Here is a 57,671-nt window from a genome sequence, read left to right as displayed (position 1 = left end):
TCGAGACCAACTTCGGCGGCCTGGCCGAGATCGCGCTGGTGAAGACCAACCAGCTCATGCCCAAGCCGAAGCACCTCACCTGGGAGGAGGCCGCCGCCCCGGGCCTGGTCAACTCCACCGCCTACCGGCAGCTGGTCTCCCGCAACGGCGCGGCGATGAAGCAGGGCGACAACGTCCTGATCTGGGGCGCCTCCGGCGGCCTCGGTAGCTACGCCACGCAGTTCGCGCTGGCCGGCGGGGCGACGCCCATCTGCGTCATCTCCTCGCCGCAGAAGGCGGAGATCTGCCGGAGGATGGGCGCCGAGCTGATCATCGACCGGACCGCCGAGGACTACCGGTTCTGGAAGGACGAGCACACCCAGGACCCCAAGGAGTGGAAGCGCTTCGGCAAGCGCATCCGCGAGCTCACCGGCGGCGAGGACGTCGACATCGTCTTCGAGCACCCCGGCCGCGAGACCTTCGGCGCGAGCGTCTACGTGACGCGGAAGGGCGGCACCATCGTCACCTGCGCCTCCACCTCCGGCTACATGCACCAGTACGACAACCGCTACCTGTGGATGTCGCTGAAGCGGATCATCGGCTCGCACTTCGCCAACTACCGCGAGGCCTACGAGGCCAACCGCCTCATCGCCAAGGGCAGGATCCACCCGACGCTGTCGAAGGTGTACCCCCTGGAGGAGACCGGCCAGGCCGCCCACGACGTCCACCGCAACGCCCACCAGGGCAAGGTCGGCGTGCTGTGCCTCGCCCCCGAGGAGGGCCTGGGCGTGTGCGACGAGGAGACGCGCGCCAAGCACCTCGACGCCATCAACCGCTTCCGGAACGTCTGAGGTGGCACATGAGTGAGCGTCAGAAGGACCGGCCGTGGCTCATGCGCACCTACGCCGGCCACTCCACGGCCGAGGAGTCCAACGAGCTGTACCGGCGCAACCTCGCCAAGGGCCAGACGGGCCTGTCGGTGGCGTTCGACCTGCCGACGCAGACCGGGTACGACCCCGACCACGTCCTCGCCCGCGGCGAGGTGGGCCGGGTCGGGGTGCCGATCGCGCACCTGGGTGACATGCGCCGGCTGTTCCGGGACATCCCCCTGGAGCGGACGAACACCTCGATGACCATCAACGCCACCGCCATGTGGCTGCTGGCGCTCTACCAGGTCGTCGCGGAGGAGCAGGGCGCGGACATCACCAAGCTCCAGGGCACGACCCAGAACGACATCGTCAAGGAGTACCTGTCCCGGGGGACCCACGTGTTCCCGCCGGGGCCCTCCCTCCGCCTGACGACGGACATGATCGCGTACACGGTCTCCCGCATCCCGAAGTGGAACCCGATCAACATCTGCAGTTACCACCTGCAGGAGGCCGGGGCCACGCCGGTCCAGGAGATCGCGTACGCGATGTCCACCGCGATCGCCGTCCTCGACGCGGTGCGCGACAGCGGACAGGTGCCGCAGGAGCGCATGGGCGACGTCGTGGGCCGCATCTCCTTCTTCGTGAACGCGGGCGTCCGTTTCATCGAGGAGATGTGCAAGATGCGCGCCTTCGGCCGCATCTGGGACCGGATCACGCGCGAGCGGTACGGCATCGAGGACCCCCGGCACCGCCGCTTCCGCTACGGCGTCCAGGTGAACTCCCTCGGCCTGACGGAGGCCCAACCGGAGAACAACGTCCAGCGGATCGTCCTGGAGATGCTGGCCGTCACCCTCTCCAAGGACGCACGCGCCCGCGCCGTGCAGCTCCCCGCCTGGAACGAGGCCCTGGGCCTGCCCCGCCCCTGGGACCAGCAGTGGTCGCTGCGCATCCAGCAGGTGCTGGCGTACGAGAGCGACCTGCTGGAGTACGACGACATCTTCGAGGGCTCGAAGGTGATCGAGGCGAAGGTGGACGAGCTGGTCGAGGCCGCGTCCGCGGAGATCGGCCGCATCCAGGAGATGGGCGGCGCGCTGGCCGCCGTCGAGTCCGGCTACCTCAAGGCGCAGCTGGTCGCCTCGCACGCCGAGCGGCGGGCCCGGATCGAGTCCGGCCAGGAGAAGATCGTCGGCGTCAACGTCTTCGAGTCGACCGAGCCGAACCCGCTGACGGCCGATCTGGACACCGCGATCCAGACGGTCGACCCGGCGGTCGAGGCGCGGGTGGTCGCCTCGCTCCGGCACTGGCGGGACACCCGCTACCAGCCGCCGTTCAACCACCCGCGCCCCTGCAAGGCGCTGGAGCGGCTGAAGGAGGCCGCGCGGGGCACCGAGAACCTGATGGAGGCCACCTTGGAGTGCGCCCGCGCCGGCGTCACGACCGGCGAGTGGGCCGGGGCCCTGCGCGAGGTGTTCGGCGAGTTCCGCGCCCCGACGGGCGTGTCGTCGGCGCCGGTGGCCGTGGCCGCCGAGGCCGGCTCCAGGCTGGCCGAGGTGCGCCGCAAGGTGGAGCTGACGGCCCGCGACCTCGGGGTGGGCAAGCTGCGCTTCCTGGTCGGCAAGCCGGGCCTGGACGGGCATTCCAACGGAGCCGAGCAGATCGCCGTCCGGGCGCGGGACGCGGGCTTCGAGGTGGTCTACCAGGGCATCCGGCTGACCCCCGAGCAGATCGTGGACGCGGCCCTGGCCGAGGACGTGCACGCGGTGGGCCTGTCCGTCCTCTCCGGCTCGCACGCCCGGCTGGTCCCGGACGTGCTGGAGCGACTGGGTGTGGCCGGTGCCACTGATATACCGGTGATCGCCGGTGGCATCATCCCCAGCGGTGACGCCGAACAGCTGCGGGCCGCCGGAGTGGCCGCGGTCTTCACCCCGAAGGACTTCGACATCACCGGAATCATCGGCCGCATCGTCGACGAGATCCGCAAAGCGAACAAGCTCGACCCCCTGGAGGTCCCCGCATGACCGCCCACCCGTCGCCCGCCGCCCCTCCCGCCGGCGGCTCCTTCGACCGCCTCCGCCCCCGGCGTTCCTGCCTGGCCGTGCCGGGCTCGAACCCCCGCTTCCTGGAGAAGGCGCAGGGCCTCCCGGCCGACCAGGTCTTCCTCGACCTGGAGGACGCGTGCGCGCCGCTGGCCAAGCCCGAGGCGCGGCACACCGTCGTGAAGTTCCTCAACGAGGGCGACTGGACGGGCAAGACGCGGGTCGTGCGGGTCAACGACTGGACGACCGAGTGGACGTACCGGGACGTCGTCACGGTCGTCGAGGGCGCCGGCCCGAACCTGGACTGCGTCATGCTGCCGAAGGTGCAGAGCGCCGAGCAGGTCGTCGCCCTCGACCTCCTGCTCACCCAGATCGAGAAGACCATGGGCTTCGAGGTCGGCCGGATCGGCATCGAGGCGCAGATCGAGAACGCCCGGGGCCTGAACAACGTCAACGAGATCGCCCAGGCCTCCCCCCGCCTCGAGACGATCATCTTCGGCCCGGCCGACTTCATGGCGTCGATCAACATGAAGTCGCTGGTGGTGGGCGAGCAGCCGCCCGGCTACCCGGCGGACGCCTACCACTACATCCTGATGAAGATCCTGATGGCCGCCCGCGCCAACGACCTCCAGGCGATCGACGGCCCCTACCTGCAGATCCGCAACGTCGACGGCTTCCGCGAGGTCGCCGGCCGCGCCGCCGCGCTCGGCTTCGACGGCAAGTGGGTGCTGCACCCCGGCCAGGTGGACGCGGCCAACGAGGTGTTCTCGCCCTCCCAGGAGGACTACGACCACGCCGAGCTGATCCTGGACGCGTACGCGTACTACACGTCCGAGGCGGGCGGCAAGAAGGGCTCCGCGATGCTCGGCGACGAGATGATCGACGAGGCCAGCCGGAAGATGGCCCTGGTCGTCGCGGGCAAGGGCCGCGCCGCCGGCATGCGGCGCACCAGCACGTTCGAGATCCCGGAGGCCTGAGCGCGATGCAGTTCGGACGCACCTACGAGGAGTTCGAGGTCGGGGCGGTGTACAAGCACTGGCCGGGCAAGACGGTCACGGAGTACGACGACCACCTGTTCTGCCTGCTCACCATGAACCACCACCCCCTCCACCTGGACAGCAACTACGCCGAGCGGACGACGGACTTCGGCCGGAACGTCGTGGTCGGGAACTACGTCTACTCCCTCCTGCTCGGCATGTCCGTGCCGGACGTCTCCGGCAAGGCGATCGCCAACCTGGAGATCGAGTCGCTGAAGCACGTGGCGCCGACCTTCCACGGCGACACGGTCTACGGCGAGACGACCGTGCTCGACAAGTGGCCGTCGAAGTCGAAGAGCGACCGCGGCATCGTCCACGTCGAGACCAGGGGCTACAAGCAGGACGGCACGCTGGTGTGCACCTTCCGCCGCAAGGTGATGGTGCCGACCGAGGCGTACGTCAAGGAGCGCGGTGGCGAGCAGCCGGGCCGCCCGCCCGTCTCCCCCCTCCCCCGCACGACGCCCCCGCGGGGCGACGCCGGTCCCGAGCTCACGGAGCAGGAGAAGTAGGCATGGCCCGACTCGCCCAGACCCACGGCCTCACGGACGTCCAGCAGGAGATCCTCTCCACCGTCCGGGACTTCGTGGACAAGGAGATCATCCCGGTCGCGACCGAGCTGGAGCACCGCGACGAGTACCCGCAAGCGATCGTCGACGGCCTGAAGGAGCTGGGCCTGTTCGGCCTGACGATCCCCGAGGAGTACGGGGGTCTGGGCGAGTCGCTGCTGACGTACGCCCTGTGCGTGGAGGAGATCGCCCGCGGCTGGATGTCGGTGTCCGGCATCATCAACACGCACTTCATCGTGGCGCACATGCTCAAGCAGCACGGCACCCGGGAGCAGAAGGACCACTTCCTGCCGCGGATGGCGGCCGGCGAGGTCCGCGGCGCCTTCTCGATGTCGGAGCCGGGCCTGGGCTCGGACGTGTCGGCGATCACCTCCAAGGCGGTCAGGGACGGCGACGCGTACGTCCTGACCGGCCAGAAGATGTGGCTCACCAACGGCGGCACGTCCTCCCTGGTGGCCGTGCTCGTCCGCAGTGACGAGGGTCACCCCGAGGGCGCGCCGCCCCACCGGTCGATGACGACCTTCCTGGTCGAGAAGGAGCCCGGATTCGGCGAGGTCCGCCCCGGTCTGACCATCCCCGGCAAGATCGAGAAGATGGGCTACAAGGGGGTCGACACCACCGAGCTCATCATGGACGGGCTGCGCGTTCCGGCCGATCGGGTGCTCGGTGGCGTCACCGGCCGAGGTTTTTACCAAATGATGGACGGCGTGGAGGTGGGCCGCGTCAACGTGGCGGCGCGTGGCTGCGGCGTCGCCCGGCGCGCCTTCGAGCTGGGGATCCGGTACGCCCAGCAGCGGCACACCTTCGGCAAGCCGATCGCCCAGCACCAGGCCGTCCAGTTCAAGCTCGCGGAGATGGCTACCAAGGTGGAGGCCGCGCATGCGATGATGGTGAACGCGGCACGCAAAAAGGACTCCGGGGAACGAAACGACCTTGAAGCAGGGATGGCGAAGTACCTCGCCTCCGAGTACTGCAAGGAGGTCGTGGAGGACGCCTTCCGGATCCACGGCGGCTACGGCTTCTCCAAGGAGTACGAGATCGAGCGCCTCTACCGCGAGGCCCCGATGCTGCTCATCGGCGAAGGAACCGCCGAGATCCAGAAAATGATCATTGGCCGCAGGCTGCTCGAAGAGTATCGACACCAGGGCTAGAAGTCCGGATACGGGGTGTTTTTTTGGAGAACAAGATCACACCCCGTCAGCGCTCTTCGACCGCCGACTCGGCTTCCCGCCTTACCCAGTTGCAGCCCGGAGCCGCTACGATCGCCGAAAAGCCGCCGTCCCCCGTCGAAGCGCGGCATCATCCGCTACGAAGGTCATCCATGCCCCACAGCCAAACCTCTGCACCACGCGACAGCCTGGCCGGCGTACGCCTTGCGCGCGGAGCATCGCCGTGGCTCCTCCCGACCGTCGCCACCGCGGCCGTCAGCCTGCTGCGCGCACGCCGCTCCGGCACCGCCAAGGCCGTCGCCGTCCCCGCCACCGCGCTCGCGGCGGGGATGCTGTGGTTCTTCCGCGACCCCGAGCGCGAGATCGCCCAGGGCCGGGTCATCTCACCCGCCGACGGCGTGGTGCAGAGCATCATGCCGTGGAAGGACGGGCGCACCCGCGTCGCGATCTTCATGAGCCCGCTCAACGTCCACGTCAACCGCGCGCCGCTGGCCGGCACGGTGACGTCGGTCGAGCACATCCCCGGCGGTTTCGTTCCCGCTTTCAACAAGGAGAGCGAGAACAACGAGCGGGTCGTGTGGCACTTCGACACCGAGCTCGGCGACATCGAGATGATCCAGATCGCCGGCGCGGTGGCCCGCCGCATCGTCCCGTACGTGCCGCAGGGCACCAAGGTCGAGCAGGGCGAGCGGATCGGTCTGATCCGCTTCGGCTCGCGCGTCGACCTCTATCTCCCCGAGGGCGTGGAGGTCGCGGTCGAGGTCGGTCAGAAGACCGTGGCTGGGGTGACTCGCCTTGACCGTGACTGATCCCGGGACGCAGACGGGCTGGGTGCCCGAGGCCGACGAGGCCGACGACGAGGAGGAGATGCCCCTCTCGCTGCGCCTGTCGATAGCGGACACCCTCACCCTCGGCAACGCCACCTGCGGCTTCATGGCGGTGTACTTCACCACCACCGGCATCCTGATCCCGCACCTCACCGGCAGCCAGGAGACCGGCATGGCCCGCCACAGCGCGGCCACCGCGGTCATCCTGATGCTGTGCGCGGCGGTGTTCGACCTGTTCGACGGCCTGGTGGCGCGCAAGCTGCGCAGCTCGCCCATGGGCGCCGAGCTGGACAACCTCTCCGACCTGATCAGCTTCGGCCTGGCCCCGGCGTACTTCGTCCTGGTGTACGGCATGGTCGCGGACGACGCGCACCAGCGGGTGGCGGCGGTCGGCGCGATCGTGGTGCTGCTGGCGGTGGTGCTGCGGCTCGCGAGGTTCTCCTGCGTCACGGTCAAGGACGGCACGTTCCAGGGCATGCCGAGCCCGTTCGGCGCGCTGACGGTGGTCTCCATCGTCCTGCTGGAGCTGCCCTTCGTCGCAACCCTGCTGGCGATCCTCGGCACGGCCTGGCTGATGGTGAGCCGGGTGGAGTACCCCAAGCCGCGGGGCCGGCTCGCGGTGGCGATGCTGTCCTGGATCGTCCTGTCGATGGGCCTCCTGGCCGGCTGGGCCTTCGACGCCCCGAGCGGCCAGCTGCTCCTGCAGACCGGCTGTGCGCTGCAGCTGGTCATGGGCGCGGTGATCCCGCTGTTCGCCACGGCCCGCCGGGTGAACAACTTCCGCGACAACCGTCGTGAGGCGCGGGCGGCGCAGCTGCCGTAGCGCCCCGACGCCCACCGAGGGTCCCGAGCCGTTCCGGCTCGGGACCCTCGGTGTCTTTGCCCTCGTGCGCACGCCCGTCAGCCGGTGTCCGGCCCCTTCGCGCGCGCCGGGTGCTCCGCCCGCAGCCGCACCTCGGCCGCGCCCGAAAAGCGCCGCGGAGGCCCGCGGTGCCGGCCTCCCCCGGGCGCAGGCACCGCCCGGCGCGTCCAGGTCGAGGAGATCGCCGTCGGCGTCCTCGAACCTCACCCGCACCACCGCGTGGGCGGGCCCGCCGCGTCGTTGGCCAGGCGCGCGCCGGCCCGTGCCGGCTCCCCGTCGATCCGGCACGGGGACAGGGACGCCCGGACGCGGTCCCGGCGGACGGGATCGGAGGCGACGGTGCACCGGACGTCCGGCGCGTCACCGGCGCATCCCGCCGGCGGTCCGGCGCACAGGGCGGCCGCCGCCGTACCCCGGCCGGGTGACGCCCGGCGGCTCCTCTCCATCCAGGCTCCTCCCCCCGCCGCACGGCGCGCCCGCGGGCCGTGGCGTGTCCGTCAGGCGGTCAGGAAGTCCCGGGCGATGCGTTCCGCGGCCCGCTCCAGGATCGGGCCGGCGTCGGCGATGCACCGGGCCACGTCCGGTTCGAGTTCCGTCAGCGGGTACGCCCGGCGGATGCCGGCCCGCTCCAGGGCCTCGGGCGGCAGGGCCAGCCGTCCGCACACCGCGACGACCTCCTTGCCCGCCGCGCGGGCGGCCGCGGCGACGCCGGCCGGGGCCTTGCCGTGCAGGGTCTGCTCGTCCAGCGATCCCTCGCCGGTGATCACCAGGTCCGCCCGGTCCAGCGCGGGCGCGAAGCCCAGGACGTCCAGCATGACCTCGATGCCGGGGCGGAAGCGGGCGCCCAGGAGCAGGGCGCCGTAGCCGATGCCGCCCGCCGCGCCCGCGCCCGGCGCGGCGGCGTACTCGGCGGCCCGCGGGCCGGCGGCCTCCTCCAGCACCTTCGCGTAGTGCGCGAGCGCCGCGTCCAGCGTCTCCACGTCGTCCGGCGAGGCCCCCTTCTGCGGGCCGTAGACGGCGGGCGCCCCCTTGGGGCCGGTCAGCGGGTTGTCGACGTCGCTGGCGAGCACCAGCTCGACGGAGGCCAGCCGCGGATCGAGACCCGACAGGTCGGCCGCGGCCAGGGCGGCGAGGCCTCCGCCGCCCGGCGTCACCGGTTCCCCGTCCGCGTCCAGGAAGCGCGCCCCCAGCGCGGACAGCATCCCGGCGCCGCCGTCCGTGGTGGCGCTGCCGCCGACGCCGAACACGATCGTGCGCGCGCCCGCGTCCAGCGCGGCCCGCAGCAGCTCGCCGGAGCCGTACGTCGACGCCGTCAGCGGGGCGAAGACCCCGGCGGGCAGCCGCTGCAGCCCGCTCGCCTCCGCCATCTCCACGACCGCGGTGCCGTCGCGCAGCGCGAACGCCGCCGTCACCTCGTCGCCGAGGGGCCCGGCGACCCGCACCTCCCGCCGTTCGAAGCCGGCCGCGAGCGCCGCGGCCACCGTCCCGTCGCCGCCGTCGGCCACGGGCAGCGCCTCGACCGCGAGGTCCGGCACGACCCGGCGCAGCCCGGCCGTCACCCGCCCGGCGACCTCGACGGCCGTCAGCGACCCCTTGAACTTGTCCGCGGCGACGAGCACCCGCCGGGTGCCGCTCACTGCAGCAACGTCCGCCACTTGCCTTCCCCTCGCTCTGTGGGCCTCGCGCATGTCAAGGCCAGTCGCGCCGCTGTGACCTTAACCGGAGGACGCCCGCGCCGTCATGCCCCTGACCAGTCCGCGGACCGGGCCGGGAACGCCCTGTGCGCACCGGCGGAAACGGGTACGTGTCAGCCATGACCACTGTGGGCACCGAGCAGGAACTCGCCGACCGCGTCCTCGGAGGCTGGCTGGGCCGGATCTCGGGCAACATGCTCGGCAAGCCGGTCGAGCACGGCGAGGTGTGGACGCGCGACCGCATCGACCGCTACCTGCGGCAGGCCGCCGCGCTGCCGCTCACCGACTACCTGCCCGAGCCGGCCAGCGAGCGCGACGGCCGGGATCTGCGCCCCGAGTGGCGCTCCTGCGTGCGCGGCCGCATCCACGGCAGCTGCCGCGACGACGACGTGGACTACGCGATCCTCGGCCTGGACCTGCTGGAGCGGTGCGGCTTCGGCTTCACCACCGAGCAGGTGGGCGACCTGTGGCTGCTGCGGCTGCCGTACCTGCAGACGTTCACGGCGGAGCGGGCGGCGTACCGGAACCTCGCCAACGGTCTGAAGCCGCCCCTGACCGCCACCTACGACAACCCGTACCAGGAGTGGATCGGCGCCCTGATCCGCGCCGACATCCACGGCTGGACCCGTCCGGGCGACCCGCGCCGCGCCGCCCTGCTGGCCCGCAAGGACGCGGTGCTGTCGCACACCGGCAACGGCGTGTACGGCGCGATGTGGGCGGCGGCGCTGATCTCGGCGGCGTTCACCGCCGGCACCGTGCGGGAGGCCGTCGAGCAGGCGCTGGCGGTGATCCCGGCGAGCAGCCGCCTCGCCCGCACCGTACGGCGGGTGGTCTCGCTGCACGAGACCCGCATGTCCTGGGAGGACACGCTGACGACGCTGTCCGAGGAGACCGCCGGGCTCGGCTGGATCCACACCGTGCCGAACGCCGCCGTCCTCACCGCCGGGCTGCTGTACGGCGACGGCGACTTCACCCGCACCATCGCGCTGACCGTGCGCGGCGGCCTGGACACCGACTCCAACGGCGCGACGGCGGGCTCGGTGGCGGGCGTGCTGACCGGGGCGGCGGCCATCCCGCCGCAGTGGAAGGACCCGCTGGAGGACACCGTCCGCAGCGCGGTGTTCGGCTTCGACGGCGTCACGATCAGCGAACTGGCGCACCGGACCCTGCGGCTGGCCCGGGCCGGGGACTGACCGCGGGGTCCGGGGGCTGGTTACCCTTTCCCGATGACCACCACGCCAGACTTCGCCACGTACATCGCGGGGCTGCCCCGGGTCCTCGCCGGCGCCGCCGCGCTGTTCCGGGACGCCGCGGGCCGGGTGCTGCTCGTCGAACCCAACTACCGGGAGGGCTGGGCGCTGCCGGGCGGCACGATCGAGTCCGACGACGGCGAGACCCCGCGGCAGGGCGCGCGCCGCGAGACGGCCGAGGAGATCGGCCTGGACCGGCGGCTCGGCCGGCTGCTCGCGGTGGACTGGGTGCACGGGACGGGCCGCCCGCCGCTGGTGGCGTACCTGTACGACGGCGGGGTCCTCACCGAGGACGAGCTGAAGTCGATCCGCCTCCAGGAGGAGGAGCTGCTGTCCTGGCGGCTGGTGCCGCGCGAGGAGCTGACCGAGTACCTGCCGGGCGCCCTCGGCCGCCGGGTCCTGGCGGGCCTGGACGTCCTGGCGGACGGCTCGGGCACGGCGGAGCTGGAGAACGGCCACCGGGTGCGCTGAGCGCCGCACGCGCCGTTCCTCCTCGCGGCGGCGCATATCCGTTCGCCCGGCCCCGGGCCCGCGTCCTACCCTCGGCGGCATGGCCAAGCCCCTTGTCGCCCTCCTCAGCGGTGCAGGCGTCTCCACCGACTCCGGCATCCCCGACTACCGCGGGCCGAACGGGCTGTGGCGGCGGGACCCGGACGCCGAGAAGCTCGTCACGTACGAGTACTACATGGGCGATCCGGAGATCCGCCGCCGGTCGTGGCGGATGCGGCTGGAGAACCACGCGCTGCGCCCCGAGCCCAACGCCGCGCACCGGGCGGTGGCCGAGCTGGAGCGGTCGGGGGTGCCGGTACGGGTGATCACGCAGAACGTGGACGGACTGCACCAGCAGGCCGGGATGCCCGCCCGCAAGGTGCTCGAACTGCACGGCACGGCGCGCAGCTTCGTGTGCACCCGGTGCCACGCGCGCGGTCCGATGGAGGAGGCGCTCGCGCGGATCGAGGCCGGTGAGGACGATCCGCCGTGCCGGGAGTGCGGCGGGATCCTGAAGCCGGCGACCGTGATGTTCGGCGAGCGTCTCGACCCGGTCGTCCTGGGCGAGGCGGCCGCGGTCAGCAAGGCCTGTGAGGTCTTCGTCGCCGTCGGCACGAGCCTCCAGGTGCATCCGGCGGCCGGTCTCGCCGGCGTCGCCGCCGACCACGGCGCCCGGCTGATCGTCGTCAACGCCGAGCCGACCCCGTACGACGACCGTGCCGACGAAGTGATCCGGGAGCCCATCGGCGCCGCCCTGCCCGCTCTGCTGACCCGCCTCCGGGAGACGGGCGGCTAGAAGAGACCCGCCCCCCGTTCGAAGTCCAGCAGCAGGCGTTTGCGGTCCAGGCCGCCGCCGTAGCCGGTGAGGCTGCCGTTCGCGCCGATGACGCGGTGGCAGGGGACGATGATGCCGACGGGGTTGCGGCCGTTGGCGAGGCCGACCGCGCGGGAGGCGGCGGGGCTGCCGAGGGCGGCGGCGAGTTCGCCGTAGGTGCGGGTCTCGCCGTAGGGGATGCGGCGCAGTTCCTGCCAGACGCGGCGCTGGAACGGGGTTCCGGTCAGGCGCAGTTCGAGGGTGAACTCCTTCAGCTCGCCCGCGAAGTACGCCTTCAGCTGCTCCTCCGCCTCCGCGAAGAGGGTGTCGTCGCGGGGCCCGAAGCTCTCCTCCGGCGGGCGGTGGCGCTGGCCGGTCATGTAGAGGCCGCACAGGACGCCGTCGTCGGCGACGAGGGTGAGGGGGCCGTAGGGGCTGTCGGTCACGGTGTGCTGCTTCATGGAACGTCCCTATACCGGAAGGAAGTTGATCGGGTGGCTGTCGGTCGCCCACAGGTACTGGACCGCGTAGGCGCGCCAGGGGCGCCAGGCCGCCGCGCGTGCGGTGAGCGCCGCGGGCGTGGACGGCAGGCCGAGGTCCCGGGCGGCACGGCGGACGCCGAGGTCGGTGGGGAGGAAGGCGTCGGGGTCGCCGAGGGCGCGCATGGCGATGACGTCGGCCGTCCACGGGCCGAAGCCGGGCAGGTCGAGGAGCTGGGCGCGGGTGCGCGGCCAGTCGCTCTCCACGCCGAGGCGGAGGTCGCCGTCGGCGAGCCGGCGGACCAGGGTGGTGAACGTGGTGCGGCGGGTCCGGGGCATCGCCAGGGTCTCCGGGTCGAGTTCCGCGAGCGCCTCGGGGGCCGGGAAGAGGTGGGTGAGGCCGCCTTCGGGGTCGTCCACCGGTTCGCCGTGCGCGGTGACCAGGCGGGCCGCGTGGGTGCGGGCGGCGGCGGTGGAGACCTGCTGGCCGAGCACGGCCCGCACGGCGAACTCCGCCTCGTCCACCGTGCGCGGGACGCGCCGCCCGGGCGCCTTGTCGACCAGCGGCGCCAGGACCGGGTCGGCGCGCAGCTGGTCGTCGATGGCGACCGGGTCGGCGTCCAGGTCGAGCAGGCGGCGGCAGCGGCTGATGGCGACGGTCAGGTCGCGCAGGTCGCCGAGGGTGAGGCGGCAGGCGATGTGGTCGGGACGCGGGGCGAGCGCCACGATGCCGTGGCCGTACGGCAGCCGGAGCGTGCGCCGGTAGGCGCCGTCGCGCCACTCCTCCACGCCGGGCACGGCGGTCGCGGCGAGGTGGCCGAAGAGGTTGTCGGGGTTGAGGGGGGCGCGGAAGGGCAGGCGCAGGGTCAGGGCGCCCGGGGTGTTGCCGGGGCCGGTCCGCGGCGCCCGGGCGCGCAGCTCGCTCGGGGTGAGGGCGAAGACCTCGCGCACGGTGTCGTTGAAGGCGCGGATGGAGGAGAAGCCGGCGGCGAAGGCGATCCGCGCCATCGGCAGGGTCGTCGTCTCGATGAGCAGCCGGGCGGTCCGGGCGCGCTGGGCGCGGGCGAGCGCGAGGGGGCCCGCGCCCAGCTCGGCGAGCAGCTGGCGTTCGATCTGCCGGGTGCTGTAGCCGAGCCGGGCGGCGAGGCCGGGCACGCCTTCGCGGTCCACGACGCCGTCGGCGATCAGCCGCATGGCGCGGGCCACCAGGTCGGCGCGCCAGTTCCATTCCGGGGAGCCGGGGGTGGTGTCGGGCCGGCAGCGCTTGCAGGCCCGGAAGCCGGCCTGCTGGCAGGCCGCCGCGCTCGGGTGGAACACCATGTTCTCCGGCTTCGGCGGCACCACCGGGCAGCTGGGCCGGCAGTAGATCCCGGTGGTCAGGACCGCGGTGAAGAACCAGCCGTCGAACCGCGCGTCCTTGGAGCGGACGGCGCGCACGCAGCGCTCCGTGTCGGTGTGCATCCCCTTCCGCATGCGTCCAGCATCGGGCACGCGCGGCGCCGGGGCTGGCGAGAATCCGACATCGACCTCACGTCCCCCGCGTCCCGCCGGGCCGCCACGCGGACTCCCTGAGCAGCCGCAGCCCGTTGAGGCCGACCAGCACGGTCGAGCCCTCGTGGCCCGCGACGCCGAGCGGCAGCGGCAGGTGGCCGAGCAGGTCCCACAGGACGAGGACGGTGATGAAGGTGCCCGCGATCACCAGGTTCTGCAGCACCAGCCGGCGGGCGGTGCGGGACAGCCGGACGACCGCGGGCACGGCCGTCAGTTCGTCGCGCACCACGACCGCGTCCGCCGTCTCCAGCGCCAGGTCGGAGCCCGCGCGGCCCATGGCGACGCCGGCGTGCGCGGCGGCGAGGGCGGGCGCGTCGTTGACGCCGTCGCCGACGAAGAGCACCTTGCGGCCGGCCCGCTCCAGGTCCCGTACGGCGTTCACCTTGTCCTCGGGCAGGAGCTCGGCGCGGACGTCGGTGATGCCGGTGGCGGCGGCGACGCGGGCGGCGGCGCGGGCGTTGTCGCCGGTGAGCAGGGCGGGGGCGGTGCCGCTCAGGGCGGTGAGCGCGGCGGCGGCCGCGGCGGCGTCGGGGCGCAGGCGGTCGGTGAGGGCGAGGGTGCCGACGGGGGTGCCGTCGCGCGTGACCTGGACGACGGTCGCGTCGCTGTCGGTGTCCGCCCGGCCGACGCCCACCACCCGGCCGTCGACGGTGGCCGTCACGCCGCGTCCCGGTGCGGCCGTGAAGTCCTCGGCGGCGGCGATCGGCAGGTCGCGGGCGCGGGCGGCGGCCACGATCGCGCGGGCCAGCGGGTGCTCGCTGGGGTGCTCGGCCGCGGCGGCCAGCGCCAGCAGGGCGTCCTCGTCGAGGCCGGAGCCCGGCAGCGGGCGGACGGCCGTCACCTCGGGGGTGCCCTCGGTGAGGGTGCCGGTCTTGTCCAGGGCGGCGGTGTCGATCTCGCCGAGGCGTTCCATCGCGACGGCCGACTTCACCAGCACGCCGTGCCGGCCGGCGTTGGCGATGGCGGACAGCAGGGGCGGCATGGTGGCGAGGACGACCGCGCACGGGGAGGCGACGATCATGAAGGTCATGGCCCGCAGCAGCGCGTCCGCGAGGTCGGCGCCGAAGGCGAGGGGGACGCCGAAGACGGCGAGGGTGGCGACCACCACGCCGACCGCGTACCGCTGCTCGATCTTCTCGATGAACAACTGGGTCGGGGCCTTGGTGCGGGAGGCCTCCTCGACCAGGGTGACGATGCGGGCGATCACGGAGTCGGCCGGGTCGCGGTCGACGCGGACGCGCAGGGCGCCGGTGCCGTTGAGGGTGCCGGCGAAGACCTCGTCGCCGGGGTTCTTGACGACCGGGAGGGACTCGCCGGTGATGGTCGCCTGGTCGGCCTCGCTGGTGCCGTGGACGACGGTCCCGTCGGCGCCGATGCGCTCGCCGGGGCGGACCAGCAGCACGTCGCCGACGGCGAGGTCGGCGGTCGGGACGGTCTCCTCGCCGTCGGCGGTGAGCCGGGTCGCGGTGGTGGGGGCGAGGTCGAGCAGGCCGCGCACGGAGTCGGCGGTGCGGGCGGTGGCCAGCGCTTCCAGGGCGCCGGAGGTGGCGAAGATGACGATCAGCAGGGCGCCGTCGAGGACCTGTCCGATCGCGGCCGCGCCCAGTGCCGCGACGATCATCAGCAGGTCGACGTCGAGGGTCTTCTCCTTGAGCGCCCGCAGGCCCTCCAGCGCGGGTTCCCAGCCGCCGGCGGCGTAGGCGAGGGCGTACAGCGGCCCGTACGCCCAGGCGGGAGCGCCGGCGAGGTCGAGGGCGAGGCCGAGCAGGAACGCCACCAGCGCCGCGAGCGCCCAGCGGGCCTCGGGCAGGGCGAGCAGGCGGGTGCGGCGGCGGGGCGCCGGCCGGGCGGACGCGGGGACGGGGGCGGGAGCGAGAGTCGTGGACACGCGCCTCACCATACAGGAACACATGAAGACTCATTCATCTGTTCATATGTGATGGGTAGGATGGGGCCATGGGTCATGGAGCCGTCATCCCCGCGCAGGACGCCGCCGAGCGGGTCCGCCTGGACGCGGACAACGTCGCGAAGGTCGCCACCACGCTCCAGGCCCTGTCCACCCCCTCCCGGCTGCTGATCCTGGCGCGGCTGCGCGAAGGTCCGCTGCCGGCCACGGAACTGGCGGCGGAGGTGGGCATGGAGCAGTCGGCGTGCTCGCACCAGCTGCGGCTGCTGCGCAACCTGGGTCTCGTGGTGGGCGAGCGCCGCGGCCGGTCGGTCGTCTACGCGCTGCACGACCACCATGTCGCCGAGCTGCTCGACCAGGCCGTGTACCACGTGGAGCACCTGCGGCTGGGGATCAGCGACGCCGCCGAGGCCGAGTGAGACGCCGGTGCGGGGCCGGGCGCTTCCGCTCCCGGCCCCGCACCGCGTACCGCTCCCCTACCGCGTCGCGGTCGGCCGCCGCGAGACCGCCGTCGCCGCGCGGACGTCGGTCAGCGGGCGCAGCCGGTAGCTGTAGGTGTACGCGCGGTCGGCGAACAGCTTGTACTCGTCGTGGGTGTGGGCGCCCCAGCTGTTGTCGCCGCCCACGCCCGTCTGCCGGTGGTTCAGCCGCAGCACGACCTCCTCGCGCGGGGTGAGCTGGTAGTCGTGGCGCGCCCCGGCGGACAGGTCCTCCGGGGTGAAGTGCGAGGCGTTGACCTCCAGCAGCGGCTCGCCCGAGACGAGCAGTCCGACGCCGTCGCGGTCGGTGAGGGCCGCCCAGCGCACGTCCGTCTTGTTGCCGTTCTCCTGCGGGCGGATGTAGGGGGTCCACTGCCCGGAGACGGTCCCCGAGTACCGGCCGACGTCGGTGCCGGTGTTGCGGTCCCAGTGGTTCTCCTCGGGGCCCCGGCCGTAGTAGTGCAGGTGCTCCAGGCGGCCCGGCAGGAACAGCAGGGTGCCGACCTCCGGGAGGTACGGCAGGCTCGGCGCGCCCGGGCGCAGGGTGAAGTCCACCTTGACCTCGGCGTTGCCGAAGACCGTGTAGGTGAGGGTGTACGCCGACTCGACCGTGGTGGGCAGGGTGCCGCCGACCTCGATCTCCACGGCCCGGTCGCGCAGGGCGCGCACGGTGACGCCGGTGACCTTCCGGCGGGCGCCGGCGTCGCGCCAGGTCTGGTTGCGGACGTGCTGGCCGTTGCCCCGGTCGTTGTCGGTGGGCGCCCGCCAGAAGTTCGGCACGGGCCCCGCGGTGACCAGCCGGACGCCCGCGGCCTCGTACGACGTGAGGGCGCCGCTGCGCTTGTCCACGGTGAGCGAGAAGTCCGCGCCGCGCACCGTGACCTCCCGGTCGCCGTCGTCGTGGCGCAGGGCGGGCACGTCCGCCAGCGGGACGGGGGTGACGGCCGGGACGTCGGCTGCGAGCGGGATCTGGGCCCGGGCCACCTCGAACCCGGCCTTCGCCCACGCGCTGGGCTCCTTGGTGGTGAACGACAGGTTCAGGAAGAACTCGGTGCCCGGCGCCGGGTCGTCCGGCAGCCGCACGGGCACCGTGACGTCCTTGGCGGACAGGGGAGGCACGTCCAGCTGCTCGCGGGTCAGCCTGCCGCGCCGCACGACCTCGCCGTCGGCGACCAGGGACCAGTGGCCGTCGAACTCGCGGAGGCCGGTGAACAGGTACTCGTTGGTGAGGGTGACCGCGCCCGGGGCGCCGCCCCGGACCGGGGTGGCGTGGATCGCCTGGTAGACGCGTTTGACCTCGGCGGCCTTGCCGGTGTGGCCGCGGTCGGCGGTGACGATGCCGTCCGCGACGAAGTTGCCGTCGTTGGGGTTGTCGCCCCAGTCGCCGCCGTAGGCGAGGAACGTCTTCTCGCGCGGCCGCTGCCGGGTGACCTTGGCGGTGGCCGCGTCGAACCAGAACCGGACGCCGTCGTCGCCGGGGCCGCGGCTGTCGGAGGCCAGTTCGGCGGCGCTCAGGGCGCGGGCGTGGACGCGGGCCCGGCGGACGGTGCCGCTGAACTCGCGGGTCTGGTTGTCGGCGTCGGTGGCGAGCGCGAGGGGCGCGGTGGTGGCGTCCGGGCGCCGGGTGGTGGTGCGGGTGGCCCGCACCACGCCGTCGACGTGGAGGGTCAGGGTGCCCGCGTCCGCGTCGAAGACGCCCGCGACGTGGTGCTCGCGGCCGGTCCAGTCGTCCGGCAGCGGCCAGCTCGCGGTGATCCACTGGCCGCCGCCGTGGATGAAGAACTCCAGGTTCCGGTCGGTCTGTTTGAGGGCGTACTGGGTGTCGCCCTTGGTCAGGATGGGCTGGTGATAGCCCGTCACGTGCGGGGTGACCCAGGCCTCCAGGGTGAGCGAGCCGGTGAGGTCCAGGCGCGGGTCGCGGGCGAAGACGGTGCCGCCGGACAGGCCCGCGGCGCGGTCGAAGGTGCCGCCCGGGGCGAGGATCTCGCCGCGCAGCCCGCCCGGCCCGGTCTCGGTCAGCAGGATGCGCGCCGGGGCGGGCCAGGTCAGGGACTGGTCGGCGAAGTCCCAGATCCAGCCGCCCTGGAGGACGTCGTGGCGGCGGACGACGTCCCAGTACTTGCGGAAGTTGCCGTTGGAGTTCCCCATCGCGTGGGAGTACTCGATCATCACGTACGGCCGGGTGTCGGAGGTGTCCTTCGCCCGCTGCTCGACGCGCTGGGGCGTCTCGTACATCTCCGAGCGGATGTCGCTGATCCCGGGGCGGTCGTCGCCCTCGTACTGGATGACGCGGGTGGGGTCGTAGGAGCGGATCCAGTCGTGCATGGCGGTGAAGGTGGAGCCGCCGCCCGCCTCGTTGCCGAGGGACCAGACGACCACCGAGGCGTGGTTCTTGTCGCGGTGGACCATGTTCTGGGCGCGGGCCACGCAGGCCCGGGTCCACTCGGGGTGGTCGCCCGGGTACTCGTCGCGGATGCCGTGGGTCTCCAGGTTGGTCTCGTCGACCAGGTAGAGGCCGTAGGCGTCGGCGAGCTCGTACCACAGCGGGTTGTTCGGGTAGTGCGAGGTGCGGACGGAGTTGATGTTCATCCGCTTGATGATCTCGATGTCCCGGACCAGGTCCGCGCGGGTGAGCGCGGTGCCGCGGTCCGGGTGCATCTCGTGCCGGTTGGTGCCGCGGAAGGAGACCGGCTTGCCGTTGATGCGCATCAGCCCGTCCCGGAGCGCGAACTCGCGCAGGCCGACCCGGTGCGAGAGGGTCTCGGTCACCCTGCCCGCCGGGTCGCGCAGCCGCAGGACGGCGGTGTAGAGGTAGGGGTGCTCGGCCGACCAGAGCTTCGGGTCGGGCACCGGCCGGGCGGCCCGTACGGTCGCGTCCTCGCCGGTGGCCGCGACGTCCGCGTGCTGCCGCAGCGGGCGGGACCAGACCGGGTGGCCGTCGGCGTCGTAGAGCTGGGTCTCGACCGTGTACCGTCCGGCGCCCTCGCCGCCGTAGGCGCGCACGCTCGCCGTCACCGACAGCTCGGCGGCGGTGTGGTCGTCGCTCAGCGGGGTGTCCAGCTTGAAGTCGCGCAGGTGCACCGCCGGGGTGGAGTACAGGTAGACCGAGCGGAAGATGCCGCTCAGCCGGATCATGTCCTGGTCCTCCAGCCAGTCGCCGTCGGAGTAGCGGTAGACCTCCACCGCGATCCGGTTGGTGCCGGGCTTCAGGTGCTCGGTGATGTCGTACTCGGCGGGCGTGTAGGAGTCCTCGCTGTAGCCCACCGGCTCACCGTTGATCCACACGTAGTGGGCCGACTTGACGCCCTCGAAGTGCAGGAACGTCCGCCGTCCGGCCCAGCCGCGCGGCACCGTGAAGGTGCGCCGGTACTGGCCCACGGGGTTGTGGCGGGTCGGCGCGGCCGGCGGCTGCGGGTCCTCGCCCAGGCCGTTGGGGCCCCAGTACGGGTAGGTGATGTTGAGGTAGATCGGGCGGTCGTACCCGTGCAGCTGCCACACGGAGGGGACCGGGATGGTGTCCCAGCCGCTGTCGTCGAGGTCGGTGCGGTGGAAGTCGGGGTCCCGGTCCTCGGGGCGGTCCGCGTGGGCGAACTTCCATCTGCCGTCGAGGCTCAGCCGGTACGGGGAGCGGGTGCGGTCGGCGGCCAGGGCCTGGCCGAGGTCCGCGTACGGCATGAGGGTGGTGTGCGGCGGCTCGGTGCCGAGCCGGAAGACGCCGATGTCGTTCCACTCCGGGGCGTTGTCCGCCGCCGTGCGCCGGCCGGCCGGACGGGCCGCGGCGGACGGCGCGGACAGGGCGAGCGCGCCCAGCGCGGCGGTTCCCCCCTCCAGCAGGCGGCGGCGGCTGACGGCCGGCCGGGAGCGGGCCGGGCCCTCGGCGGGTGACACGTGCGGGTGCGGCATGACCGTGACCTTCCTCGAAACGACAGCGCGCTGCGGGCGCCGGCCGGACTCCGGGGATGCCGGGAGCGCCGGCCGAGGTGCGGACGGGGCCCGCCCGGGCGGCTCCGCGCACTGCGGGAGAATGGAAGTTGACGATGGGTCGGTTCACGACTGCTGGTGACGGGGCGGCTGCTGAGCCAGGGTCACCCTAGGACTCGAACACAAACGAAGCAATCATCCCGTCGGACTTTGTGTGGTCCTGAGGGATGCGGGCCGCCCGCTCCCGGGCGGCCGTCCAGTCCCGGACGGCCGCCCTGCCGCTCGGGCCGTCGGCCGCCGCGCGGTCAGCGCATCCGGGCCGCGAACGCCTCGTACGCCCGCTCGTCGAAGAGGACGAACCGGATCTCCTCGACCGCCGTGTCCGCGCCCCGGACCGTCTCCACCGCGATGCGGGCGCCGTCGTCCATCGGCCAGCCGTAGATCCCGGTGGAGATCGCCGGGAAGGCCACGGTCCGCGCGCCCAGTTCGTCCGCCACCCGCAGGGATTCGCGGTAGCAGGAGGCCAGCAGGCCGGAGCGGTCCTCGTCCGCCGACCAGACCGGGCCGACCGTGTGGATCACCCAGCGGGCGTCCAGCTCGCCCGCGGTGGTGGCGACCGCCCGGCCGGTGGGCAGCCCCTTGCCGTACCGGGAGGCGCGCAGCGCCCGGCACTCCGCGAGGATCGCGGGGCCGCCGCGCCGGTGGATCGCGCCGTCGACGCCTCCGCCGCCGAGCAGCGAGGAGTTGGCCGCGTTGACGATCGCGTCGACGGACTGCCGGGTGATGTCGCCCCGGACCAGCGTGAGCGTGGTCATGTCTGCCTCAGCCGTCGCCAGACGGCCTTCGCCGCGTTGTGCCCCGACATGCCGTGCACGCCGGGGCCCGGCGGGGTGGCGGAGGAGCAGAGGAAGACCGCCGGGTGGGGGGTGCCGTAGGGGAACAGGGACGGCTTGGGGCGCAGCAGGACCTGCAGGCCGCGGACCGCGCCGGTGGCGATGTCGCCGCCGACGTAGTTGGCGTTGCGGGCGGCGAGTTCGGGCGGGCCGGCGGTGGCGCGGGCCAGGACGCGGTCGCGGAAGCCGGGGGCGAAGCGCTCCAGCTGGCGTTCGACGGCGTCGGTGAGGTCGCCGGTCCAGCCGTGCGGGACGTGGCCGTAGGCCCAGAAGACGTGGCGGCCGGCCGGGGCGCGGGTGGGGTCGACGACGCTCGGCTGCACGGTGATCAGGAACGGCCGGTCGGGTGCGCGGCCCTCGTGGGAGGCGGCGCGCAGGGCGGCGCCGATCTCGGTGTGGTCGGCGCCGATCTGTACGGTGCCGGCGCGGCGGGCCTCCTCGGCGGTCCACGGGACGGGGCCGTCCAGGGCGTAGTCGATCTTGAAGACGCCGGGGCCGTACCGGTAGCGGTCGTAGGCGCGGCCGAATCCGGCGATGCGGGCGAGCGCGGTGGGCGAGGTGTCGAAGACGTAGGCGCGGGCGGGCGGCAGGTCGTCGAGGCGTTTGACCTCGTAGCCGGTGTGCAGGGTGCCGCCGAGGTCCGTGAGGTAGGCGGCGAGGGCGTCGGAGAGGGACTGGGAGCCGCCGCGGGCGACGGGCCAGCCGCGGGCGTGCGCGGCGAGGGCGAAGACCAGGCCGACGGCGCCGGTGGCGAAGCCGCCGAGCGGGGCCATGACGTGCGCGACGAGGCCGGCGAGGAGGGTCTTGGCCTTCTCGTCGCGGAAGCGGCGCATCAGCCAGGTCGACGGGGGCAGGCCGGCCAGGCCGAAACGGGCCAGGGCGACCGGGTCGCGGGGCAGCGCGGTGAGCGGCAGGGACATGAAGTCGCGGACGAGGGTGTCCCAGCCGGGGAGGAAGGGTTCGACCAGCCGGCGGTACGTGCCCGCGTCGCGGGGCCCGAAGGAGGCGGCCGTCTCGCCGACCGAGCGGGACAGCACCGCGGCGGAGCCGTCCGGGAAGGGGTGGGCCATGGGCAGCTCGGGGTGCAGCCACGTCAGGCCGTAGCGGTCGAGCGGCATGGCGCGGAACGCGGGCGAGCTGACGCCGAGGGGGTGCGCCGCGGAGCAGGGGTCGTGCCGGAAGCCGGGGAGGGTGAGCTCCTCGGTGCGCGCTCCCCCGCCGACGGTGTCCCTCGCCTCGAAGACGGCGACGGAGAATCCGCGCCGGGCCAGCTCCACGGCAGCCGTCAGGCCGTTCGGCCCCGCTCCCACCACGACCGCATCGAGCATCGACGGCACCTTCGGACCCCTTCGTCAGCCGACGGCCACTGGGGGTCAGGATATGCCGGGGGACCGGCGCCCACCGGTCGCGGGTGTCCGGGAGGAAGGGCCGGGACCGGCCCGGACGTCAGGCCCCGTCCGACAGCAGGTCCGCCACCCGGCGCGCGGTGGCCGCGTCGCGGGCCGCGGTGAACGGCAGGGTGTTGCCGCCGGTGATGCGGAAGGGCTCGCCCGAGCGGGTCAGGTGGGCGCCGCCCGCCTCCTCGACCAGCAGCAGGCCCGCGGCGTGGTCCCAGGCGGCCTCCCAGGAGAAGGCGACGGCGTCCAGCCGGCCGCGGGCGATGGCGAGGTACTCCAGTCCGGCCGAGCCGCAGGCGCGCGGGGACACTCCCGGCGTCCGCAGGCCGAGCAGGGCGTGCTTCTGCTCGTCCGTGGTGAAGTCGGGGTGGGAGGTGGCCACTTCCAGGTCCCGGCCGGGGTCGGGCGCGCCGCTGGTCAGGCGCTCGCCGTCCAGGAAGGCGCCGCGGCCCCGCACGGCGGTGGCCAGTTGGCCGCGGGCGGGGGCGTAGGTCCACGAGGCGTGCAGGACGCCGCCCCGGGCGAGTGCGACCAGGGTGCAGAAGCCGTCCTCGCCGTGCACGAACTGCCGGGTCCCGTCGACGGGATCGACGATCCAGACCGGCGCGTCGCCGCGGATCGCCTCGTACGTCAGCGGGTTGGCGTGCACCGCCTCCTCGCCGACCACGACGGAGCCGGGCAGGAGGGCGGCGAGCGCCTCGGTGAGATACAGCTCGGCCTTGCGGTCGGCGTCCGTCACCAGGTCGTGCGGCCCGGTCTTCCGGTCGACCTCGTGCGCGGCGAGCTGCCGCCAGCGCGGCATGATCTCGGTCGCGGCGGCCTCGCGGATCGCCTCCTCCACGGCGGAGGCGATCCGGTCGGGAAACTCTTCGACGGTTCCGTTGCTTTCGATCACTCCCCCATCACACCACGCGCCGCCGACGGTCCCCTCCCGCCCGGTGCACTCCGGGTGGAACCGGTGTGAATTCCCGGGGCGCGCGGTCCGCGGCCGGGTCAGCGGCCGACCGCGTAGCCCTGCATGCCCCGCGGGTTGGCCGCCGCCGACAGGATCCCCGTCTCCGGGTCCCGGGCGACCGCGCACAGGCGCCCCTCCGACCAGGGGCCGCCGACGGTCACGTCGTGGCCGCGGCGCCGCAGCTCCGCGACGACGGCCGGGTCGGTGCGGGACTCGACGGTGACGCTGCCGGGGCGCGTGCCGCGCGGGTAGAAGGAGCCCGGGAAGCTGTCGTTGTGCCAGCCGGGGGCGTCGATCGCGCCCTGCAGGTCGAGGCCGCCGCGCACCGGCGGGCGCAGCGCGAGGGCCAGGAGGAAGTGCAGCTGCCACTGGTCCTGCTGGTCGCCGCCGGGCGTGCCGAACGCCAGCACGGGCACGCCGTCGCGCAGGGCGATCGAGGGCGTGAGGGTGGTGCGGGGGCGGCGGCCCGGGGTGAGGGAGTTCGGCAGGCCCTCCTCCAGCCAGGTCATCTGCAGCCGGGTGCCGAGCGGGAAGCCCAGTTCGGGTACGACGGGGTTGGACTGCAGCCAGCCGCCGCTGGGGGTGGCGGCGACCATGTTGCCCCAGCGGTCGACGACGTCGAGGTGGCAGGTGTCGCCGCGGGTGCCGCCGTCGGCGGCGGTGTGCAGGACGCCCGGCTCGCCCGGCACGGGGGACGCCGGGCGCTTCGCGACCGTCGGCTCGCCGATGCCCGGCGCGTCGGAGGCGGCCCGGCCGGGAACCTCCCCGCGCGCGTGCCCGCTCAGGCGGGGGGCGCGTCCGCCGGGGCTGCCGGGCCGCAGCTCGAAGGAGGCCCGCTCGCCCACCAGCCGGCGCCGTTCGGCGTTGTAGCCGGCCGACAGCAGGTCGCCGAGCGGCACCTCGGCCGCGTCCCCGTACCAGGCCTCCCGGTCGGCCATGGCGAGCTTGCAGCCCTCGATCAGCAGGTGGACGTAGTCGGCGGAGCCGTAGGGGGGCAGTTCGGGCGGGAGCAGCGCGAGCTGCTGGAGCAGCACCGGGCCCTGGCTCCAGTGCCCGGCCTTGCACACGGTCCAGCCGTTCCAGTCGTACGTCACGGGCGTCTCGTACGTCGCCGACCAGGCGGCGAGGTCGGCGGCGGTGAGGGTGCCGGCGTGCCGCTCGCCGCTGGTGTCCAGGGTGGGCCGCCGGGCCTGCCGCACCAGGGCCTCGGCGATGAAGCCGGTGCGCCACACCTCGCGGGCCGCCTCGATCTGCGCCTGCCGGTCCCCGGCGCCGGCGGTCTCGGCGAGCAGCCGCCGCCAGGTGGCGGCGAGGGCGGGGTTGCGGAAGAGCCGGCCGGGGCGGGGCGGCCGGCCGCCCGGCAGGTACACCTCGGCCGAGGAGGTCCACTCCGTCTCGAACAGCTTCCGCACGGTCTCGACGGTCTCGCCGACGCGCTCCACGGGCGCGTGCCCGTGTTCGGCGTATCCGATGGCGTACCTCAGGACGTCGGCGAGGGACTTGGTGCCGTGGTCGCGCAGCAGGAGCATCCAGGCGTCGAACGCGCCGGGCACCGCGGCGGCGAGCGGGCCGGTGCCGGGCACCAGGTCGAGCCCCAGTCCCCGGTAGTGGGCGATCGTCGCGCCCGCGGGGGCCACGCCCTGCCCGCACAGCACCCGCACCTCGCCGCCCGCCGGGGCGAGCAGGATCGGCACCTCGCCGGCGGGCCCGTTCAGGTGCGGTTCGACCACGTGCAGCACGAACGCGCCCGCCACGGCCGCGTCGTACGCGTTGCCGCCGCTCTCCAGGACGGCCATCGCGGACTGGGAGGCCAGCCAGTGGGTGGAGGACACCATGCCGAAGGTGCCCTGGAGGGTGGGGCGGGTGGTGAACATACGGCCTCTCACCTCGCTGTTCCCGCGCACCGGTCGGACCGGTGGGCGCTCAGGACGGGGTCCGGGGAGGTCGGGCCGGTGCCCTCCCCCGGTCGCTCCCCGGCAGGCTACCGACCGCCTCGCGCCCCCTGCGCCCCGCCCCGGGCGCGAAGGGGGCGCGGGGACCGGGGGCGACGGCCGGTGGGGAACGCCCCGGACGCGCGCGGGGCCCGGCCGTCATGTCGGCCGGGCCCCGCGGCGAGGGCGCGCGTACGGGTCAGATCACCATCGGTACCAGCGGCCCCGGCCGCCGCCGGCGGTGGTGGAGCGCATGACGAAACCGAGGAGCCACACCACCAGGACGGCGACGGCGACCCACCAGAGGACCTCGACGGCGAAGCCGGCGCCGAAAAGGATCAGTGCGAGAAGCAGAACAAGCAGCAGGGGAACCATTTTTATCGACCTCCTGCACGCTCGTCTGCCCTGTGATTCCGTCGCCATTCTCCGCCGCCGCTTTGTTTGTGGAGGGAACGCCGGGGCACAAGCGGGTCACCGTGACAGCGGCACACGACCCGCCAGGAGGTGCTCTTCCATGACTGCCGGTGAGAAGGCCAAGGCAAAGGGCGAACAGATCGAGGGCAAGACCAAGGAGGCCGTGGGAAACGCCACCGGAAACGACCGCATGGCCGCCGAGGGGCGGGTGGAAAAGAGCACGGGTGATGCCCGTGCGGCCAAGGAAAAGGCGAAGGATGTGTTCAAGCGCTGACCTCGCCTTCTCCACCGAGAATTCGAAAAGGGCTTGTTCCGCGTGAGGGCGGGCGGGCCCTTTTCGGCGAAATCACCGGGGCGGGCGGGAGCGTCCGCGTCACGGACGATGCGGACGGCCGCACGCCCCGGGGACCGCGCGGCGGCGGACAGCGGGACCGGACCGGGTGAAACCCCGGAGACCCCGGACCGAACGGCTCCGCCTCGCCCAGGTCTGAGCCGGGCGAAGCGGGGCAACCGTGCCGGAGCGGCTACGCATTCCCTGTCGAAAACCGAGGTGAACCATGACGCAGGACCTGACCCCGAAGTACACGGTGCCCGGCATCGAGCGCGAGGCGGCCGGCCGGCTGATCGGCCTGCTCCGGATGCGCCTGCACGCGCTCAACGATCTGCACCTGACCCTCAAGCACGTGCACTGGAACGTGGTCGGCCCGCACTTCGTCGCCATCCACGAGATGATCGACCCGCAGGTGGACCGGGTCCGGGACATGGCCGACGACGTGGCGGAGCGCATCGCCGCGCTCGGCGGCGTCGCGCAGGGAACGCCGGGAGCGCTCGTCGCCGAGCGCACCTGGGACGACTACTCCATCGGCCGGGCCGACGCGATCGCCCACCTCGGGGCGCTCGACCTCGTCTACACGGGAGTCATCGAGAGCCTCCGTGCCGCGATCAAGGAGGCGGGCGACCTCGACACCGCCACCGAGGACCTGCTCATCGGACAGCTGCGCGACCTGGAGCAGTTCCAGTGGTTCGTGCGGGCCCACCTGGAGAGCGCGGGCGGCACGCTCGCCACGGAGCAGGCCCGGACGGAGGAGGAGGCCGCGGGCAAGGGAGCCGAGCTGGGCTGAGCGGCCCCGTGCCGACGGCCGCGGAGAGGGCTCCGGCCGGCGCTCGGGCGACGGCCCGCCGCTCCGGCCCGCCGCCGGTCCCGCGACGCGGAGTGCCGGGTCGATGACGCGGCGTGCGCCGGTGCCGTGTCCGGCTCTGTCCAAAGCCGCCGGCCGTCGGAACGGCGGCTCCGGACGGACCGGCTCGAAATCGGCCAGGGTCTAACCTGTGAGGTTCATGGCCGTACCGTTGTCCATGATTCTCCGTTTCGGTTGTCGAGGTGCGAGCAGTGCAGGACGTCCGGTTCGACCTGTCGGCTTTTGGTCTCAGCGAGACGGCCCGATGCGGCGCCCTGCTGCGGAAGGCCGTCAGCGGCGCGCCGTCACCGGACGCGGCGGCCCAACGAGTCGCCGACTTCTTCTACGACAGCCTGGCCGACGGGCGGGACGAACGCGCCTGCCCCGCGGTGGGCGTCTTCCTCGCCGGGCCGTGGGACACCGCCCCCGGGGCGCCGGCGGTCGCGGGGCCTCCCGCCGGGACCGCGCGGCGTCCGGCGCTGGCGGGATTCCGCGGCCCCGACCGCCACCGGCCCGGCGCAAAGGGCCCCGATCCGCTGAGGGTGCCCGTGCCGTCGCCGGGGGCCGCCCGCGAGGCGCCGTTGGTGCACCGGCTGTTCGAACGCCTGGGGGTCGCGACCGGGGACGCGGCCGACGCCGCGTCCCCCGGGGGCGGCGTCGGGGTCGTGCACGTGTCCTCCAGCCAGGAGGACGGGCTGGAGGAACTCCTTCCGGGGCAGGGCGTCCGTTCCGTGCTGGCCTTCGGGGGAGTCCTGTCACCGGGTGAGTGGTTCGCGGTGGTGCTGTTCTCCCGCGTTCCGCTGCCCGCCGAGGTCGTCCCGCTCTTCCGCACCGTCACCGGCAGCACGCGCTTGGCGCTGCTGTCCGCCGGCCGGCCGTCGCCCGCCGCGCAGGCCGACGCGGTTCGCGCCCTGCTGGAGGACATGGAGAGCCTGGTGGGGCAGCGGGCCGCGCGCCTGCAGTCGGCGGTGGCCGAGCTGCGCTCCGCCACGACGGAGCTGCGCCGCTCCCAGCAGGAGCTGGAGCAGCGGGAGCGGGAACTGCGCGAGGAGGCGGCGATCGTCGAGCTGCTGCAGGAGGCCGGCAGCGCCCTGGCGGCGGAACTCGACCTCGACGCGCTGGTCCAGCACGCGGTCGACGCCGCCACCCGCCTGTCCGGGGCCGCGTTCGGCGCCTTCTTCTACAACGTCCTGGGGGAGACCGGGGAGTCGTACCTGCTCTACGTGATCTCCGGTGTGGACCGGTCGGCCTTCGACAAGTTCCCCATGCCGCGCAACACCCGCGTCTTCGAGCAGACCTTCCGGGGACTCGGGGTGGTGCGGTCCGACGACATCACCGAGGATCCGCGGTACGGCCACAACGCGCCCCACCACGGCATGCCGGAAGGCCACCTGCCGGTGCGGAGCTACCTGGCCGTTCCGGTGATGTCCCGGGGGACGGTGCTCGGCGGGTTCTTCTTCGGCCATCCCGAGCGGGGGGTCTTCACCGAGCGGCACGAACGCCTGGTGACCGGAGTCGCCGCGCAGACCGCCGTGGCCCTGCAGAACGCGCAGACGTACCGCCAGGAGCGGGAAGCGGCCATGGAGCTGCAGCGCCACCTCCTGCCGGTCCTCCCGCGCGTCGACGGGATCGCCAGCGCGTCGCGGTACCTGCCCGCGGCACGGGACCGCGGCGCGGGCGGTGACTGGGTGGACCTCATACCGCTCCCGGACGGGCAGGTCGCGCTGGTCGTCGGCGACGTGATGGGCAAGGGGGTCAGGGCGGCCGCGGTCATGGGCCAGATCCGCACGGCCTGCCGGGCCTACGCACAGCTCGGTCTCGCCCCCGCCGACGTGCTGGAGCAGCTGAGCGTCCTGGTGGACGGCATCGCTCCCGGCTCCATCGCCACCTGCGTCTACGCGGTGCTCGACACCCGCCGGGACCGGTTGCGCGCCACCGTCGCCGGGCACCTGCCGCCGGCCCTGCGCTCCCCGGGGGGCGAGGTGCGGTTCCTGGACGAGAAGGTCGGACCGCCGCTGGGGGTGGGCAGGTGCCGCTACGCGGAGCAGGAGGTCCCCCTGCCGCCCGGATCGCGGCTGCTGCTGTACACCGACGGTCTGGTCGAGCGCCGCGACCGCTCCATCGACGACGGGCTGCGCCGGCTGCGGGAGCTGCTGGCGGGGCCCGTGGGAGAGATCGAGGCGGACTGCGACTCCTGGCTGGAGGCCCTGGCCGGCGGGCAGCACGACGACGACATCGCCCTGCTGTACCTGCACCGGCCCGAGGACGCCTCGCAGCAGGTGGTGACGGTCGCCCGGGACTACCCCCCGGTCTCCGGCGCGGTCCCCGACGCCCGCGACATGGTGGCCCGGACCATGCGCGAGTGGGGTCTGCGCCATCTGGCGAACGACATGATGCTGATCGCGGACGAGATGGTCGCCAACGCCGTCCGCCACGCCAGGACACCGCTGCGCGTCGAGCTGCGGCGGACCGGTGAGCGCGTCGTCCTGGAGGTCACGGACAGCAGTCCCGAGGAGCCCCGTCTGATCGTCTCCCCTCCCGGGGAGTTCGGGCACCGGGGCATATTCCTCGTCGACGCCATCGCGACACGGTGGGGCACCCGCCGGATCGAGGGAGGGAAAGTGGTGTGGGCGGAGGTCAAGACCTCGTGACGACGTATCCCGGTCGGCTCCTCGACCGGAACCAGGACAGCCGGCCGCCCCGTTCGTCCCGCACACAGGAGAGTCGCCCCCGATGACCACCTCCCCCGGCCCCGAGGCGCACGAGCCCGCCGACGGCTCGCCGTCCGTGGACCCCAACGGCCTGCTCCCCGCCGGCCCGACGCTGACCCTGGCCTCGCGCCGCGGCCCGCGGCACGCGGTCATCGCCGTGGGCGGCCCCATCGACTACCACACCGCCCCCCAGTTGCTGGGGCACCTCACCACCGCGGAGATGCAGGAGGTCCCGCTGCTGGTGCTGGACCTGACCCATGTGGACTTCTGCGACTCCAGCGCTCTGGGGGTGTTCGTCGACATCCACCGCCGCCGTTCGGACGCCGGGCACCGGTTCGCGCTGACCGGTGTCCAGCCGGAGGTCAGACGCATCCTCGAACTCACCCGCCTCACGTCCGTCCTGCCGCTGCACGAGACGGCCAAGGACGCGCTCTCCGGGAACTGACCGCCCCGCCCCGGCCGGTCCCGCCGGGGAACGGCGGCGGCCCGGACGGCCGCCCCGGGACGCGCGTCCGCCGGAAGCCGGGCCGGCCGGGAATCTCCCGCCTCCGGCCCGGCGTTGCCCCTGCGGACAGGAACGAGGAAAGGGAGACGGTCGGGTGCACGGCGAGTACAAGGTTCCCGGCGGCAAGCTCGTCGTCGTGGACGTGGAGGCCGAGGACGGCGTGCTGCGGCACGTGCGCGTGGCGGGCGACTTCTTCCTGGAGCCGGACGAGGCGCTCGACGCGGTGAACCGCGCGCTGGAGGGCGCCCCGGCGGACACGGACGCGGCGGGCCTGGCCGCCCGGATCGACGCGGCGCTGCCCGCGGGGACCGTGATGTACGGGCTGACCTCGGAGGGCGTCGGCATCGCGGTGCGCCGCGCGCTCGCGCACGCCACCGACTGGACCGACTACGACTGGCAGCTGATCCACGAGGGGCCGCAGCCCCCGGCCCTGCACATGGCGCTGGACGAGGTCCTGACGGCCGAGGTCGCCGCGGGGCGGCGCCCGCCCACGCTGCGCGTGTGGGAGTGGGGCGCCCCCGCGGTGATCATCGGCAGCTTCCAGTCGCTGCGCAACGAGGTCGACCCGGACGCCGCCGCCCGGCACGGCATCGAGGTGGTGCGGCGGATCTCCGGCGGCGGCGCGATGTTCGTGGAGCCGGGCAACACGATCACCTACTCGCTGTCCGTGCCGGAGGCGCTCGTGCAGGGGCTGTCCTTCCAGGACAGCTACGCCTACCTCGACGACTGGGTGCTCGGTGCGCTCGGCGACCTGGGGATCCGGGCCTGGTACCAGCCGCTGAACGACATCGCCACGGACCAGGGCAAGATCGCGGGCGCCGCCCAGAAGCGGATCGTGGGACCCGGCGGAGCACCCGGGGCCGTACTGCACCACGTGACCATGGCGTACGACATCGACGCCGACAAGATGCTCGACGTGCTGCGCATCGGCCGGGAGAAGCTGTCCGACAAGGGCACCGGGAGCGCGAAGAAGCGGGTGGATCCGCTGCGGCGGCAGACCGGCCTGCCGCGCGAGGCCGTCATCGAGCGGATGATCGACTCCTTCCGCGGCCGGTACGGGCTGACGGACAGCAAGGTGACGGACGAGGAGCTGGCCCGCGCGCAGGAGCTGGCCCGTACGAAGTTCACGTCCGCCGAGTGGACGGCCCGGGTGCCCTGACCCCGGGCCGGAGCCCCGCGGCGCCGGTGGCGGTGGCCCGCGGCGCCGGCCGGGCACGCGCCGGCGCCGGGCCGCCGGCGCCCGGCCGGTCCCGCCGGGCCCCCACCCCGCGCCGAACCACCCCGAACAGGTCCTGAAACACCCGAAAACGGCGCCTCGGCGGTGCGCCGACGTCACCGTCCGCCTACGGAGCGGGGTGGCGCTTCCGCCCCACAGGGAGTCATGTGACACTGGCGTCCCGTCCGCAGTGCGGACTCCCTCCGCACCGTCCCCCACGAGAAGTGCGCCGTGCGTTCCCTTCCTCTGCCCCTCGCCCTGACCGCACGCCTGTCCCCGGTGGTCGTGCTCGCCGCGGCGGGCTGGGCGCTGTCGTCCGGTCCGCCCGCCGCGGCGCCGGACGCCGGACGCCCGCAGGCCGAACCGTCCGGGGCCCCGTCCGTCTCCGCCCCCGCCACCGAGGCCGTGTCGCGGGACCACGCCTCCGCGCCCGCGCCGTGCACCAGCCTGTCCGAGAAGACGATCACGTCGCTCGTGCCGGGCGCCGAGACGGCGGGCAAGGAGATCCCGTCGACGAACGCGGAGAAGCGCCGCACCTGCTCGTGGAACGCCCTCAAGGGGTACGACTACCGCTGGCTCGACGTCTCCTTCGAGATCAAGGAGTCGGACGAGGCGGCGCGGCAGGCGTACCGGGAGCGCACCGAGGAGAGGAGCGGCGGAGGCACGGTCCCGGGTCTCGGCGACGCGGGCTACTCGGTCGTGGACCTCACCACCGAGGACAAGCAGCAGACGCGCGAGGGCGTGGTGATCGCCCGCGCGTCCAACGCGCTGGTGATCGTCACGTACAACGGCAGTGACTTCGAGACGAAGAAGGCACCCGGTACAGACGTGATCAACAAGGGCGCCATCAAGGCCGCCAAGGAGGCGGTGGCGGCGCTGGAGGAGGGGCGGGGCTGACCGCCCTGCCCCCGCGCACGGACCGGCCCCGTCCGTCGGGCGGCGGCCGGTCCGGAGGGCGGCGCGGGGTGTCAGGCGTCGACGGCCGGGATCACCCGCGCGCCGTAGGCGTCGATCACGGCTTCCTGCGCGTCGTGCATGTCGTAGACGGCGAACTGGTCGACGCCCAGGTCGCGCAGCGCGGTCAGCTTCTCCACGTGTTTCTCGGCCGGCCCGATGACGCAGAACCGGTCGACGATCTCGTCCGGCACGAACCGGGTGCCGGGGTTGCCGCTGCGCCCGTGGTGGGCGTAGTCGTATCCCTCGCGCGCCTTGATGTAGCCGGTGAGTTCGTCCGGTACGGCGCCGGAGTGCTCGCCGTACCGGGCGACCAGGTCGGCGACGTGGTTGCCGACCATCCCGCCGAACCAGCGGCACTGCTCGCGGGCGTGGGCGAGCGCCCCGGGCGAGTCGTCCTCGGTGACGTACGCCGGCGCGGCGACGCACACCGTGACCTCGGCCGGGTCGCGGCCGGCGGCGGCCGCCGCGTCCCTGACGGCCTTGACCATGTACTCGGCCAGGTAGAGGTCGGCGAGCTGGAGGATGAACCCGTCGGCCTCCTCGCCGGCCATCCGCAGGGCCCTGGGTCCGTACGCGGCCATCCAGACCGGGAGTTCGGCGCCCGGCCCGATCCAGGGGAACCGGACGACCGTGCCGCCGCCGAGGTCGGCCTCCCGGCCGCTGCCCAGCGCCCGGATCACCTTCATGGCCTCGCTGATGCGGGCGAGCGTGTCGGGCCTGCGGCCGGCCACGCGCATCGCGGAGTCGCCGCGGCCGATGCCGCAGACGGTGCGGTTGCCGAACATGTCGTTGAGGGTGGCGAAGGCGGAGGCGGTGACCTCCCAGGTGCGGGTGCCCGGGTTGGTGACCATCGGGCCGACCTTCAGCCTGGTGGTGTGCGCCAGGATCTGGCTGTAGATCACGAACGGCTCCTGCCACAGCACGGCGGAGTCGAAGGTCCAGCCGTGGGTGAAGCCGTTGCGCTCGGCCCGCTGCATCAGGCTGACGACGCGGGAGGCCGGCGGGTCGGTCTGCAGGACGAGTCCGAAGTCCATCCGGTGCCCTCCTAGCTGAGGTACTGGCAGGTGGAGCGCGGGACGTAGACGCCGTGGCCCTTGCGTCCGGTGTACTCCCGCTCGGTGACGACGGGTTCGCCGCGCGAGAACACGGTCTCCACGCGGCCGGTGACGCGCCGGCCCTCGTACGCCGAGTAGTCGACGTTCATGTGGTGCGTCCCGGCGGACAGGACCTGCTCGGCGTGCGGGTCGTAGATCACCACGTCGGCGTCGGCGCCCGGCGCGATCGTGCCCTTCTTCGGGTACAGGCCGAACATCCGCGCCGGGGTGGCGCAGGCGACCTCGATCCAGCGGCGGCGCGAGAGGTGCCCGTCGAGGACGGCCTGGTGGAGCAGGTCCATGCGGTTCTCCACGCCCGGCAGCCCGTTGGGGATCCTGGAGAAGTCGCCCCGGCCCAGCTCCTTCTGGCCGGCGAAGCAGAAGGGGCAGTGGTCCGTCGACACCACCTGGAGGTCGTCGGTGCGCAGGCCCCGCCACAGCCGGGCCTGGTGCTCGCGGGGCCGCAGCGGTGTGGAGCACACGTACTTCGCGCCCTCGAAGCCGGGTTCCGCCAGGTTGTCCGCGGACAGGAACAGGTACTGCGGGCAGGTCTCGCCGAAGACGTCCAGCCCCTCGTCGCGGGCCCGGGCCAGCTCGGCGACCGCCTCCGCCGCCGAGACGTGCACGACGTACAGGGGCGCGCCGGCCACCTGCGCGAGCCTGATGGCGCGGTGGGTGGCCTCGGCCTCCAGCAGCGCCTTGCGGACCTCCCCGTGGTACCGCGGGTCGGTCTCGCCCCGGGCGAGGGCCTGCTCCACCAGCACGTCGATCGCGATGCCGTTCTCCGCGTGCATCATGATCAGCCCGCCGTTCCCGGCGCAGCGCTGCATGGCCCGCAGGATCTGGCCGTCGTCGCTGTAGAAGACGCCCGGATACGCCATGAACTGCTTGAACGAGGTGACGCCCTCCTCCACGAGGAGGTCCATCTCCTTCAGCGTCTCCTCGTTCACATCGGAGACGATCATGTGGAATCCGTAGTCGACCGCGCAGTTGCCCTCGGCCTTGGCGTGCCAGGCGTCCAGGCCCTCGCGCAGGGAGCGGCCGACGCTCTGCACCGCGAAGTCGACGATCGTGGTCGTGCCGCCCCAGGCGGCGGCCCGGGTGCCGGTCTCGAAGGTGTCGGAGGCGAAGGTGCCGCCGAACGGCAGCTCCATGTGGGTGTGGACGTCCACGCCGCCCGGGATGACGTACTTGCCGGTCGCGTCGACGACCCTCCCGCTCCGCCCGGCCGTGAAGGACTCGGCGGCCGGGGTGCCGGACGCGGCGAGGGCGGCGATGCGGCCGTCCTCGATCAGGACGTCGGCGTGGACCTCGTCGGACGCGGTGACGACGAGACCGCCGCGGATGACGGTACGGCTGCTCATGCTGCTGCTCCCTCTCCTGGCGTGATCGGGGCGGCCGGGGCGCGGCCGGCGGCGGGCACGCGCCCGCCGGACCGGGCCCGCCGGGCCGGCGGGTCCGGTCCGGCCGGGGCTTCGACGCCGCGGTCATGGCGTGCCCCGGCCCGGCGTACGGCTACGGGATGCTCCGCAGGGCGCGTTCGAGGATCGCGGCGCCCTCCTCGGCCTCCGCGACGGTGAGCGACAGCGGCGGGGCGATGCGCAGGGCGCTGGTGTCGTGCCCGCCGCCCTTGCCGATGAGCAGCCCGCCCTCGCGGGCCGCCTCCAGCACGGCGGCCACGGCCTGCGGGTCGGCCTCGTCGGTGCCGGGCTTCGTCAGCTCGATGCCGATCATCAGCCCGCGGCCGCGCACCTCCCGCACGTGCTCCACCCGCGCGGCGGCGGACCGCAGCCGCTCGATGAGCATCCCGCCGACCCGCCGGGCGTTGCCCTGGAGGTCGTGCTCCAGCAGGTAGGTGAGGTTGGCGAGGCCGGCCGCCATGGTGATCTGCGTGCCGCCGAAGGTGGAGATGCTGTGCGCGTCCAGGCAGTTCATGATCTCGGCGCGGGCGACGACCCCGCCGATGGACATGCCGTTGCCGATGCCCTTGGCGAAGGTCATGATGTCCGGCGGCCCGTTGCGTCCGTGCGCCTGCCAGCCCCAGAAGTGGTCGCCGGTGCGGCCCCAGCCGGTCTGCACCTCGTCGGCGATCCACAGGATGCCGCGCTGGTGCAGCACCTCGCGGAAGGCCGCGTACAGGCCGTCCGGGGGCGAGGTGAAGCCGCCGACGCCCTGCACCGGCTCGGCGATCAGCGCGGCCGGCGGGCGGGTGTGGCCGAGCAGGTCCTCCAGGTCGTCGACGCAGGCCGCGATGAACGCGTCGTCGTCCAGGGAGGCGTACGGGCCGCGGGTGCGCACCCCGCCGTGCACGTACAGCGTCTGCAGCGGGGACAGGGACGTCGGGGACCAGCCGCGGTTGCCGGTGACGCCGACCGCGCCGAACGAGCGGCCGTGGTAGCTGTTGCGCATCGCCAGGACAGTGTTGCTGCGCCGGTACGTCGTCGCCAGCAGCAGAGCGGTGTCGTTGGCCTCGGTGCCGGAGGTGGTGAAGAACACCCGGGCGTCGGGGATGCCGGACAACTGGGCGACGCGCTCGGCGAGGTCGACCATCGGCCGGTTGAGGTAGAGCGTCGAGGAATGGACGATCCGCCCGGCCTGCTCGCTCACCGCCTTCGTCACCTCGGGCAGGGCGTGCGCGGTCATCGTCGTCAGGATGCCGCCGAAGAAGTCCAGGTACCGCTTCCCGGCGGCGTCCCAGACGTGCCGGCCCTCGCCGTGCGTGATCTCGACGGGGTCCTCGTAGTACAGGGCGAGCCAGTCGGGCAGGACGCGGCGGTGGCGCCACAGCAGGTCCCTGGTCACGGCCGCACCAGCCCCTCGTAGGCGTCGGGGCGGCGGTCGCGGTAGAACGCCCACTGCCGGCGCACGTCCTCGACGAGGCCGAGGTCCAGGTCGCGGACCACGAGTTCCTCCTCGGTGTCGCTGGCGGCCTCGCCGACGAGCTGTCCGCGCGGATCGACGAAGTACGAGGTCCCGTAGAAGTCGTTGTCGCCGTACTCCTCCTGCCCCACGCGGTTGATCGCGGCGACGAAGTACTCGTTGGCGACGGCCGCCGCGGGCTGTTCCAGGCGCCACAGGTGGGAGGACAGGCCGCGGTGCGTGGCGGACGGGTTGTAGACCAGCTGGGCGCCGTTCAGGCCCAGTTGCCGCCAGCCCTCCGGGAAGTGGCGGTCGTAGCAGATGTAGACGCCGACCTTGCCGACGGCGGTGTCGAAGACGGGCCAGCCGAGGTTGCCCGGCTTGAAGTAGTACTTCTCCCAGAAGCCCTCGATCTGCGGGATGTGGTGCTTGCGGTACTTGCCGAGGTAGGCGCCGTCGGCGTCGATCACGGCCGCGGTGTTGTAGTAGAAGCCGGACTGCTCGACCTCGAACACCGGCACGACGATCACCATGCCGGTGTCGCGCGCGAGGTCCCGCATGCGGCGCACCGTCGGCCCGTCGGGCACCGGCTCGGCCCAGCGGTAGTGCTCCGGTTCCTGGACCTGGCAGAAGTAGGGGCTGTTGAAGACCTCCTGGAACCCGATGATCCTCGCGCCCTGCCGGGCCGCCTCGCGGGCGTGCTCCTCGTGTTTCGCCACCATGGACTCGGTGTCGCCGGTCCACGTGGCCTGGACCAGGGCGGCACGTACGACGTTGGCCATGAGCTGCTCCTTCGACGGGACGTCAGAGCCTCTACGCCCGTAGACACAGGTCGTAGAGGGACGAACGTAAGCCCCGGGGGCGGGCTTGCCAAGAGCATCGTCGGCAACCCGCGAAGTCGATCGTGTTTCACACCCCGGTGGGTGAGTCGTGGGACCGGTGGGGGGCGCCGGACCGGTCCCGGGCGGTGAGCCCGGCGGCCCGCAGGGCGTTCAGCAGGTCCCGGTGCCGCTCGGCGGAGACGCCCCGGGCCGCCCGGAGCAGCAGCGGCACGAGCGTGTGCGGATCGGGCTCCGCGCCGCGGGCGGCCTCCTCCGGGGTGCGGGCGCGGACGCAGGCGTCGAGCAGCGCGTGCGCCTCGCGGTGGCGGCCCTCGCCGACCAGCCCGAGCACGGCTCGCCCCAGGTCGCCGGCGGGCCGCGCCACGCCCTGCCGCAGGACCTGCCGCCCGTCCGCGCCGCGCCCCGCCGCGGCCAGCGCGTCGGCGACGGGGACGAGCCGGCCGGCGGGCAGCGAGGCGGCCTCCCACAGCAGGGTCGCCCAGTCGGCGCCCAGTCCGGCGGCCGGCAGTGCGGCGGCCAGCAGCGGGAAGCGGACGGCGGGCCAGTACGCGATCTCGGCGAGCAGGGCGTGCGCCTCGCCGCTGCGCCCCTCGGCGCGCAGCCGCGCCAGCGTCTCCACCGCCCCGGCGACCTCCTCGCGGTCCACCGCGCCGGCCGCCTCGGCCCGCGGCTCCGCCCGCACCGGTGCCCGCGGCGCCTGCGCGGCCCCGGCGAACCGGGCCCCGCGCGGCGCACGGCCGCCGGTGTCCTCCGGCACCGGCAGGTCCGGCGCCGCCGGGGGGACGACGACGGGAGCGGCCTCCGCCTCGGCCGTCCCGGCGAACCGCGCGCTGCCCCGCCGGCGCTTGCGCTGCCCGGGGGTGGCGCGGGCGGGGTCCGCGCGGACGGGGTCGGTGGGGGCCGCCCCGGTGGGGGCGGGGTGGCCGGGGGCCGGGCGCGTGGGGGCTGCGGGAGGGGCGGGGTCGGGGTCGCCTCCGGTGGGCTGCCGGGCGTCGTACCGGCCCGCCGGGGCGGCCGCGCGCCGGTCCAGCCCGGCCGTCCGGGCACGGAGTTCGGCGCACCGGGCAGCCGCCCTCGCGTGGTCGTCGCGGGCCCAGGCGAGGTCGAGGCGGAGCGCGTCGGCCGCCTCGCGGGTGGCGGCGGAGGCGAGCAGCCGCTCCAGCTCCAGCTCCCGTTCGGCGGCGTACCGCTGCTCGCGGAGCATCGCGTCGAGCCGGTCCCGGAGGGCGTCGCGGGCGCCGGGCCGGGCGTCGTGGGCGGCGAGCGCGGCGGCGTGCAGGGCGCGCGCCCGTTCCGCCTCGGTCCGGGCGGCCTCCGGCCCGTACCCGGCCGCGAGATCCTGCAGCAGCGCCTCCACCACGTCCCAGGGCGGCACCTCCCGCCCGTCGAGGCAGGCCCGCATTCCCTCCGGGTCGCGCCGCCGGAACACCCCGCACCAGCCGCCGTCCTGGTCCAGGCGGGCCAGCAGGCCCCGAAGGTAGTCGGCGAACTCCCGTACCCGATCCGGGAGTCGATCCACGGCCACCGTTCACCCCCATCCGACTGGAACACTCCGGTCCGTAGCGAACACCAGCCGTGTTACGGAGCCGCTACGCGGAGTTTTCAGTGCGGACGCGGGCGCCTCCCCGCACCCGGGGGCCGAGCGGTGACGGCCGGGCCGGGGCACGGGACCCCCGGGGGCGGGGCGCCCCCGTCCCCGCGGAGCGGCCCGCCGCCCGGGCGCCCCCGGAACGGCCCGCCCGCCGACATGCCTCCCCGGACAGAACGTGCCATCGTGGCATGAGCGAGCCCCGACGCGGTTACCCGGCCTCGGCACATCGTCAGCGAAGGAACGGACACCATGACGAGCGGCTTCATAGGCCCGGAGGGCGACCCCTTCGCAGAGTTCCTGGCCCGCTTCTTCGGCGGCCCGCGCCCCCGGCAGATCGACATCGGGCGCCTGCTCAGCCAGCCGGCGCGGGAACTGGTCCGCGGCGCCGCGCAGTACGCCGCCGAGCACGGCAGCCGGGACCTGGACACTCAGCACCTGCTGCGGGCCGCGGTGGCCACCGAGCCGACCCGGAGCCTGCTGAGCCGGGCCGGCGCGGACCCCGACTCGCTGGCCTCGGAGATCGACGAGCGGTCCGGCCCGGCGCAGCACAAACCCAACGACGCTCCCCCGCCGACCTCCCTGTCCCTGACCCCGGCGGCCAAGCGCGCCCTGCTGGACGCGCACGACCTGGCCCGGGCGCGCGGCTACGGCTACATCGGCCCGGAGCACGTGCTCAGCGCGCTGGCCGCCAACCCCGACTCGGCGGCCGGGCACATCCTGAACGCGGCCCGGTTCGCCCCCCAGAAGCTGCCCCCCGAGACGCCGGAGGCCGCGCAGCCCCGCGGCCCGGAGGCGCCGCGGCCCTCGGCCACCCCGACCCTGGACAAGTACGGGCGCGACCTCACCGAGCTGGCCCGGCAGGGCCGTATCGACCCGGTGATCGGGCGGGACGAGGAGATCGAGCAGACCGTCGAGGTGCTCTCCCGCCGCGGCAAGAACAACCCGGTGCTGATCGGCGACGCGGGCGTCGGCAAGACCGCCATCGTGGAGGGACTGGCGCAGCGCATCGCCGACGGGGACGTGCCCGACGTGCTCAGCGGGCGGCGGGTCGTCGCCCTGGACCTGACGGGCGTGGTCGCGGGCACCCGCTACCGGGGCGACTTCGAGGAGCGCCTGAACAACATCGTCACCGAGATCCGCGGCAACTCCGACCGTTTGATCATCTTCATCGACGAGCTGCACACCGTGGTCGGCGCCGGCGGGGGCGGCGAGTCCGGGGCGATGGACGCCGGCAACATCCTCAAGCCCGCCCTGGCCCGCGGCGAGCTGCACATCGTGGGCGCCACCACGCTGGAGGAGTTCCGCCGGATCGAGAAGGACGCGGCGCTGGCCCGCCGGTTCCAGCCGATCATGGTGCCGGAGCCGACCACGGCGGACGCGATCGAGATCCTGCGCGGGCTGCACGACCGCTACGAGGCCCACCACCAGGTCCGCTACACCGACGAGGCGCTGGTGGCCGCCGTCGAGCTGTCCGACCGCTACCTGCCCGACCGGCGGCTGCCGGACAAGGCGATCGACCTGATCGACCAGGCCGGCGCCCGGGTGCGGCTGCGGGCCCGGACCAAGGGCACGGACGTGCGGGCCATGGAGCGCGAGGTCGAGCAGCTGACCCTGGACAAGGACCGGGCGGTCGCGGACGAGAGTTACGAGCAGGCCACACAGCTGCGCGACCGCATCGTGGAGCTGAAGCGGCGCATCGCCGAGGCCGGCGGGGACGTCGAGGCCGACGAGGGGCAGAACCTCGTGGTCGGCACCGAGGCCGTCGCCGAGGTGGTGTCCCGGCTGACCGGCATCCCCGTCAGCAGCCTCACCCAGGAGGAGAAGGACCGGCTGCTCGGCCTGGAGGCGCATCTGCACCAGCGGGTGGTCGGCCAGGAGGAGGCGGTGCGGGTCGTCGCCGACGCGGTGCTGCGCTCCCGGGCCGGGCTCGCCAGCCCCGACCGGCCGATCGGCAGCTTCCTGTTCCTCGGCCCGACCGGGGTCGGCAAGACGGAGCTGGCGCGGGCGCTCGCCGAGGCCCTGTTCGGCAGCGAGGACCGCATGGTCCGGCTCGACATGAGCGAGTACCAGGAGCGGCACACCGTCAGCCGCCTGGTGGGCGCCCCGCCCGGCTACGTCGGGCACGAGGAGGCCGGGCAGCTCACCGAGGTGGTGCGCCGGCACCCGTACTCGCTGCTGCTGCTCGACGAGGTGGAGAAGGCGCACCCGGACGTCTTCAACATCCTCCTGCAGGTCCTCGACGACGGGCGGCTGACCGACTCCCAGGGCCGCACGGTGGACTTCACCAACACCGTGATCGTGATGACCAGCAACCTCGGCTCCGAGGTGATCACCCGCCGCGGCGCCGGCATCGGCTTCGGGGCGGGCGGCGCCGACGCGGACGAGGAGGCCCGGCGGGAGCAGGTGCTGCGGCCGCTGCGCGAGCACTTCCGGCCGGAGTTCCTCAACCGCATCGACGAGATCGTGGTCTTCCGCCAGCTCAGCGCCGAGCAGCTGCGGCAGATCACCGACCTGCTGCTGGAGCAGACCCGCCGGCTGCTGCACGCCCAGGGCGTCGCGGTCGACTTCACCGACGCGGCCGTGGACTGGCTCGCCCGGCGCGGCTACCAGCCGGAGTACGGCGCCCGCCCCCTGCGCCGCACCATCCAGCGCGAGGTCGACAACCAGCTCTCCCGGCTCCTCCTCGACGGCCGCGTCGGCCAGGACGGCCGGGTGACGGTCGACGTCCAGGACGGGCAGCTCGCGTTCCGCACCCAGGACCGGCCCGCGCCGGAGCTGTAGCCGGATCCGGGACGGCGACGGCGACCGGGGGCGGGCGCGCCCCGGTCGCCGCGTCCGCGCGCCGCTACCGCGCCGGCCGCACCACCATCGCCGAGCCGCCGCCCCGGCGCACCTTCTCCGCGGCGGCCAGCCACCTGCCGTCCGGCAGCCGCTGGACGCCCGTCGCGGCGCCGATCTCGGAGTTGAGGCGGAAGGAGTGGCCGAGGGCCTCCAGCTGTCCCCGCAGGGCGCTGTCGTACAGGCCGGGCTCCAGTTCCGTCCGGGCGGCGTTGCGCTGGCTGGCGCGCGGCGCGGCGATCGCGTCGACGAGCGGCAGCCCCCGGTCGAGGAAACCGGTCAGGGTCTGCAGCACGGTGGTGATGATGGTCGCGCCGCCGGGCGAGCCGACCGCCACCACCGGCTTGCCGTGCCGGTCGAGCACGATCGTCGGCGCGATCGAGGACCGGGGCCGCTTGCCCGGCCCGGGCAGGTTCGGGTCGTGCACGGCCGGGTTGGCCGGGGCGAAGGAGAAGTCGGTCAGCTCGTTGTTGAGCAGGAAGCCCCGGTCCGGCACGGTGATGCCGCTGCCGCCGGTCTGCTCGATGGTGAGGGTGTAGGCGACGACGTTGCCCCACTTGTCCGCGACCGTCAGGTGCGTGGTGTTCTCGCCCTCGTACGTCGTCGGCGCCGCCGTGCCGCCGCCCGCGCAGGCCGCGGGACGGCGCGGGTCACCGGGCGCCAGGGGGCTGGCGAGCACCGCGTCGTCCCGGATCAGGCAGGCCCGCGAGTCGGCGTACTTCTGCGACAGCAGTTCCTTCGTCGGCACGTCCTCGAAGGCGGGGTCGCCGACCCAGCGCCCGCGGTCCGCGAACGCGATCCGGCTGGCCTCGATGAACCGGTGCAGGTACTGCGCCCGGCTCGCCTTGGACAGGTCCGTCCGCTCCAGGATGTTGAGGGCCTCGCCGACCGTGGTGCCGCCGGAGGAGGAGGGCGCGACGGAGTACACGTCCAGGCCGCGGTACGACGTCCTGGTCGGCGCCTGGAACTTGACGCGGTAGGCCGCGAGGTCCTTCTCGGACAGCGCGCCGGGACGGGCGTTCCAGCCCGAGGCGGGGTCCACGGGCGGCTTGTTGACGGTGTCGACGATGTCGTCGCCGAGTTCGCCGCGGTAGAGGACGCCGACGCCCTTGCGGCCCAGCTCGGCGTAGGTGCGGGCGAGGTCGGGGTTCTTGAACGTGGAGCCGACGACGGGGAGTTCGCCGTTCGGCAGGAACAGCTCGGCGGTGTCCGGGAAGTACCGGAACCGGGTCTCGTTGGCGGCGGTCTGCGCGCGGAAGGTGTCGTCGACGGTGAAGCCGTCGCGGGCCAGGCGCTCGGCCGGCTTCAGCACCGAGGCGAGCTTGCGGCTGCCCCACTTGTCCAGCGCCGCCTGCCAGGTGGCGGGGGTGCCGGGGGCGCCGACGGCGAGGCCGCTGCTGACGGCGTCGGCGAAGGCGAGCGGCTCGCCGTTCTCGGTGAAGAGGTCCTCGTCGGCGGTGAGCGGCGCGGTCTCGCGGCCGTCGATGGTGTGCACCGTACGGGACCCGGCGTCGTAGTAGACGAAGTAGCCGCCGCCGCCGATGCCGGCGGAGTACGGCTCGGTGACGCCGAGCGCGGCGGCCGTGGCGACGGCGGCGTCGACGGCGTTGCCGCCCTTCCTCAGCACCTCGATGCCCGCGGCCGAGGCGTCCGGGTCGACGCTCGCGACCGCGCCTCCGTGACCCACGGCGACCGGGACCTTCCCGGCCGTCCGATCCTGCGCGGGGGGCGGTGCCGCCGCCCCCACCGACACGACGGCGGCCGAGACCGCCAGAACCGTCAGTTTCCGTCCGACCGGACGACGCATCCGCACCTCCAGGAAGAAGCCGTTCGCGCAGCCTAATTCATCGACATGGCCGCGTCAGGAACCTCCGGAACGCGTGTCCCCCCTCGGCCGCTGCCATGCCCGCCCGCGACCGGCGCCGCGCGCGACGTCGTCCCGGCCGTCCCGGCCGGGGGCGGCGCCCTCGCCGCGTGCCGCCACGCGGCACGGGGCCGCGGGCCGGGAGTTCACTCCTCCGCGACCTCCGCGTACAGCTGCGACAGCTCGGGCGCCCCGTGGGCGGCCCACTCCTGCCCGCAGGCCACGACGTCGAACTCCCGGCCGGAGGCCAGCCGGACGACGGGCTGGCCGTCCGGCCGGATCCACCAGGCGGCGCCGGGCACGGTCCGGACGATCACGGTGCCCAGGTACAGGCCGGCGTCGTTGCCCAGCCAGGGCAGGATCTCCTCGTCGTCCCGCCAGCGCGGCACCAGCTGGTCCAGCTCCTCCAGCGAGGCCGCGGAGTCGTCGAGCCGGACGCCCTCCCGGGACGCCTGGGAGCGGAGCAGATCGCACTCGGCGAGCAGATCGGCGATGCCCTCGGGGTCGGGGGCCGCGGCCTTCGCGCGCCGGTTGCCCAGGAAGGGGATGTTCATGCCGCCAGCCTGTCATTCGTGCCACCGTGCGCACCACAGGCGCGCGGACGGCCGATTCCGGGCGACTTCGCGCCGACTTGCCGCACGGCGCGTTGACGGGGCGCCGCCGTCTTCCTACGGTCCCGGTGCGTCCGTCGTCCCCGGCGCGTTCCCCTGTCCCGAGCGGGAGGAGTCGGCCGTGCGCCGAAGTGGGTGGAGTTCCGCGGTCGTCCTCGCCCTGCTCGCCGGCCTGGCGCCGGGCGCCTCCGCCCGGGCCGCCGGCGAGGGGACGCCGCCGCTGCCGCTGGAGCGGCTCTTCGACAACAGGGCCGTCAGCGACGACGCCCGGCCCGCCGAGGCGGACTTCGACGGCTCGGGCGCCTCGCTGTCGGCGCGGGACCTGGCGGCGGCCGGCTGGACCCCCGGCCGCACGCTCACCGTGCAGGGCGCGCGGCTGACCTGGCCGCGCCGGCAGCCGGGCGAGCCGGACAACGTACGGGCCGCCGGGCAGGCCGTGCGGGTCACCGGGCGCGGCGACGCGCTGGCCCTCCTGGTGGCGGGCACCGGCGCCGCGGCGAGCGGGACGGGCACGGTGGCCTACGCGGACGGCACCGGCTCGGCGTACCGGATCTCCGCCCCCGACTGGCGCACCGGCCCGCTCGCCACGAAGGCGGTCGCGCTGCCGCACGTCAACACGCCCGGTGGCCGGCTCGCCGAGCGGGCCCGGCTGTACGTCGTGACGGTGCCGCTCGCGCCGGACCGCCAGGTGGTCTCGGTGCGGCTGCCGCACGCGCCGGACCTGCATGTCTTCGCGGTGTCGGTACGGGCCGCCGCGCGGGGCTGGACGGGCGCCTGGGCGGCGGCCACGGGCGGGTACGCCGCCGTGGGGCCGTGGACCGACCGGACGCTGCGGCTGGTGGTGCACACCTCGGCCGGCGGGCCCCGGGTGCGGGTGCGGTTCGACAACACGTTCGCCTCGGTGCCGGTGCGGATCGGCGGCGCCACGGTGGCGGTGCGGGCGTCGGGCGCGGCGGCGCGGGGCACGCCGGTGCCGCTGTCGTTCGGCGGCGCGGCGGGCGTCGAGGTGCCCGCGGGGGCGCAGGCGTACAGCGATCCGCTCGGCTTCGACGTGCCCGCGGACGCCGATCTGCTGGTGAGCTTCCACCTGCCCGGGACGGTGCCGGCGGCGCCCGTGCACCGCCTCGCGCAGCAGCGCTCGTACGTGAGCGAGCCGGGCGACCACACCGCGGACGGCTCCGCGGCGGCGTACCCCACGACCCTGACGAGCTGGCCGCTGCTGGCCGGGATGGACGTGGGCGGCGGGCCGGGGTCCGTGGTGCTGCTCGGCGACTCGATCACCGACGGGGACAGGTCCACGCCCGACGCGAACCGGCGGTGGCCCGACGTGCTGGCCGACCGGCTCCTGCGGCAGGACGCGGTCCCCCGCTACGGGGTGCTCAACCAGGGCATCGCGGGCAACCGTGTGGTCACCGACCGCTACCCGGGCGACGGGGTGTCCGCGGACACGGCCGGGGTGAGCGCCCTGAACCGGTTCGACCGGGACGTTCTCGCCCAGACCTCGGTGCGCACGGCGGTCGTCTTCGAGGGCGTCAACGACCTGCTGGCGGGTACGGACGCCCAGCGCGTGATCGCGGGCCTGCGCACGCTCGCGGAGCGGGCGCGGGCGCGGGGCCTGCGGACGCTGGCGGCGACGGTCCTGCCCTGCGGGGGCCGGTCGGGGTGCACGGCCGCCGTCGACGCCGAGCGGGCCGAGGTGAACGCCTGGATCCGCGGCGCCGGCGCCTTCGACGCCGTACTCGACTTCGACGCCGTGCTGCGCGACCCGGCCGACCCGACGCGGATGCTGCCCGCCTACGACAGCGGCGACCACCTGCACCCCGGGGACGCGGGGCTGGCGGCCCTGGCCGGGTCGGTGGACCTGCGGCTGCTGGACGCGGGCTAGACGTCGAGGTCCACCACGACCGGCGCGTGGTCCGAGGCCCCCTTGCCCTTGCGCTCCTCGCGGTCCACGTAGGCGTCCTCGACCGCCTTGGCGAACGGCTCGTTGCCGTACACCAGGTCGATGCGCATGCCGCGGTTCTTGGGGAAGCCGAGCTGGCGGTAGTCCCAGTAGGTGAACGGGTGGTCGTACTTCAGCGGGCGCGGCACCACGTCGCTCAGGCCCGTCTCGCGCAGGGCGGCGAGGGCGGCGCGCTCGGCGGGGGTGACGTGGGTGGAGCCCTCGAAGACGGCCCGGTCGTAGACGTCGTCGTCCGTCGGGGCCACGTTGTAGTCGCCCAGCACCGCGAAGGGGCGGGGGCCGGCCGCGTCGTCCGCGACGGCCGCGCGCAGGGCCTCGAACCACTGGAGCTTGTAGGCGTAGTGGGGGTGGCCCACCTCGCGGCCGTTGGGCACGTACACCGACCAGACGCGGACCGGGCCGCAGGTCGCGGCGACGGCGCGGGGCTCCACGACGCCGTCGTAGCCGGGGGCGCCGGGCAGGCCCTTGACGACGTCCTCGACGCCGACGCGGGAGAGCACCGCGACGCCGTTCCACCGGCCGGTGGCGTGCACGGCCGCCTCGTAGCCCAGCTCGCGCAGCTGGCCGAAGGGGAACTGCTCCTCGGCGACCTTGGCCTCCTGGAGGCACAGCACGTCCGTGCCGCTGCTCTCCAGCCAGGCCAGCAGCCTCGGCAGGCGGGCGGTGATCGAGTTCACGTTCCAGGTCGCGATGCGCATGGTCCACAACCTACCGGGCGGGTCCGACAACGGGCCCGCCCGGCGGGGCCCGGGGGTCCCGCCGGGCGGGCCTCACACCTCGGTGGAGTCCCCCGGTGCCAGCCGCAGGTGCTCCGCGCCGCCCAGGGCGCCGATCTGGCGGTCGTAGACCGGGCGGGCGAGGTCGGTGAGCAGGGCGTCGTGGATGTCGTAGGCGCGCTGCGGCCCGACCTCGCGGACGTAGTCGATGACCTCCGAGATCTTGTTCCAGGGGGCCATCACCGGGAGCATCAGCGTCTCCACCGGGTGGTCGGGGACGGTGAGGGCGTCGCCGGGGTGGAAGAGCTTTCCGCCGTCGATCAGGTAGCCGACGTTGGTGATGCGCGGGATGTCCGGGTGGATGACCGCGTGCAGTTCGCCGTGGACCTGCACGTCGAAGCCCGCGGCGGTGAAGGTGTCGCCGTGGCCGACGGTGTGCACGCGGCCGGGGAAGGCCGGCGCGATCTTCTCCGCGACCGCCTTCAGGGTCCAGATCCGCGCGGCCGGGTTGTCCTCCATCGCGGCCCGCAGCCGGAACTCGTCGAAGTGGTCGGGGTGCTCGTGGGTGACGAGGATGGCGTCGGCGCCGAGCGCGGCGTCCTCCTCGCTGAACCCTCCCGGGTCGAGGACGAGCGTCTGCCCGTCCTTCTCCAGGCGGACGCAGGAGTGCGACTTCTTCGTGAGCTTCATGGGTCCATCCTGGCGCGCACCCGGTGCGGATGCTCACTCCTGGGGGGTGGTCTCCTCCCGGATCACCTGCTGGGCCACCCGGAACGCGCTGTTCGCCGCGGGGACGCCGCAGTAGACGGCCGCCTGCAGCAGCACCTCCTTGATCTCGTCCGGGGTGAGGCCGTTGCGCAGGGCGGCCCGGGTGTGGAAGGCGAGCTCCTCCAGGTGACCGCCGGCCACCAGGGCGGTGAGGGTGACGCAGCTGCGGGTCCGGCGGTCCAGGCCGGGGCGGCTCCAGATCTCGCCCCAGGCGTAGCGGGTGACGAGTTCCTGGAAGTCCTCGGAGAAGTCGTCGGCCTGCGCCAGCGCCCGGTCGACGTGCGCGTCGCCGAGCACCTCGCGGCGCACCTTGAGCCCCGTGTCGTACAGGTCGGGCCGCCCCTCCGGCCGCGGGGGCGCGGCGGGCGCGATCTCGGCGATGGGCGCCGGCTGCGCGGGCGCGGCGGCCGGGACCGGCCTGGCGGGGGCGGCGGGGACGGCCGTCTGGCCGGTGCCGGAGTCGAAGGCGGGCTGCCAGGCGGTGGAGAAGTGCGTCACGAGCAGGTCGGTGACGGCCGCGGGCTGCTCCACGGGGACCAGGTGGGAGGCGCCGGGGACGACGGCGAGACGGGCGTCCGGTATGCCGGCGACCAGGGTGCGGGCCTCGGCGGGGCCGGTGACCTGGTCCTCGGAGCCGACGAGCACCAGGGTGGGCACGCCGACGCGGGCGAGTTCGTGACGGACGTCGAAGGAGGCGAGCGCCTCGCAGGCGGCGATGTAGCAGCCGGGGTCGGTGGTGCGCACCATCTGCACGGCCCACTCGGTGATCGCGGGCTGCGCGGCGGCGAACCCGCCGGTGAACCACCGGTCGGGCGACGTACGGGCGATGGGGTCGAGTCCGTTCGTCCGGACGATCACGCCGCGCTGGCGGAACTCGTCGGCGGTGCCGAAGCGGGGCGAGGCGGCGATCAGCGCGAGGGAGGCGAGCCGCTCGGGGTGGCGCAGGGCCAGCTCGATGCCGACGGCGCCGCCGAGCGCGCAGCCCGTGTAGCCGAAGCGCTGCACGCCCAGGGCGTCGAGCGTGGCGAGCAGCCGCGCGGTGAGGTCGGCGACGGAGCCCGCCGGGTAGGCCGGTGCGCCGCCGTGCCCCGGCAGGTCGAACCGGAGGACCCGCCACTGCTGCGCCAGTTCCGGCACCTGCCGGTCCCACATGTGCCATGTGGTACCCAGTGAGGGACCCAGGATCAGAACCGGAGCGTCTTCTGGCCCGTCAAAGCGGTATTGCAGGGTGTTCGGTGGTGTCTCGCTCACGCCCCAGACCCTCTCACGTCTCACGAAATCTCACACAGCCCGGGGAAGCCGGCGGCTCGTGACCTCGCAGCGCGGCATGCCCGGCGCTGCCGAGACCCTCATGGGTCCACGTACAGGTTCTTCGATGTGCACGCCTGACCGTGGGGACAGCGCGTCCTCCCGGCTCGCGCACCCTCCCAATCCCTGCGCCGCACAGTTTCCCACCCTCGGCACGGCTTCCAGACGGTCTGGTTTGCAGCGAAGCGTGTAGTGCCGTCCCCAAGGATCGGCATGACGCACCTGAAAACCTTCCGGGATTCACCGACGAACAGCCCGAACGCCACCACACGGCGGGCAAGCTCTGCCTTGCCTCGCAGGAGGGGAGACGTTGGCCGTAGCCTGGCCGCCCCTCCTCCCGTTGCCGTCCCTGGTCCACAGCCAGCAGCGGCCTCCGAGTCCACTCGATTTGACTGCCGTACGCCTGGGCAGGTCACTCAATCGGCAGGCCGCCTGAGTCACGCTTGCCCCTCCGTCGCAGCACCGTGCAGGCCGTCCCACGTTGTGGCGGCTCCGCGGAGGTCCTCCACGTCCGGCTTCACGTACCACTTCTTGGTGGTCTTGACGTTCGTGTGTCCGGCCCGCCGGGCAAGGGTGTGATCCGGCACGCCTTTGTTGGCGAGGTATGTGAGGCAGGAGGAGCGAGCGTCGTAGAGGCGCACTCTGCGGAGTTCAAGGATCTCCATGAGCCGGTAAGCGCGTCTGCGGAGCTGCTTGATCGTGAAGGCTTCCCCGGTCTCGTGCACCACGACGTATCCGGAATCCGAGTAACTGATCGTTTCAGAATGAGGTTCGCAGGCGGCGGAGGCATATGAGGCTGCAGGCCAGTTCGAGCAGCCCGTGGTGGAGGTCGGCGCGTCGTTCGTAGCGGGTGCGGAGCCGTTTGAACTGGTGCAGCCAGGCGAAGACGCGCTCGACCACCCACCGCACCTTGCCCAGTCCTGAGCCGTGGGCGACACCGCGTCGGGCGATCATGGGCTTGATGCCGCGCTTCCACAGCAGGCGGCGGTACTCGTCGAAGTCGTAGCCCCGGTCGGCGTACAGTCGCCGGGGCTTGCGGCGGGGACGTCCGAGCAGACCCCGGATCGGTGGGACCGCGTCCAGCAACGGCAGGAGCTGGGTGACGTCGTGCCGGTTACCGCCGGTGAGCGTGACGGCAAGCGGGGTTCCGTGACGGTCGACGATCAGATGGTGCTTGGAGCCGGGGCGGCCCCGGTCAACGGGCGAGGGGCCGGTGCAATCCCCCTTGTGCGCCCGAATGTGCGAGCCGTCCACCGCGCAGTCCGCGAGGTCCAACAGGCCGGCGCGGCGCAACTCGTCCAGCAAGACGGCATGCAGGCGGGGCCAGACCCCTGCCTCGGTCCAGTCCCGCAGTCGGCGCCAGGCCGTCACCCCGGAGCAGCCCACGGTCTCCGCGGGGACGTCGCGCCAGGCGACACCGGTCCGCAGCACGTACATGACGCCGGCGAGTGCCACGCGGTCCGGAACGCGCAGCCGCCCGGGATAGCGGTGGCGTCGTTCCGGAGCAGGCGGCAACAGCGGAGCAACCCGCTCCCACAGGTCGTCAGGAACAAGATCAGCACGCACCCCGGACACACTGCCGACCAAGATCGTCGAGCAGAAGTCCCGCAGCTCAACTCATGCTGAAACGATCAGTTACTCGCGTAGGCGCCTGAGCCACGCACGAGCCGCGTGAGCCGTTTGGCATCCCGCGCGACGGCCCTCCGTATCGTGACCCGGTGGCAAATCGGGGAAGTGCTGAACGCATCGGGAGAGTACTTCGCACCGAGGCGTGCCGCCGTGCGGCGGGTCGGCTGCTCGGGCAGGATTTCCTGCACCGCTCCCGGGAACCGCCTGCCCAGGCCCCGTTCGCGCGGCCGTTGTGGTAAGGCAAGATGAGTCCGGCGTTCACAGCGGGCCGGTCGATTTCGAGGCCGTTGGTGAAGCTGCGCAGGTGGGGTATGCCGTCGGGTCGGCGCCGGGCGAGGTCGCCGCTGCGGTAGAGGCGGGCGCCCGCGGGGCCGAACGGGTCGGGTACGAACCGCTCCGCGGTCAGCCCCGGGCGGCCGAGGTAGCCGCGCGCGACGCCGGGACCGCCGACGTGGATCTCACCGGGCACTCCGATGGGCACTAGCTGGCCCTCGGCGTCCAGGAGATGGACCCGGAGGTCGCCGAGGGGCACGCCGACCGGGTTGCCGGACGGCGCCCGAACGTCGTCCTCGGTGACCCGGTAGAAGGTGGTGTGCACGGTGGTCTCGGTGATGCCGTACATGTTGACCAGGGCCGGACCGTCCAGGCCGAGCCGGTCGGTCCACGGCCGCAGGTCGCGGAACTCCAGCTTCTCCCCCGCGAAGACGACGTGGCGCAGGCTGAGCCGGTCGATGCGCGGGTCGCCGTCGCCGGCGGCGGCCACCAGTGCCCGGAAGGCCGTCGGTGTCTGGCTCAGCACCGTGACCTGCTCCTCGACGAGCAGGTCCAGGAAGTCCTCCGGGGAGCGGGCCACGTCCTGCGGGACGACGACCAGGGTTCCGCCGTGCAGCAGCGCGCCCCACATCTCGAAGACGGAGACGTCGAAGGCGAACGAGTGGAACAGGGTCCACACGTCGGTCGCGTCGAAGGAGTAGTGCTCCTGGGCGGTGCGCAGCAGCCGGGCTACGTTGGCGTGGGTGAGGGTGACGCCCTTGGGGCGGCCGGTCGAGCCCGAGGTATAGATCACGTAGATGGCGTTGTCCGGCCCGGTCACCACCTCGGGGTCGGTCTCCGGGCAGTCCTCGAGCACCGCACGGTCGCGGTCCAGTGCGACGACCCGACCGGTGAAACCGCCGTCGTGCAGAAGCCCTTCGAGGGCCGACGTGGTGACCGTCACGTCCACACCGGCGTCCGACAGGGCGTAGCCCAGCCGCTCCGCCGGGTGCGCCGGGTCCAGCGGCACGTAACCGGCACCGGACTTCAGGACACCGAGCAGGGCGGGAATCAGCTCGGCCCCGCGCTCCAGGCACAGCCCCACCAGGGACTCGGCACCCACACCCAGCGCACGCAGGTGATGCGCGAGCCGGTTGGCACGCCGGTTCAGCTCCGCGTACGTGAGTTCCTCACCGCCGGCGACGACGGCGACCGCGTCGGGCGCGGCCGCCACCCGCTCTTCGAACACCTCGTGCACACACCGCGACACCGCTTCGGCCGGTGCCGCGGCCGCGCCCCATTCGAGCAGCAGTTCCCGCTCGCCCTCGTCGAGGATGTCGAGCCGGGACAGCGGGCGCTCCGGTGCCGCCACGGCGGACTCCAGCAGACGCACGAAATGCCGGGCCATACGCTCGACGGTGTCCCGTTCGAAGAGCGAGGCAGCGTACACCAGTTGGCCCTGGAGCGCGTCCTCGGCGGCGTCATTGACCTGGAGCTCCAGATCGCACTTGGCGATCCGGCTGGTCATGGGGTAGGCCTCCACCTCCAGGCCGGGCAGGACGAGTCCGGTGTCCCCGCGCTGGTGCATGGTCAGCGCGACCTGGTAGAGCGGTGTGCGGGACATGTCCCGTTCCGGCCGGAGCTCGTCGACCAGCTGGGCGAACGGCACGGCCTGGTGGTCGTAGGCGTCGATGAGCGTGGCGCGGGCCCGGGCGAGAAGGTCGGTGAAGCCGGGGTCGTCCTCCCAGCGTCCGCGCAGCACCAGCGTGTTGATGCCGTAACCGATCAGCGCCTGTGACTGCGGGTGGGTGCGCCCCGACACGGTGGTGCCGACGGCCACGTCGCGCTGTCCCGTGAAGCGGGCGACGAACGCCTGGAAGGCCGTCAGGAGCACGACGAACGGGGTGGTGTCCTGGCTCCGCGCGAGGTCCCGGACGGCGGTGGTCAGCTCCGCGGAGAAGGCGAAGGAGACCTCCGCTCCGTCGTGGCTGCGGTAGGCGGGCCGGGGCCGGTCGGTGGGCAGGTCGACGGGGACGCTGTCGGCGAGCTGGGCACGCCAGTGGTCCAGGTGTCTTTCCAGGGCCTCGCCGGAGACCTCCTCGCGCTGCCAGGCCGCGTAATCGGCGTACTGGACGGGCAGTTCGGAAAGGGACGGGGCACGTCCGTCGCGGAACGCCTCGTAGAGGGAGGCCAGCTCGCCGGCGAAGATCCGGATGGACCAGGCGTCGAAGGCGATGTGGTGGAAGACCACGGTGAGGATGTGGTCGTCCGGCGCCAGGCGGATCAGCCGGGCCCGGGCGGGCCACTGCCGCTCCAGGTCGAAGGGGGTGACGGCCTCCTGGGCCACAACGCCGGCCGCCCAGCGGGACACCTCGGACGCCGCGCCGCGGTTCGGGGGCTCGCTGAGCGGAAGGTCGACGTCGGCGACGGCGTCGTCGATGATCTGCACCGGCTCGGCGCCGTCCAGTGCGTAGCGGGTGCGCAGGATCTCGTGGCGTGCCGTCACCCCCGGTCCAGGCCCGGCGCAGCGCCGTGACGTCCAGGGCGCCGCGGATCCGGAACGCGAACGGCACCAGGTACTCGGCGCTGTCGGGTTCGAGCCGGTTCAGGAACCACATCTGCTGCTGGCCGTACGACAGGCGCAGCGGGGCACCCCGGTCCACGGGCTTGATGCCGGGACGGCCGTTGCGGGCATTTCCGCCGAGCCGTCGGCGGAGGAGCCTCTCCCGAAGAACGTCGACGGCAGCACTTCGCTCGTTGTTCCCGGCGCTCATCTGTGTTGCTCCTCCTGCCACCGCTGTCGCGCAGCAAAACGGGATGGGGAAATGGATCGCTTCGGCTCGACCGGCGTGCCGCAGCCGGTGGTTCAGTGACTGGCGCGCTCTTCCATGCGACGGCGCAGGCTGAGCGGTCGCATGTCGGTCCACATCTCGTCGATGTGCGCGAGGCACGCGGCGCGTGATCCGGTGGTGCCCTCAGCCCGCCAGCCGGCCGGCAGTTCCCGGTCGGCCCACCAGATCGAGTACTGCTCCTCCTCGTTGATCACGACGTGGTAGGTCTGGTCGTCGTCCCGCTCTTCGGCCATCGGGAATCCTCACGTGAGAGACGGATGTCGCATTTCTCGAATGCAATGGATCAACGCCTGCAGCCTCATCGCGGACCCGATACTTCGGCTATAACGCAGCTATGCAACGACTCCGGCCCGGGAGTCGGCGGTTGCCTGACTCCCGGGCCGGAGTGTCTCCTCACAACCGTGGAGCGGTGAGGAGGTGCAGTACGTCCCGTCTGTGCACGGGGGATGGACTAGACGTGACGTACTGGTTCGGGGGTCTGCACGGCGGCAGACGGAGCGACGGAGCGGCCGTGGCCGGCGGACTTGCCGGACCCCGACGACCAGGCGCGGCCGCCCAGCAGGGCCATGGCGGCCGGCAGGAGCACGCCGCGCACGACGGTGGCGTCAATGAGGATGGCGACCGCCATGCCGACGCCCATCATCTTGTACTCGATGGCGGTGAGGCTGACGAACACCGTGAACACACAGATCATGATCACGGCCGCGCTGGTCACCACACCCGCGCTGCTGCTGATGCCGCCGACGATCGCGTCACGCGGGGTGGCACCGCCCGCCCAGCGCTCCTTGATCCGGCTGAGGATGAAGATGTGGTAGTCCATGCTCAGCCCGAACAGGACGACGAACATGAAGACCGGCAGCCAGCCGACCACGCCTCCGTAGGAGGTGAAGCCGAGCAGCGACTCCAGGTGCCCGTTCTGGAACACCCAGGTGAGGACGCCGTAGGCGGCGCCGATCGAGAGCAGGTTGAGCAGGATCGACACCAGCGAGATCGACCACGAGCGGAACGCCACCACCATCAGGACGAAGGCCAGGGCGAGGATGAAGGCGAAGATCAGCGGAGAGCGGCTGTTGAGCTGGTTGGCGAAGTCGTACGGGGTCGCGGTCTTGCCGCCCACCGCGTAGTGGATCCCCTCCACCTTGCCGAGGGTGGCGGGCAGGAGCTTGTCCCTCAGTTGCTCCAGGGACGCGTTGGACGTGTCGTCGGTGCCCTTGCCGATGAGCGGTACGCGCACCACCGCCACGTCACCGACCGGAACCCAGGTAATCGGCTCGGCGATTCCGCTGCCGGGCACGGCGGCTTCCTTGTGCAGGGCGTCGATCGCCGTGCGCAGGGCGGGGGTGTCGGCGCTTGTGCCGTTGTCGGTGGCGACCGCCACCCGGGCGGGGTTCGACGCACCCGGGAACGCGTCGTTCATGCGCACCGCGGCGTCCACCTGGGGGACGCTGCGCGGCAGGCTGTCGGTCGTGGCCGGGTCCTGCAGGTGCATACCGAACATGGGCAGGGCCATGACCACCAGGACCAGTGCGGCGATTCCACCAGTGAGCGCGGGATGCCGCACCACGGTGCGCGCCACCGAGGACCAGGTGCGCGACTCGCGCGCCGCCGTCCGGCGCCGGCCGAGCCAGGGGATACGGGCCTTGTCGACGCGGTGCCCCAAGGCGGCGAGGACCGCGGGCAGCACGGTGACGGAACCCACCACCGTCAGGCCCACGACGATGACGGTGCCGGCCGTCAGGCCCTTGAAGACGTCGAGTCCGGAGAACAGCAGGCCGAGCACGCACACCATCACGGTGAGTCCGGAGACCACCACGGCGTGGCCGGAGGTGCGGGCGGTGATCGCGAGAGCGTCCCGGGTGTTCCGTCCCGCCAGCCGCTCTTCCCGCTCCCGGCGCAGGTAGAACAGCGAGTAGTCGATGCCGACCGCCATACCGATGAGCAGCACGATGGAGGAGGCGGCGCTGTTGACCGGCACGAACTGCCCGACGGTCTGCAGCAGTCCGAAGGTGGCGATCACTGCGGTCGCGGAGAGCAGCAGGGGGATACCGGCAGCGATCAGCGAACCGAAGACGACGAGGAGGATGATCAGCGTGAGGGGCAGCGAGGTGATCTCGGACTTCTTGAAGTCGTCCTTGATCGCTTCGTCGACCACCGCGTTCAGGCTTCGGTCACCGGCCTGCGTGATCCGCAGGTCGGGGTTGCTGTCCTGCACCTCCTTCAGGAGGCCTTCGACCTTGAGGTAGTTGGCCTTCTGCTGCTCCAGTGGTCCGCCGAGTTCGAAGGTCACCAGGCCGGACCGGCCGTCGCGGGACACCCATCGCTCGCCGTTGTCACCCAGGGGCGAGCCGATGTCCCGCACCCCGGCGTTCGCACCCCGCAGCTTTGACACCAGGTCCGCGGCGGCGCCGCGCAATTGGCTGCTCTCGGTGAACTTGGGGCCGTCGACCTCGCGCGACTGGAATAAAACGTTCTCGCGGATGGAGTCGCCGCTGTTCTCCGTGCGCACGATCTGCTGGGCCCTGCCCGCGTCTCCGGGATCCGTGGAGCGGGCCTCGGAGCCGCTGATCACCGCGCTGGACAGGATGGCGACGATCACCAGGGCCAGCCAGCCGGTGATGGCGAGGCCCTTGCGCCGGACGGACCATACGGCGACGGACTCCACGACCCCACGGGCGGGCCCCACGGGGCCGGGGGAACGCGATGCGTTCGCCGCCTCTTCTTCCGCGTGGCGGCGCGCACGGCCTGACTTGCTTTTGCGCAGCATGAGCTGCTCTCCTTACCGTGGAGGAGCGTATCCAGGGAAAACTCGCCTGGTGGCGAGGGACATGCCTTCCGAACTCTGGGCCGCCGAGTTGCCGCTCGGCGGCCCAGCTCCGTGCTTCTTCGCCTTCTTCTACGTCACTTATTCGACGTCCTTGAGAATCCGCTCCAGCGACTCCATACGCCCCTGGATGTCGGACAGTCGGCGCTCCGTCTCCTGCTGAGCCGCGAGCGACTGCTCGGCCAGCCTGCGATACTCCTCTTCCCGGGCCAGGACAGCCTTGGCGCGCCAGTTCGCGCCGAACTGCCAGATGAGCACGGTGAGCACCACGGTGATCAGGAGGAAGGCGCCGATGACGCCGAAGACCTCCTGCCAGTCGGTCCCGTCCTGCCAGTCGGTCGGTTTCATCGGTCAGTCCCCTCCTCATGCCCGCGACCCGTGTCGGCACCGGTCATCTCGGGCACCACGGCCGCGATCGATTCCGGTGTCAGGTGAACGGAGAACCGCGTCACCTCGTAGAATTTCATCGCCTTCCCATCGGGTGAGATCTCCAGCTGTGCCGACACCAGTCCTGCGGCCTCCAGCTTCTTCAGGTGAACCTGGAGCAGCGCACGGCTGATCCCCATGTCCCGAGCCAACTGGCTCACATACTTGCGTCCGCCCGCCAGCATCGCGACCACCCGCAGACGGTGCGGGTTGGCCAGCGTCGCCAGCGTCAGCACCAGCTGGTCTCCGCTCGGCAGAGGCGGTTTCATAGCGACACCCAGCACATGCCAAGAAACGTTAGCAGGTACCAACCAGTCTTGCCACATGCCAAGCAGAGTCGGGACCTTGCCTGCTCACCACCGGCCGGACACGCCCGGCGTCCTGGGCCAGCGCGCCGACGATCCCCGGCGCCAGGGCCAGGTCCTGCACATGCCAGCGCCCGGCCAGGCCCGGCTCGCCGTACTCCACGGTCACGGGCCCGGCATCGGCGGGCGAGGTGTCCAGCGCGCACAGCTGCGCGGCGATGCCGACGCCGCAGGCCTTGAGCACCGCTTCCTTCCGTGTCCAGGCTCGCAGGAACAGCTGTCGACGCTCCTCCTGCCGCTCCGCGCGGCGCACGCGGTCGAGTTCGTCGTCGGTCAGCGCCGTCTCGGCCACGCGGCCGACGGTGCGCCGCTCGATGTCGACACCCACCTGCTCGCCCGCCGTCACGGCGAGCAGCCAGTACGGCCCGGATCTGGAGAGGCTGTAGTCGAGGGCGGTCACCGGATGCTCGATGCGAGGGCGTCCGTGCGCCGGGCCGGCGCAGCGGGGACAAGCGTGCCGGCCGAACCGGACGGCCTCGGCCGACACCCCGAGATACCGATACCCGAGCACCCGACGGACGGCCGCGTGCACGCCCGCATAGTGCGCCGCCCGGACGCCGGACATGCCGCGGATCACGCGCAGTTCGTCCTCACCGAGCACAGCGAGATCGGACGACAGAATCTGGTCCGGCACCCGCCCATGCCAGACGTGGATCACTCCTGTCTGTCTCTCGGAAGCGTCCACGGGTCTCAGAAGCTGTTGTCTTTCCGAGAGTGCGGGTGTGTTTCCGCTGGTCAGGTGTAGGGGTGGTGTTTCGGCGGGAGGGACGGGTTGTTGTGTCGTCTC

The 57,671-nt window shown here is 73.3% G+C and carries 46 protein-coding genes and 1 pseudogene (1 of these 47 running past the window's edge); 19 read left to right on the top strand and 28 right to left on the bottom strand.

Going from position 1 to position 57,671, the window contains the following annotated elements:
• The 7 genes from ccrA to pssA all read left to right on the top strand — a co-directional run.
• Positions 1–830, top strand: partial view of a crotonyl-CoA carboxylase/reductase gene (ccrA, locus tag ACIBAI_RS15765; protein WP_399034740.1) — the 3' portion only. The gene continues 508 nt to the left of window position 1, outside the view; only the last 830 of its 1,338 coding nucleotides appear in the window; its start codon lies beyond the left edge, outside the window; its stop codon occupies positions 828–830.
• An 8-nt stretch (positions 831–838) separates the two neighbouring features.
• Positions 839–2,866, top strand: a complete 2,028-nt coding sequence (locus tag ACIBAI_RS15760; RefSeq protein ID WP_399034511.1) for a protein meaA — start codon at positions 839–841, stop codon at positions 2,864–2,866.
• Positions 2,863–3,861: an HpcH/HpaI aldolase/citrate lyase family protein gene (locus tag ACIBAI_RS15755; protein ID WP_399034509.1), complete on the top strand. Its 999-nt coding sequence runs from the start codon at positions 2,863–2,865 to the stop codon at positions 3,859–3,861. The genes ACIBAI_RS15760 and ACIBAI_RS15755 overlap by 4 nt, the downstream gene beginning before the upstream one ends.
• 5 nt (positions 3,862–3,866) lie before the next feature.
• Positions 3,867–4,430, top strand: coding sequence for a MaoC family dehydratase (locus tag ACIBAI_RS15750; protein ID WP_399034507.1), 564 nt, complete (start codon positions 3,867–3,869; stop codon positions 4,428–4,430).
• Between the two features lie 2 nt (positions 4,431–4,432).
• The gene (locus tag ACIBAI_RS15745) at positions 4,433–5,638 is read left to right on the top strand and encodes an acyl-CoA dehydrogenase family protein (RefSeq protein ID WP_399034505.1); all 1,206 of its coding nucleotides are present in this window, start codon (positions 4,433–4,435) and stop codon (positions 5,636–5,638) included.
• Positions 5,639–5,808: 170 nt separating this feature from the next.
• Complete coding sequence (locus ACIBAI_RS15740; protein ID WP_399034503.1) at positions 5,809–6,465, top strand: phosphatidylserine decarboxylase; 657 nt, start codon at positions 5,809–5,811, stop codon at positions 6,463–6,465.
• 22 nt (positions 6,466–6,487) lie between these two features.
• A complete protein-coding gene (gene pssA, locus ACIBAI_RS15735; protein ID WP_399034738.1) occupies positions 6,488–7,306 on the top strand; it encodes a CDP-diacylglycerol--serine O-phosphatidyltransferase in 819 nt (272 codons plus the stop codon).
• 536 nt (positions 7,307–7,842) lie between these two features.
• Here the strand turns inward: pssA and ACIBAI_RS15730 are convergent.
• Positions 7,843–8,982 carry a glycerate kinase gene (locus ACIBAI_RS15730; RefSeq protein WP_399034501.1) on the bottom strand — a complete coding sequence of 380 codons (1,140 nt, stop codon included), beginning with the start codon at positions 8,980–8,982 and terminating at the stop codon, positions 7,843–7,845.
• 176 nt (positions 8,983–9,158) lie between these two features.
• On the opposite strand from ACIBAI_RS15730, the gene ACIBAI_RS15725 reads away from it, so the two are divergent.
• The 3 genes from ACIBAI_RS15725 to ACIBAI_RS15715 all read left to right on the top strand — a co-directional run bounded on the left by ACIBAI_RS15725 (position 9,159) and on the right by ACIBAI_RS15715 (position 11,574).
• Positions 9,159–10,232, top strand: a complete 1,074-nt coding sequence (locus ACIBAI_RS15725) for an ADP-ribosylglycohydrolase family protein (protein ID WP_399034499.1) — start codon at positions 9,159–9,161, stop codon at positions 10,230–10,232.
• Between the two features lie 33 nt (positions 10,233–10,265).
• Positions 10,266–10,760, top strand: a complete 495-nt coding sequence (locus ACIBAI_RS15720) for an NUDIX hydrolase (RefSeq protein WP_344605241.1) — start codon at positions 10,266–10,268, stop codon at positions 10,758–10,760.
• A 79-nt stretch (positions 10,761–10,839) separates the two neighbouring features.
• Positions 10,840–11,574 carry an SIR2 family NAD-dependent protein deacylase gene (locus tag ACIBAI_RS15715; protein WP_399034498.1) on the top strand — a complete coding sequence of 245 codons (735 nt, stop codon included), beginning with the start codon at positions 10,840–10,842 and terminating at the stop codon, positions 11,572–11,574.
• Here the strand turns inward: ACIBAI_RS15715 and ACIBAI_RS15710 are convergent.
• The 3 genes from ACIBAI_RS15710 to ACIBAI_RS15700 are packed head-to-tail and all read right to left on the bottom strand — an operon-like array spanning position 11,571 to position 15,522.
• Positions 11,571–12,053 (bottom strand): methylated-DNA--[protein]-cysteine S-methyltransferase, encoded by a 483-nt coding sequence (locus ACIBAI_RS15710; RefSeq protein WP_399034496.1) that lies wholly within the window; start codon positions 12,051–12,053, stop codon positions 11,571–11,573. The genes ACIBAI_RS15715 and ACIBAI_RS15710 overlap by 4 nt on opposite strands.
• A gap of 9 nt (positions 12,054–12,062) precedes the next feature.
• Positions 12,063–13,544, bottom strand: coding sequence for an AlkA N-terminal domain-containing protein (locus ACIBAI_RS15705; protein ID WP_399034494.1), 1,482 nt, complete (start codon positions 13,542–13,544; stop codon positions 12,063–12,065).
• A 55-nt stretch (positions 13,545–13,599) separates the two neighbouring features.
• Positions 13,600–15,522, bottom strand: a complete 1,923-nt coding sequence (locus ACIBAI_RS15700; protein ID WP_399034492.1) for a heavy metal translocating P-type ATPase — start codon at positions 15,520–15,522, stop codon at positions 13,600–13,602.
• 56 nt (positions 15,523–15,578) lie between these two features.
• Between ACIBAI_RS15700 and ACIBAI_RS15695 the strand changes: the two genes are divergently transcribed.
• Entirely contained in the window at positions 15,579–15,947 is a 369-nt protein-coding gene (locus tag ACIBAI_RS15695; RefSeq protein WP_344605231.1) for a metalloregulator ArsR/SmtB family transcription factor, read from the top strand.
• Positions 15,948–16,004: 57 nt separating this feature from the next.
• Here ACIBAI_RS15695 and ACIBAI_RS15690 read toward each other — a convergent pair whose 3' ends face one another.
• From ACIBAI_RS15690 to ACIBAI_RS15665, 6 genes are all read right to left on the bottom strand, one after another.
• Positions 16,005–19,910: a glycoside hydrolase family 2 TIM barrel-domain containing protein gene (locus ACIBAI_RS15690; RefSeq protein ID WP_399034490.1), complete on the bottom strand. Its 3,906-nt coding sequence runs from the start codon at positions 19,908–19,910 to the stop codon at positions 16,005–16,007.
• A gap of 323 nt (positions 19,911–20,233) precedes the next feature.
• A complete protein-coding gene (locus ACIBAI_RS15685; protein ID WP_399034488.1) occupies positions 20,234–20,743 on the bottom strand; it encodes an O-acetyl-ADP-ribose deacetylase in 510 nt (169 codons plus the stop codon).
• The gene (locus tag ACIBAI_RS15680) at positions 20,740–22,149 is read right to left on the bottom strand and encodes a phytoene desaturase family protein (RefSeq protein WP_399034487.1); all 1,410 of its coding nucleotides are present in this window, start codon (positions 22,147–22,149) and stop codon (positions 20,740–20,742) included. Before ACIBAI_RS15680 ends, ACIBAI_RS15685 begins: the two co-directional genes overlap by 4 nt.
• Positions 22,150–22,267: 118 nt before the next feature.
• The gene (locus tag ACIBAI_RS15675; RefSeq protein ID WP_399034485.1) at positions 22,268–23,113 is read right to left on the bottom strand and encodes an inositol monophosphatase family protein; all 846 of its coding nucleotides are present in this window, start codon (positions 23,111–23,113) and stop codon (positions 22,268–22,270) included.
• Positions 23,114–23,211: 98 nt separating this feature from the next.
• Positions 23,212–25,047 carry a gamma-glutamyltransferase family protein gene (locus ACIBAI_RS15670; protein WP_399034483.1) on the bottom strand — a complete coding sequence of 612 codons (1,836 nt, stop codon included), beginning with the start codon at positions 25,045–25,047 and terminating at the stop codon, positions 23,212–23,214.
• 261 nt (positions 25,048–25,308) lie between these two features.
• Entirely contained in the window at positions 25,309–25,479 is a 171-nt protein-coding gene (locus ACIBAI_RS15665) for a hydrophobic protein (protein ID WP_344605220.1), read from the bottom strand.
• Between the two features lie 139 nt (positions 25,480–25,618).
• On the opposite strand from ACIBAI_RS15665, the gene ACIBAI_RS15660 reads away from it, so the two are divergent.
• From ACIBAI_RS15660 to ACIBAI_RS15635, 6 genes are all read left to right on the top strand, one after another.
• Positions 25,619–25,792 (top strand): CsbD family protein, encoded by a 174-nt coding sequence (locus ACIBAI_RS15660; protein ID WP_399034480.1) that lies wholly within the window; start codon positions 25,619–25,621, stop codon positions 25,790–25,792.
• A 283-nt stretch (positions 25,793–26,075) separates the two neighbouring features.
• Positions 26,076–26,639: a Dps family protein gene (locus ACIBAI_RS15655; RefSeq protein ID WP_399034478.1), complete on the top strand. Its 564-nt coding sequence runs from the start codon at positions 26,076–26,078 to the stop codon at positions 26,637–26,639.
• 260 nt (positions 26,640–26,899) lie between these two features.
• Complete coding sequence (locus ACIBAI_RS15650) at positions 26,900–29,347, top strand: SpoIIE family protein phosphatase (protein WP_399034476.1); 2,448 nt, start codon at positions 26,900–26,902, stop codon at positions 29,345–29,347.
• 82 nt (positions 29,348–29,429) lie between these two features.
• Positions 29,430–29,852 (top strand): STAS domain-containing protein, encoded by a 423-nt coding sequence (locus ACIBAI_RS15645; RefSeq protein ID WP_399034474.1) that lies wholly within the window; start codon positions 29,430–29,432, stop codon positions 29,850–29,852.
• Between the two features lie 154 nt (positions 29,853–30,006).
• On the top strand, positions 30,007–31,071 hold the full coding sequence (locus tag ACIBAI_RS15640) for a biotin/lipoate A/B protein ligase family protein (protein ID WP_399034473.1): 1,065 nt from the start codon (positions 30,007–30,009) through the stop codon (positions 31,069–31,071).
• Positions 31,072–31,359: 288 nt separating this feature from the next.
• A complete protein-coding gene (locus ACIBAI_RS15635) occupies positions 31,360–32,025 on the top strand; it encodes a hypothetical protein (protein ID WP_399034471.1) in 666 nt (221 codons plus the stop codon).
• Between the two features lie 71 nt (positions 32,026–32,096).
• Here the strand turns inward: ACIBAI_RS15635 and ACIBAI_RS15630 are convergent, their stop codons facing one another.
• From ACIBAI_RS15630 to ACIBAI_RS15610, 5 genes are all read right to left on the bottom strand, one after another.
• Positions 32,097–33,119, bottom strand: coding sequence for a TIGR03842 family LLM class F420-dependent oxidoreductase (locus ACIBAI_RS15630; protein WP_399034469.1), 1,023 nt, complete (start codon positions 33,117–33,119; stop codon positions 32,097–32,099).
• A gap of 11 nt (positions 33,120–33,130) precedes the next feature.
• Positions 33,131–34,543: a dihydropyrimidinase gene (gene hydA, locus ACIBAI_RS15625; RefSeq protein ID WP_399034467.1), complete on the bottom strand. Its 1,413-nt coding sequence runs from the start codon at positions 34,541–34,543 to the stop codon at positions 33,131–33,133.
• Between the two features lie 151 nt (positions 34,544–34,694).
• The gene (locus ACIBAI_RS15620) at positions 34,695–35,981 is read right to left on the bottom strand and encodes an aspartate aminotransferase family protein (RefSeq protein WP_399034466.1); all 1,287 of its coding nucleotides are present in this window, start codon (positions 35,979–35,981) and stop codon (positions 34,695–34,697) included.
• Positions 35,978–36,820: a nitrilase-related carbon-nitrogen hydrolase gene (locus tag ACIBAI_RS15615; RefSeq protein ID WP_399034465.1), complete on the bottom strand. Its 843-nt coding sequence runs from the start codon at positions 36,818–36,820 to the stop codon at positions 35,978–35,980. The genes ACIBAI_RS15620 and ACIBAI_RS15615 overlap by 4 nt, the downstream gene beginning before the upstream one ends.
• 127 nt (positions 36,821–36,947) lie before the next feature.
• Complete coding sequence (locus ACIBAI_RS15610) at positions 36,948–38,405, bottom strand: hypothetical protein (RefSeq protein WP_399034463.1); 1,458 nt, start codon at positions 38,403–38,405, stop codon at positions 36,948–36,950.
• 315 nt (positions 38,406–38,720) lie between these two features.
• Between ACIBAI_RS15610 and ACIBAI_RS15605 the strand changes: the two genes are divergently transcribed.
• Positions 38,721–41,252, top strand: a complete 2,532-nt coding sequence (locus ACIBAI_RS15605; RefSeq protein WP_399034461.1) for an ATP-dependent Clp protease ATP-binding subunit — start codon at positions 38,721–38,723, stop codon at positions 41,250–41,252.
• A gap of 64 nt (positions 41,253–41,316) precedes the next feature.
• On the opposite strand, the gene ggt is transcribed toward ACIBAI_RS15605, so the two are convergent.
• Both ggt and ACIBAI_RS15595 read right to left on the bottom strand, forming a co-directional pair.
• The gene (ggt, locus tag ACIBAI_RS15600) at positions 41,317–43,116 is read right to left on the bottom strand and encodes a gamma-glutamyltransferase (protein WP_399034459.1); all 1,800 of its coding nucleotides are present in this window, start codon (positions 43,114–43,116) and stop codon (positions 41,317–41,319) included.
• Between the two features lie 203 nt (positions 43,117–43,319).
• Entirely contained in the window at positions 43,320–43,727 is a 408-nt protein-coding gene (locus ACIBAI_RS15595) for a DUF6278 family protein (protein WP_399034457.1), read from the bottom strand.
• Between the two features lie 178 nt (positions 43,728–43,905).
• Between ACIBAI_RS15595 and ACIBAI_RS15590 the strand changes: the two genes are divergently transcribed.
• Positions 43,906–45,669, top strand: a complete 1,764-nt coding sequence (locus tag ACIBAI_RS15590) for an SGNH/GDSL hydrolase family protein (RefSeq protein ID WP_399034455.1) — start codon at positions 43,906–43,908, stop codon at positions 45,667–45,669.
• Here the strand turns inward: ACIBAI_RS15590 and ACIBAI_RS15585 are convergent.
• From ACIBAI_RS15585 to ACIBAI_RS15535, 11 genes and pseudogenes are all read right to left on the bottom strand, one after another.
• Positions 45,666–46,445, bottom strand: a complete 780-nt coding sequence (locus ACIBAI_RS15585) for an exodeoxyribonuclease III (protein WP_344605188.1) — start codon at positions 46,443–46,445, stop codon at positions 45,666–45,668. The genes ACIBAI_RS15590 and ACIBAI_RS15585 overlap by 4 nt on opposite strands.
• A 72-nt stretch (positions 46,446–46,517) precedes the next feature.
• A complete protein-coding gene (locus ACIBAI_RS15580; protein ID WP_399034453.1) occupies positions 46,518–47,153 on the bottom strand; it encodes an MBL fold metallo-hydrolase in 636 nt (211 codons plus the stop codon).
• A gap of 33 nt (positions 47,154–47,186) precedes the next feature.
• Positions 47,187–48,482, bottom strand: a complete 1,296-nt coding sequence (gene pcaC, locus ACIBAI_RS15575) for a 4-carboxymuconolactone decarboxylase (protein ID WP_399034451.1) — start codon at positions 48,480–48,482, stop codon at positions 47,187–47,189.
• A gap of 494 nt (positions 48,483–48,976) precedes the next feature.
• On the bottom strand, positions 48,977–49,267 hold the full coding sequence (locus ACIBAI_RS15570) for a tyrosine-type recombinase/integrase (protein WP_399034449.1): 291 nt from the start codon (positions 49,265–49,267) through the stop codon (positions 48,977–48,979).
• Positions 49,268–49,298: 31 nt separating this feature from the next.
• Positions 49,299–50,105, bottom strand: a complete 807-nt coding sequence (locus ACIBAI_RS15565; protein WP_399034447.1) for an IS5 family transposase — start codon at positions 50,103–50,105, stop codon at positions 49,299–49,301.
• Between the two features lie 388 nt (positions 50,106–50,493).
• Positions 50,494–52,926: pseudogene (locus tag ACIBAI_RS15560) on the bottom strand (amino acid adenylation domain-containing protein); the annotation flags it as partial.
• Between the two features lie 360 nt (positions 52,927–53,286).
• A complete protein-coding gene (locus ACIBAI_RS15555) occupies positions 53,287–53,505 on the bottom strand; it encodes an MbtH family protein (RefSeq protein ID WP_399034445.1) in 219 nt (72 codons plus the stop codon).
• 218 nt (positions 53,506–53,723) lie between these two features.
• Entirely contained in the window at positions 53,724–55,955 is a 2,232-nt protein-coding gene (locus ACIBAI_RS15550; RefSeq protein WP_399034444.1) for an MMPL family transporter, read from the bottom strand.
• 219 nt (positions 55,956–56,174) lie between these two features.
• Positions 56,175–56,441, bottom strand: coding sequence for a hypothetical protein (locus tag ACIBAI_RS15545; RefSeq protein WP_399034442.1), 267 nt, complete (start codon positions 56,439–56,441; stop codon positions 56,175–56,177).
• Positions 56,438–56,755 carry an ArsR/SmtB family transcription factor gene (locus ACIBAI_RS15540; RefSeq protein ID WP_399034440.1) on the bottom strand — a complete coding sequence of 106 codons (318 nt, stop codon included), beginning with the start codon at positions 56,753–56,755 and terminating at the stop codon, positions 56,438–56,440. The genes ACIBAI_RS15545 and ACIBAI_RS15540 overlap by 4 nt, the downstream gene beginning before the upstream one ends.
• A 61-nt stretch (positions 56,756–56,816) precedes the next feature.
• Positions 56,817–57,542: a 4'-phosphopantetheinyl transferase family protein gene (locus ACIBAI_RS15535; RefSeq protein ID WP_399034438.1), complete on the bottom strand. Its 726-nt coding sequence runs from the start codon at positions 57,540–57,542 to the stop codon at positions 56,817–56,819.
• Positions 57,543–57,671 lie beyond the last annotated feature (129 nt).

The sequence above is a fragment of the Streptomyces sp. NPDC051041 genome, from assembly GCF_044456065.1.
Lineage (GTDB): Bacteria > Actinomycetota > Actinomycetes > Streptomycetales > Streptomycetaceae > Streptomyces > Streptomyces glaucus.
Note: the sequence above shows the minus strand (reverse complement) of the source record. Positions and strands in the feature narration are given on the sequence as shown.

Excerpts from the sequence above, each read along its gene's own strand:
- ACIBAI_RS15630 (WP_399034469.1), bottom strand. The coding sequence starts at position 33,119 with ATGGACTTCGGACTCGTCCTGCAGACCGACCCGCCGGCCTCCCGCGTC.
- ACIBAI_RS15660 (WP_399034480.1), top strand. The coding sequence starts at position 25,619 with ATGACTGCCGGTGAGAAGGCCAAGGCAAAGGGCGAACAGATCGAGGGC.
- ACIBAI_RS15750 (WP_399034507.1), top strand. The coding sequence starts at position 3,867 with ATGCAGTTCGGACGCACCTACGAGGAGTTCGAGGTCGGGGCGGTGTAC.
- ACIBAI_RS15545 (WP_399034442.1), bottom strand. The coding sequence starts at position 56,441 with ATGAAACCGACCGACTGGCAGGACGGGACCGACTGGCAGGAGGTCTTC.
- ACIBAI_RS15645 (WP_399034474.1), top strand. The coding sequence starts at position 29,430 with ATGACCACCTCCCCCGGCCCCGAGGCGCACGAGCCCGCCGACGGCTCG.
- ACIBAI_RS15760 (WP_399034511.1), top strand. The coding sequence starts at position 839 with ATGAGTGAGCGTCAGAAGGACCGGCCGTGGCTCATGCGCACCTACGCC.
- ACIBAI_RS15755 (WP_399034509.1), top strand. The coding sequence starts at position 2,863 with ATGACCGCCCACCCGTCGCCCGCCGCCCCTCCCGCCGGCGGCTCCTTC.
- hydA (WP_399034467.1), bottom strand. The coding sequence starts at position 34,543 with ATGAGCAGCCGTACCGTCATCCGCGGCGGTCTCGTCGTCACCGCGTCC.
- ACIBAI_RS15705 (WP_399034494.1), bottom strand. The coding sequence starts at position 13,544 with ATGCGGAAGGGGATGCACACCGACACGGAGCGCTGCGTGCGCGCCGTC.
- ACIBAI_RS15615 (WP_399034465.1), bottom strand. The coding sequence starts at position 36,820 with ATGGCCAACGTCGTACGTGCCGCCCTGGTCCAGGCCACGTGGACCGGC.
- ACIBAI_RS15720 (WP_344605241.1), top strand. The coding sequence starts at position 10,266 with ATGACCACCACGCCAGACTTCGCCACGTACATCGCGGGGCTGCCCCGG.
- ACIBAI_RS15680 (WP_399034487.1), bottom strand. The coding sequence starts at position 22,149 with ATGCTCGATGCGGTCGTGGTGGGAGCGGGGCCGAACGGCCTGACGGCT.
- ggt (WP_399034459.1), bottom strand. The coding sequence starts at position 43,116 with ATGCGTCGTCCGGTCGGACGGAAACTGACGGTTCTGGCGGTCTCGGCC.
- ACIBAI_RS15665 (WP_344605220.1), bottom strand. The coding sequence starts at position 25,479 with ATGGTTCCCCTGCTGCTTGTTCTGCTTCTCGCACTGATCCTTTTCGGC.
- ACIBAI_RS15710 (WP_399034496.1), bottom strand. The coding sequence starts at position 12,053 with ATGAAGCAGCACACCGTGACCGACAGCCCCTACGGCCCCCTCACCCTC.
- ACIBAI_RS15740 (WP_399034503.1), top strand. The coding sequence starts at position 5,809 with ATGCCCCACAGCCAAACCTCTGCACCACGCGACAGCCTGGCCGGCGTA.
- ACIBAI_RS15690 (WP_399034490.1), bottom strand. The coding sequence starts at position 19,910 with ATGCCGCACCCGCACGTGTCACCCGCCGAGGGCCCGGCCCGCTCCCGG.
- ACIBAI_RS15725 (WP_399034499.1), top strand. The coding sequence starts at position 9,159 with ATGACCACTGTGGGCACCGAGCAGGAACTCGCCGACCGCGTCCTCGGA.
- ACIBAI_RS15655 (WP_399034478.1), top strand. The coding sequence starts at position 26,076 with ATGACGCAGGACCTGACCCCGAAGTACACGGTGCCCGGCATCGAGCGC.
- ACIBAI_RS15695 (WP_344605231.1), top strand. The coding sequence starts at position 15,579 with ATGGGTCATGGAGCCGTCATCCCCGCGCAGGACGCCGCCGAGCGGGTC.
- ACIBAI_RS15605 (WP_399034461.1), top strand. The coding sequence starts at position 38,721 with ATGACGAGCGGCTTCATAGGCCCGGAGGGCGACCCCTTCGCAGAGTTC.
- ACIBAI_RS15715 (WP_399034498.1), top strand. The coding sequence starts at position 10,840 with ATGGCCAAGCCCCTTGTCGCCCTCCTCAGCGGTGCAGGCGTCTCCACC.
- ACIBAI_RS15585 (WP_344605188.1), bottom strand. The coding sequence starts at position 46,445 with ATGCGCATCGCGACCTGGAACGTGAACTCGATCACCGCCCGCCTGCCG.
- ACIBAI_RS15595 (WP_399034457.1), bottom strand. The coding sequence starts at position 43,727 with ATGAACATCCCCTTCCTGGGCAACCGGCGCGCGAAGGCCGCGGCCCCC.
- ACIBAI_RS15700 (WP_399034492.1), bottom strand. The coding sequence starts at position 15,522 with ATGGTGAGGCGCGTGTCCACGACTCTCGCTCCCGCCCCCGTCCCCGCG.
- ACIBAI_RS15685 (WP_399034488.1), bottom strand. The coding sequence starts at position 20,743 with ATGACCACGCTCACGCTGGTCCGGGGCGACATCACCCGGCAGTCCGTC.
- ACIBAI_RS15745 (WP_399034505.1), top strand. The coding sequence starts at position 4,433 with ATGGCCCGACTCGCCCAGACCCACGGCCTCACGGACGTCCAGCAGGAG.
- ACIBAI_RS15670 (WP_399034483.1), bottom strand. The coding sequence starts at position 25,047 with ATGTTCACCACCCGCCCCACCCTCCAGGGCACCTTCGGCATGGTGTCC.
- ACIBAI_RS15555 (WP_399034445.1), bottom strand. The coding sequence starts at position 53,505 with ATGGCCGAAGAGCGGGACGACGACCAGACCTACCACGTCGTGATCAAC.
- ACIBAI_RS15580 (WP_399034453.1), bottom strand. The coding sequence starts at position 47,153 with ATGAAGCTCACGAAGAAGTCGCACTCCTGCGTCCGCCTGGAGAAGGAC.